The following is a 57,671-nucleotide window of genomic DNA, read 5'->3' on the forward strand; positions in this document are numbered from 1 at the left end:
AAACTTCGTGGTGGCCACGTATGACGATTTTATGGGGGTTGATAAGGACGACCCAAGAGTTGAAATAGATTGGAACAGCGAAAATGGGTGAAAAATACGAAAGACAATACACAGAGTTTGAGTGTCATCTCACGCAAGGCTGGTCGATTGAAAAAATCGCCAAGCATATGGGGATGAGACAAGAAAGACTGAAAAGTGGTGATTATCTGGTCCGCTATCGTAAAGAACACGGTATAGCACAATCGAGGCCAAAAAATGAATTTAAAATTGATACCAAGAAGATGTTTGAGTTAATTCACATACTTGAAGCACGGTACGACATTGATAGCTGGGAGAATGGCTACAAAATTCATTTTGATGATGACCATGTGCCAGATTATGATCCAGAGATGATTGAACTCAGAAGAGTAGTTAACGGTAAATAAACCAACAGCCAAGGGTGAAACGACTGCGAGCCCGTATAGAAATGAAAAATATTGCACCAGGAAAATTAGCAATGCTCCTCATAGCTTTGTTAACAGTTATTGGAGTGATTTGCGAAACCATAATTGAGGTGGTGGGCTAATGAAGCAGAACAAAGTAGATACTGATGAAACAGTAATTCAAAAAGATAAGAGTACCATTCGTGGTGAACATGAGCTAGATGCTCTAGTTCGTCAAGCAATTATTAATATCAAGACGAAACACGATAAAGAGTTGGACCGCATAAGTGAAGATTTGACATTCACAATGGTTGCGCTATGCATTGTAGCCGTATTGCTACTCATAACAGCTATCTTCCTGATATTTGTAATTAATCGGGTGGGGTTATGACGACAACTGTAATTGGGTTATTAATAATTTTGTGCATGGTGCTAGGCATAATTCTAGTACTGATAGTTAGTAAATTAGGAGGTATGTGGTGATGGATAAATTCATTACATTGGTATTCTTCCTAATGCTAGTAGCACTAGTAGTAATGGAGTATTTACTATCATGAGAACATACTACTATTTCAGAGACGCAAACGGCTGGTTCAAAGAAAATTACACGATTCAAGGTAAATTATTTTGGACCAGGACATCAGACATCCGAGAGGCGTATAGGACTGATAGTGATTGGCTATACGACAAGGTTATCAGCAAGGAGTTATCGAGCAGTTTCTACTGGAAAGAAAGACGTGATCATTATCAAAAGTTGATATAAGAAAAAGTCGTTAAACGTTTTGGTTTAGCGGCTTTTTAGTGTGTAAAATGTTTATGATCTATTTATAACGTGCGCATTGATTTTTTAACGTTGATGACATTGTTGCTGAGAGATACCTACTGGTGTGATGAAGTCATAAGTGCAAAAATCATAAATTTTATGTGAAAAATTTTCAAAACAAAAAAATGATATACTTATTGAATATGTATAACTAAAAGAGGAGTTTGGGCATGGCAACTTTGAAACCTGAGGATGTTATTAATAAGATGTTTTATCGTCTTTCACCCAATGAAAGACAAAAAGCGGAAACTGCTAATTTATTAAAAGACTTAATCACAGACATTAAGATTGAAAATACTGAAGAAACTAATAAAGGATATATTAGAGATTTTTTGAGGGGGATTGGATTTCAACGAGAAGGATACAAGGTAAATGCAGAGGGACGCATTGACCTATCAATTTCCAAATCAAATGTAAATTATGTATTGTTAGAGACTAAAAAATTAGGTTCTCCGGACATGGTATCAGAGAATAATTTGAATCATAAAGCTTTGCACGAATTAATTCTCTATTTTATGAGAGAACGGATTACAGGTGGCAATACCAAGATGACCTATCTGATTATTACGGATGGTATTGAGTGGTTTGTGTTTGATGCGGTTTTATTTAATAATCTTTTTGCTAAGAATAAACAATTTGTCAAAGATTATATTGACTCACAAGTTGAGCAAGCAACATTAGATGTAACGACAGCAGATTTCTATCAAAATATTGCTGCACCTTTCGTGGCTAAACATGAAAAAGAATTAGAATACGTTTACCTGAATGTCAAAGATATATTTCAAAAAAACAAAGAAATAAATAAAACAAAAGCAAGGGGATTCGTAAGACTGCTTGCTCCTGAAACATTAATGAAACGGTCATTTGTTGCCGATTCAAATATTTTAGATAAAACATTTTATGATGAATTGTTGTATATTATGGGACTTCAAGAACGTTCAGATGAAAAAGGAATTGAGAGAGTCCCAAAATCGAAACGTCAATCCGCTTCATTAATCGAACTTGTTTATGAGGCATTTGACTCATCAGATTATCGTTTTGATAATGATGAACAAAAATTTGATTATGCGATTAACATTGTGTCTACATGGGTTAATAGAATTTTGTTCTTGAAACTACTTGAAGGTCAATTGATTAAATTTAATAATGACAATAATGAATTTAAGTTTATGTCTGATGAAAACTTAAGTAATTTTAATAGAGTTAATGAATTGTTTTTCGGTGTTCTTGCAAAACCTGTCAATAAGCGTGGAAGTTTGACCGAACGGTACAAGCATGTTCCTTATCTTAACTCATCTCTTTTTGAAAAATCAGTTACTGAATCAAAATTAGGCATTAAACCTTCAGATTTATCTGATGATGAAGAATTGAAGATTAGGGATAGGTCAATCTTAAGTAAGCGTGTGTCAAAAGGTACCAAGGCTTTACCAACACTTAAATATATACTTACATTTTTAGATTCGTATGCATTTAATACAGACGGAAAATCGACTAATAATGATCGATTAATCAATGCATCTGTATTAGGGTTAATTTTTGAAAAGATAAATGGATATAAAGATGGATCATTTTATACGCCTGGATTTGTAACGTCTTTCATGACTCAAAAGGCAATAGATAATGCCATTATCAACAAGTTTAAATCTGAAGGATTCAAAGTGGATTCTATCGATGACATTGCTGAAATCACTCCAGAAAATAAAGAAGATGTATTACGTGTGTTGCGAGATTTTAAGCTGGTTGATCCGGCTGTTGGATCAGGACATTTCTTAGTTTCAGCTTTAAATTATTTAGTAAAACTACGATCTAAATTACGGCTACTACCTGCGGAAATACGAATGGATGTGAACATTGAAGTTGAGAACGATGAACTTGTTGCAATTATGCGTGATGAGGGAACTTATTTTTCTTACACACGTGGTTCTAAAATGAGACAATCAATTCAAGAGACACTGTTCAAGACTAAATTGGATATTATTGAGCATAACTTGTTTGGGGTGGATATTAATCAAAATTCGGTTAATATAACTCGGCTACGTTTATGGATTGAATTATTGAAAAATTCATATTACGAGAATGACGGGAATCTTCGAACTATGCCAAATCTTGAAATGAATATTAAAGCAGGAAATTCAGTAGTTTTTAAATATGGTCTAGATAGAAATCTTGGAGATGTGACAGCCCATACTGACTTAACAGTTTCCGAATTTAAGGAATTAGTCCAAGAATATCGAAATACAGATGATAAAGAAGCAAAGAAAAAGATAGAATTTGCAATCAAAGAATTTAAAAATCAAATTATCAATCGAATTCTGGATAGTGGTGAGTACACAAAAATTCGTAATCTATATCAACAAAAAAATGAATTACAAGATGCTATTCCGTTATTTGAAACAAAAGATCAACGTGAAAAACGTAAACAGAAAATCAAAAAATTAGACAAGCAGATTGCTGTAAAAGAGGTTCTTTTAAAAGAAGTCAATGATGCACCACTATTTGCAAACTCATTTGAATGGCGATTTGAATTTCCAGAAGTTCTAAATAGCAAAGGTATATATACAGGATTTGATTTAGTCGTGGCAAATCCGCCATATATTGGAATACAAGGACATAAAGAAATTTTTGATGCTGTTGCAAAAACTGATTTTGGTGCTCAATGGGCACACGGTAGAATTGATTTTTTCTATTACTTTATTCACTTGGCAATTGATTTGTTAAATAATAATGGGTCACTTGCATTTATTACTACGAATTACTGGTTAACTGCAACAGATGCTGCAGGACTACGAAATGATTTGATTGATCGAATGCATTTAACTGATTTATTGAACTTTAAAGAATTTAAAATTTTCAGCTCAGCGCTTGGACAACATAACGTTATTACTTTCGCAACTAAAGCACCATATAATAATGATATTAATACATTGGTAACAAATGAAACTGGATCAGCACACAGCGAGAAGTTTGAACAAATTGTTAGCGGAAACAGTTCAATTACTGATTATGGAAATGTTTCACAAAATGATATTCAGGATAGTAGTACTGGTTACTTCATATTAGAATCAGCTTCACGCAACGTATTGATAAACAATTTATTAAATAAAATAAATAATCACAAAACACTTACTAACTACGCTGAAATTAGTTTGGGAATTACAACTGGGAACAATAAAGTTTTTATTTGGTCGAAAAAACAAATTGATGAACAAAAATTTAGTGAAAAAGAACAAGATTTATTTAAACCTTTAGTGAAAGGTAGCTCATTAACGGACGTAATTGAACCTTCGGAGCCCGACAGCTATGTTCTATATACTAATAAAAGAGTAGTGGAGTCAGATATACCAGAAGTTGTCAATTGGATTAGGAATAATCCATTGTATCCTAAAATTTTAAAATCTAAGGCAGGAGGAAGTATTCGAGATATAGACTTGGTGCGTTCAAGAGAGCAGTGGAGGTTTGAAAATGAATTAACAATTTATTTCCAAAAACGTTCTAAAATCCCAAGATTTACACTTAACAATCATAGATATTACATAAAGGATGATTCCTACTGTATAACTTTGAACAATGAATATAGAAAAAATCCAGAATATTCTTTGGAAATTTTAACAATTTTAAACTCAACTTTGACTCATTTTTGGCTAGTAAAACTGGGTCGAAAAAAAGGGAAAACTTTGGAATTATATCCTGAGGTTATTCGTACTATTCCAATACCTGACATAATTTCGATAGATGAATCTGATATAACTCAAATAAACAATGCGATTAAAAATGGAACTTTACTTAGTTTAGCAGATACATTTGTTATGAAATGGTTTAATCTTGATAGCGAAGATATTTCAACGATGAAGAAATATATCTCAGACAATCAATAATTTTAAAGATAAGCTTTGAAATAAATGTTGGTAGCAGATTATTCAAGAAAAATTTCGAATCCTAATATAAATAAGTAGCCGCTACATACTGTGTAGCGGTTTTATTTCACCTATATATTCCATTAAGGAATATATTGATTAAGTGCTATAATCATGGAATAACAAGGTGCTTGGAGGTGTGCATATGGCGGATAAATTAGATCATTTATTAAGTGATTATTTTACAGGTAAATTAGACGTGGCTATTCAGTTACGCCAAATGGAATTAAATTACAGACATGACACACCAGATGAGAATATCGGTGGTGGCCGGAAACAAAATGATTACAACAATGTTGTTGAATCACGAATGATCCATGAACAAAACGATCCTGAATTGAAACGGCTGCGTTATCAGAAGTCAGTTATCAATATGATGTTTAATTGCCTAATTAAAAGCCACCAAGATGTACTGATTGACAAGTACGGTAATAAAAAAGGCTGGGTGACGATTGGCATGGATAATCACATAGATGAACGCACTGCCAGAGAGTGGCGAGATGATTTTAAAGACGGCATTAAAGGCTATCTTTACACGACGTTTGATATCACCACCCGTTTTAGAACCGTTTACGCCCCAGTTTAGACCCGATTGAATACCAAAAATAGCAAAAAATACAGGCATAATTAGTATTGTGGAACACTTTAAAAAAGCAGTGTACGTAAGATCCTCTTTACCAAAGTTAACCCCTATTTTTGTTCCACATAGACTAGACGTACATGAATGTTGTCTAGTCTTAATTGCCGCAATGAGCATCGGAAGCTCGCCTGTCTCATAAGCAGGAGGTTGTTGGTTCAACTCCAACTGTGGCAATTTAGCGGAAACGCTGTTTTTTTATTTAAATGCTAATTAGAGGTATTGAAATGGATATTAAACAAATACCAATTACGGACGTGGTGCCGTATAACAAGAACCCACGAAACAATGACGGTGCAGTTGAAAGCACAGCAAATTCTATTAAGGAGTTTGGCTGGCAGCAACCAATCGTGGTGGATAAAAACAATATCGTTATTGTCGGACATACCCGATTAAAGGCTGCTGAAAAATTAAAGCTAGACACAGTGCCTGTATTAGTCGCTGATAACTTATCAGAAGAGCAAGTAAAAGCTTATCGACTGGTTGATAATAAGACCGGTGAGTTAGCTGACTGGGATATGGCTCTGTTGAACGAGGAATTAGAAGGTATCGCAGAATTAGATATGGATGATTTCGGGTTTGAACTAGCAGAAGATGCAGAAGAAGTGGTAGATGATGACTTTGATGTAGAAGTACCAGATGAACCTACATCAAAGCTCGGACAAATCTATCAATTGGGTAACCACCGACTAATGGTTGGTGACAGTACCGACACAAAGCAAGTAGAAGCGCTTATGGGCGGACAACAAGCAGATCTATTAGTTACAGATCCACCATACAATGTTGCCCTTGGTATGGGTGGTTCGGTTGATGAAGCTAGAAAACGTCACAGAAGAACTGATGGCTTAGTTATTATGAACGACAAAATGGAGGATTCTAAATTTAGAGAGTTCCTCGTTTCTGTCTATACAGCCGCAAAAAACAATATGAAGGCTGGTGCTTCATTCTATATTTGGCATGCTGATTCAGAGCGGTTCAATTTTGAAGGAGCAGCAAAGGATGTCGGCTGGCAAGTACGTGAAACTTTGATTTGGAATAAAAACTCAATAACACTTGGTCGCCAAGACTACCAGTGGAAACATGAGCCATGTCTTTATGGTTGGAATGAGGGTGGATCACACGCATGGTATTCAGACCGTAAACAAAGCACAGTACTTAATTTTGATAGGCCCACATCCAGCAAGTTACACCCAACGATGAAGCCAGTGCCATTATTTGATTACCAAATTAAAAATAGTTCAAAGCAGGGAGACCTTGTATTAGACCTATTTGGTGGATCGGGTACAACAATGATTGCCTGCGAACAAAACGGCCGCCATGCATATTTAATGGAATTAGACCCTAAATACACAGACGTAATCATTACTCGTTGGGAAGAGTTCACTGGTAAGAAAGCAGAGCTGGTACAAGAATAATAGATGTTTGTCACACAAGGCAGGAACAAAAACGTTTCTGTCTTTTTTATTTGGTTAGTAAGGAGGTGTACATGTGTCAACCGGACAGTACCAGAAGTGGCTAGAACCAGAGAATTTAACGTTACTTCGTGGCTGGAAAATGAAGGGGCTTACTGATGAACAAATAGCCCGTAATATAGGAATTGCAGCGCGAACATTAGAACGTTGGAAGGTGTCATATAGTCAGATACGTCATGCTTTAAAAATAGGAAAAGAACAAGCCAATTATGCAATCGAAAATAAACTGTTTGAGAAAGCACAAAAGGGCAATATTACTGCTATGATTTTCTGGTTAAAGAATAACTACCGAGAGAAATACACGGACAGTACTTTGACATCAGAAGAACGTCTAGCAAATGTGCAACGAACACGTAAATTAAAAGCTGAAGCTGATATAGCAGAGGCAAGAGCAGCCCGATTTGATAAGGATCAGTCGAGTGAAGAAGTAATACTAGCAAAGATTATGGACGCATTGGAGGTGGGTAATTTGAATGATGAAGAAGTTGAGTCTTAAAAGAGCTTATACACCTAAGCAGCGTAAAGTTCTAAAAATTGCTATGTCTGATGATTTCAGAACGCTGATATTAGACGGTGCCGTTCGTACTGGTAAGACGGTAGTCAATAATGATGTGTTTATGCATGATGTATTACGGGTAAGCCGTATTGCTAAGCGGAATAAAGATTTTAGCCCACAATACATCTTGGCTGGTTATTCTAGTAAGACGTTGGCTAACAATGTTATCAATGAATTAACAAAGAAATACGGTTGGGAGCCAAAGTATGACAAGCACGGTAGTTTTAAACTATTCGGTGTAAAGATTGTCGTTGCCTTTACGAATTCTGAACGTGGTGTTGGTGCCGTTCGTGGTATGACTGCTTATGGTGCTTATATAAACGAAGCATCCCTTGCTAATCGTGCTGTTTTTGATGAAATCTTGTCTCGTGCGTCAATGCCTCATTCACACATTTTGCTAGATACCAACCCCGATTCACCAACTCACTGGCTGAAAAAGGAATATATCGACAACAAGGATCCTGAAGCAGGCATTAAACGAGTACATTTTGTTATTGATGACAACACATTCTTGGCCCCTGATTACGTGAAGCATCTAAAAGCTGAAACACCAACGGGTATGTATTATGACCGTAAGATATTAGGCTTATGGGTCAATGGTGAAGGTGCTGTTTATCGAGACTTTGATGAGAAAAAGCATTTTATTACCAAAGATGAAGTGCCACCATTAACTAATTATTTTGCTGGCGTTGACTGGGGATATGAACATTCAGGTGTTATCCAAGTATGGGGTGAAACTGATGATCATAAATATTACTTAGTCGAAGAACATGCAGCGCAACATGAAGAGATTGATTACTGGGTCGATATTGCCTTAGATGTTAAGAAACGCTATGGTGACATCCCCTTTTGGTGTGATTCGGCTCGGCCTGAACATGTCGCTAGATTCATTAACGAGGATTTAGATGCACGCAATGCTGACAAAAAAATCATGAAGGGCGTGGAAGATGTCGCTAAGATGATTAAAGCCAATCGTTTATTTGTGGTTCGAACAGCTGCTAAAGAGTTTGAGAGTGAAATCTTTGACTATGTTTGGGATGAGAAAAAGGGCGTGCCTGTTAAAGAAAACGACCACGCAATGGATACCACACGTTACGCAATACATAACCATATCAGAGATGATAATGAAGTTGAAATTTTGGAGGGTATTTTCTAATGACGATAAATTTTAATAGTGATCGGTTGTCGTCTGACGAAAACCATGTCTTTTATTCTGAAAGCATTGGGGATGACTTGCCAGTTGAAACTGATGTGAATGAGCTGATTAGTATTCATGCTAATCGACTGAACAACCGATACAACCGATTAATGAATTATTATTTAGGCAAGCACAGTATCATCCGTAAACTAGCCAAGGCAAAGGGCAAGCCAGATAACCGATTAGTCATTAACTTTGCAAAAGAATTGGTCGACAATGAAGTTGGGTTCTTTGCTGGAACGCCAGTGAAGTTTGATTATGACGACAATGGTCAAGAGAACAAGGAACTTGATCAGCGAATTGCTGATTTTGTTGCGATTAATGATTTAACCGACACGATTGCAGAGTTGGCCAAGCAAGTTGATATTTTTGGTCGGTCATATACGTTGCTTTATCAGGATGAAGATAGCAACACCAGAGTGGCACCAATCGACCCACGCAATGCTTTTGCGGTTTATGGTACACAAATTGGTGCACCCATTGAATATGCCGTGTATTACACGCAACGACAACACAATGGCACAATCAGTGGTACGCTGTACACAAAACATTCAGTAGTAACGTTCCATGGTAGTGCATCAGCTGGTATTCAGTACGATGAAGTAACTGATAACCTATTCACTAACGTGCCGTTGGTTGAATTCTTTGCCTCGATTGAGCGACAAGGACTATTCGAGCAAGTAATTAGTTTGATTGATGCTGTAGACATGGCAATGAGTAATAAGGGTAACGACATTGATTACTTCAGCAACACGATTATGAAAGTAGTCAATGCTAAAATCAAAAAAGAAACGGTTGATGAGATGATTGATAAACGATTAATCAATGTGCCGTCTGTTGATGCAGATAGACCAGTTGATATTGATTTTCTCAACAAACCCGATGCTGATTTAATTCAGGAACATTTTTTAGACCGTGCTATTGATGCCATTTATACCAAGTCAAACGTTGCTAATTTCAATGATGATGTGTTTGGTAATGCATCCGGTACGGCATTAGAGTTTAAGCTGCAGTCGATGAGCAATGCAGCAAATATGAAAGAGCGGAAGTTCAAGTTAGCAATTAGGCAGCTATTTAAGTTAGCCTTTGCGATTGGTGCAACTTTGCCGCTTGATATGACTGGTGAGTTAGCTAAAAACGTCAAAGCAACGTTCAAACGGACAGTTCCCCATAACGTCCAAGATGAAGCAACAACTGCTAAGACATTGCTTGATGTGGTTGACCGTAAGACAGCTATTTCTGCTATTTCAACAGTTGATGATCCTGATGCCGTTATTAAGGCACGGGATGAGGAGCAACGCAACAATGCTAACAATGCCTTAGCAAGTCTAGAGAATGTCAGCGAGAATGATTTCAAAGGTGGTGACAAGTAATGCGAGACATTGACGAAAAGCACCACATGCTAGAAACCATGAAGCAAGATTATGACATCAACGTTGGCCTTGAACGGGCAGCAGACAAGTATATCAAACGAATTAGCGCTGAATTAAGCGCTTTTTTTGTTGCTCATGAAAAAGATGATCATATCGACACGTCTATCTTACGTAAATCGCCCACAATTCACGATTTAACGCAGTTAAAAACGTTGGCTAAGGAATTATCCAAGATTAACGAAATCAACGTTAAAAAGCGAAAAATGATGTATTTAAGCATGGGTACGACTGACATGGAATTGTATTTGCAATCATTAATGGGTTTGATGATGTTACCAATGGCTAATCAGGCGTTTCAACTCATGGAAAAGACGTTGTTAAATGAGTTTCGTGACGAATATCAACGCCAATTAGACGATTTGGGTATTGATAAACCATTGACTATGGCAAAAATGCGGGAATTGTCTCATCAAGCGTTTGACAATAAAAAGCCCGTGAATGCGTTCTGGCAGTCGTTTGATAAGATACTGGCTAACTTATCGGTTGAGTTAATTAAAGCCGTCCAGCAAGGTGTCAGTGCGAAAGATTGGGCAAAGATTGTCGGAGGTAGGTAGTGATGAGTGAAGATAAATACGATAACTACACCGATGATGATTTTCTGGTTGATCTAAATGCTTATGCTGATCAACGAGATGCTGAACAAGCAGAAGATAATGCTGAATTAAAGCAACATCTAGGTGAAATGGTCGGTGGTTTCCTTGGTGTTTGGTGGTATTTGCGAGCGTTTGGTGCTGCTTCATCTCGCAATATCCGGACTTATGCTGCAGTTGTTGATAAAAAGGCTAAACTAACAGCTTGGGAAACGGCTGATGACCAGATTAACCAGGAGCATCCCCATTTTCAGAGCAAAGTCACGATCATGAATGAATTTGGCGCTTGTAGTAAGTGCTTGCCATATCTCGGCAGTGACTACACATTGGCAGAAGCTAAGAGTTTAGTACCGTTTCATTACAACTGCCGCTGTACTATTGTGAGAGATACGAGTGACTTTGATTCCGTGATTGCTGGTACAGCTGCTGGATTATTAACACGCAAGGAAGATAACCAACCAGATAGTAATCCAATCACAGATAGGGAACTACAAGATGCATCAGAATGGTTTACATCAACAGGCGGACTTATTATAACTGATGATGAATCTGTCAGAATGTTGGATTATTTTGGTATTGAGGCATCTGCTCATGATGGGTACACTATTTCACTTCGCCCAAATCCTAATCGAGCAGCAGTTTATGAGGAGCTTTATCACGCAAAGCAATATCGAGATGGTATAATTACAGATGCAGGAGAGTCTAGATTAAAAGCTGAAATAATGACTCAACATTATTTGTTAGATAATGCAAAAATGTTGAAACTATCCGACTATGAAATAATGGTCACAAGAAAAGCACTCAATGATTGGGAGGCAGATTTAAATGAGTTTTACAATAAAAACGGTATTTCCAATCGCTGGCAATACGGTCATTGAACTTAACGATATGCCAACCATTTCGTTGGGGCAATTTGTTACTATTGATGATACAAAGGCAAAGGTTGTTGGCATACCGATGTTACCATCTGGAAAATATGCAATTGAGGTTGATAAACCTATTAATGTCGGGCAAAAATTATATTTATAAAAATCTACTAAAACGCTTAGTTATCACAACTAGGCGTTTTTATTATGCCCAAAACGTGCTTATGGCTTAAAACTGTGCAAGGAAATATAGGCGACGGCCTTAAAACGGAGGTAAAAACATGGCTGAAGAGAATAACGGTGTACAAGGACAAGCACAAGGGCAACAAGGTGCTGCTGCAGATGGTAATGACGTGACTTTTACAGAGGAGCAACAGGCGCATGTTAATGCAATGATTGCTGATCGTCTGTCTCGTGCTGACAAGTCCAATGAATCAAAGCTGCAAAAAGCGCTTGCTGATGCTCGTGCTAAGTGGGATGAAGAGCAAAAAGAAGCAGCTGACATTGCATCAATGTCTGATAAGCAACGTCAAGAACATGAGCAAGAAAAGGCTAATGAGGCATTGACTCAAGCACAAGCTGAGGCGGATAAGTTACGTGCTGAATTAAATCATACCAATATGGTGAATGAGGCAAGTAAGATGTTGGCTGATAAGGGCTTTACGGCTGATGAAGAGACATTAAACTTTGTTGTTCGTGACACGGCAGAGGATACGACACAAGCAGTGACGGCATTTGCAAAACTTGTTGATGACAAAGTGGAAGCTAAGCGACAAGAAGCTTTGCACGGCCAAACACCCAACAATGCGAGTGCCAGTCAAGGACAGGGTAAGTCCTTTGGTGCACAAATGGCTGAAAAGTCTAACAGTCGTTCTCTCAGCGGTGTTGCTGATGATTTCTTTGGCACAAAAGCCAAGTAAAAGGAGGATATACGCATGAAGTATACGAAAACTACTGCTGATCAAATTAATTGGTTAGCATCGACACATTTGCAATCATTTACTGAATCAGCTGATGCTGAATACGTAAGTGGTGCGGTGTTTAAGAAAGACAACGTGGCGATCGGATTGGTTCTAAACGATGTTAAGGGCTCAACTGATGATCCAATGCCTGCTGCAGTAATGGTTGAAGGTTGGGTACTAGAAGATCGTTTGCCTGCTGCATTGTCTGCTGACGACAAAACAGCCTTGAAAGCTGTCGGAATTAAATTCCGTGGGGATGTTCCTGCAGCTGCAACAGCACCATCGGAAGGATAAGGTAATTTAAATTATGGCAAGTATTTTTGATTTATTTCCACACCAAGATATCTTGGACTACACCAAGGTGGTGACAACTCCTAATTTGCTAGGAGCGGAATTATTTCCAGCACGTAAGGTGCAATCAAACGATATCAAGATTTTAACATCAGGAACTAAGACACCAGTCATTGCTCATGTTCATGCATTTGATACTGAAGCAGAACTTGGTGATCGTACAGCGCAAGTATCAGAAACTGAACCATTCTTCCTAAAGAAGAAGTTTGCGCTTAAAGAAGATGATTTGGTTAAGTTACGCAACCCACGTACGCCTGCAGAACAAGCTTATATTCAAGGGACTGTTTATGACGACATGGGTAACTTGATTAAGTCACTGGATGCCGCTACTGAATTAATGCGTATGCAAGCTTTGATGTCAGGTAAGATTACCGTTAAAGATGCTCAAGGTGGCTCATATAAGGTCGATTATGGTATTGGAGCTGATCATAAGGCCTCTACTAACTTCGCTGATGAATCAGTAGACCCTATTGAAACGATCTTGGCATGGGCCGATAAGGTTGATGTTGCGCCAACTCGTGCAATTATGTCTACAAAGGCGTTAATGGCATTGCGTAAGAACCCACACGTTGTTGCTGATATCTTTGGTTCAAACAACGGTCGTACAGTGTTGCAATCTGACTTGGATGCATTTATGCAAGCTAATGGGTTGCCAGTATTACGTGCTTATCGTGGTAAGTATGCTGATACTGATGCAAAGGGTAAGCGTACAGTTTCAAACTATGTTGCTGATAATCAATTCGCAATGTTTGCTGATGGAACTGTTGGTGAGACAGTTTATGGTGTTACTCCTGAAGAGTCTCGTGCCATTGCTGATGGTGCTGTTCAAGCTTCACAAGTAGGTAACATCTTTACTGAAATGTTTGACGAAACCAATGACCCAATTCGCACGATCATTAAGGCATCAACTATGGTTGTGCCGACGCTTGCTCAAGCCGACAATATTTTCCAAGCCACTGTTTTGTAAGGAGGTGGGCTAAATGGATACAGTAACTGATCAAAATACAGTTGCAGAAATTAAGGCGTATCTAGATGCACACAATATCGCTTACTCTTCTAGCGCAACTAAAGCTGATTTGTTGGCATTAGTGTCCGCACAAGAAGATGGCGCAGAACCAACTGATACAACTAGCGAAAAGCCAACTGATGATACCGATTCTGGGGATGAATCAACTGAACCAGATCAACCAGCAGAACCAATTAAGGTATCGTCGTTTGACCTCGATAAAACGTTATTATCTGGTGAAGTTGGCGGCACTGAAGTCGTGACTTTGTCAAATATCCAACCGACGAATGCTACCGATAAGACGGTCGGGGCAGTTTTGGATGACGGTTCAATTGTTAGCGTCCAGGACAATGGTGATAGCACATACACCGCTAATTTCTTATCTGCTGGATCAACGACCATTCATTGGAAATCTCGTGACGATGGTGCCACTCTTGCAGTCCCAGTAACTGTCACTAAATCAGTGCCAACTGCGCCTGAGTTGCAACCATGGGAGATTATGTTAATCAATCATGAGAGTGCACCTTATCCAGTACCTCCAACTGATACCTATACGGTTCAAGCTGGTGAAACGTTAGCAGATATTGCAACAGCACATATGATGAGTTTGGCACGATTGAAAAAGTTAAATGGCTTGACTATTAATGTATTGCCAGCTGGTCGTGTGATTCGTCTATCTTAGAAAGCGTGGTCATATGGTCGATGTTCAAAATGTGATTAAGCGTATTAAACGCAATACAAAGCTTGATGATGAAGAATTGCTCGCTGAAATTGCACAAGATGCTATTGGTAACGCAACAGCTGATGGTTTTACTGGATCAAAGCTAGAAATAGCTGCCGGTTGGTTAGGTTCCCATTATGCCTCACTGATTAGTGGGGCAAATAGCAATGTCAAAAAGCAAACATTGGCTGATATGTCCGTTGAATATCAAAGTAACGGTGGTTCATCAACTTATTTAGTTGAATATGAACGTATGCGGGACTTGTTAAATGGTGGATCTAATCAAGTGGAATTCATTTAGGATGTGAGCTTATGGATATTAGTTTTAGTACAGAGGTTGAATCGAATGTTGATGAGCTAGATGAGGCAATTGCTCGTTTAGAACAACTTGACGGCAAGACAGCTGAGGCAGGACTATTTGGTGGCTTTGCTGCTAAAAAAGCAACGTGGCAAGAATATGGGACGAGCAGGGGCATACCTGCACGTCCTTTTTTGCGCAACACCCAATACGAGAATGAAAATCAGTGGAGCCAGAAAACTGGTCAGGATATTATTCAAGTGTTTGAAGGTGGTTTATCAAGTAGCGCTGTATTGTCAAAACTTGGCATACTCATGGTTCAAGATATTCGTAAAACGATTGATGCTGGTGATTTTGCACCACTTAGCCCAGCCACAATTGCTAAAAAGGGCAGCAGTAAGCCGTTGGTTGATACTGGTGACATGTATGGTGCAATCACGCATAGGGAGAGTTAAATATGGCTTTTTATTTAGACATGAGCGCACTGATCGACATGTTTGGTACCAAATTAACGGTACTGACCAATAGTGATGATGGTGAATGGATAGACGGTATTTGGCATCAAACAGAAAGTAAAGAAATTGATTTGTACGAGCCATTCTTAACGTTCAATATCAACTCAACACTATTGTCTGGTCAATTAATGTCTGCAGAAACAGGAGAGTTTAGTACTGATAAGGCTTATTGGTTTTCAGAAAATGATTATGCCATCGGGACCAGGGTAAAACACAATGATGAGTTATATCGGGTTACTGGCAAGCAAGATTATAGTGATTATTCAAATATCCTGGAGTATGAGTTAAAGAAAGAGAGCCCAAACAATGAGCAAACTTGATGAAATCAATAGTTTTGATTATGCAAAGCTAAACAAAGTCTTTTCGTCAATTGCTACAGACAAGCTTGAACTGGTGTTGACTGAAGCTAATGGTGGTGGGCATCAACCTGAAGGTACCTTTATTTCATTCGACATCATCAGTCCATACATTCCCATTGATGAGTATTTTGATGTGACACAGAAAGAAGCGTTTGAAGCTGTTGTTAGTTTTACGTTGTTCGATATCAGTAAAACCAACGCTTTGTTTGCTGCACAAGCATGGCGTAAAACATTGACACAGTTTGATGTAGATATTCAGTTGCGACAACAAGGCATTATCATTGCGGAAATAATGCCTACTAATATCCGTTCTATTCCAGAACAAGTTTTTGACAAACATATGGTTGGCTTTGACGTTCGATTACGCTTACAAGAAACATATACAGATGACACCATTGATCCAATCAATGATGTGGAAGTAAAAAAGAGAGGTTAATTCATGGCAAATGAAAATTTGGACGTTCAAGTCATTTTGGACGTTATCAATCCTGCATCTCCAATCAATTTGGGGAATTTAGCGGTATACGTTGTGGCAGATACAGCCAATTCAGAAGAGGTACTGCCTGATACGCAATTACATTCAGCTGACGATATTGCAAACCTTGGTTTGGCAGTTAATGCAGCAACTGAAGCAGTGATCAATGCATACTTTGCACAAGAAAATCATGGTGATACAGTTTATCTTTACGGTATTGAATCATCTGTTGATCAATCAACGACTAAGGATAAGGTGCAAGGGACCTTAACTGACGGTTGGGAGTTTGCAACAATGATTTCGACAACATCATTAGATACAGTAGTGTTAACTAATGCTATTGAATCATATGGGCGTAAGTTAGCTGTATTGGGGATGGATATCAATCTATCAACAGCAAAGGTAAGTGATATTGCATCAATTACTGATGCACCGTTCTATGGAAACGAACGCACCATCGTGTTCATTGCCAATCGTGAAGCGGGCACTACTGAAAAGTACAAGAGTGTTGGGGCTTTGATTGGTGCACTAGGTAATTCGCAACCAGGTTCTATTACTTGGAAGTTTAAGAAGTTAAAGGGCATTACCGCTACCCAAGTTAACGGCACTGTCGTTGCTAAGGCTACAGAGATTGGTGCCGTGATGTACGTTTATAAGGCAGGCACTGCACAAATATCTGAAGGACTATCAACTGGTCTCGAGTACATTGATAATTTGCATTCAGATGACTGGGTACGTGCTGAAATTGAATCATCAATTCAAAACCTATTGCAAACAACTGATAAGTTACCATATGGGGCCCAAGGTATTGCACAATTGGAGGCTGCTGTCACAACTGTCTTGCGTACAGCAACTGAAAACGGTGTTGTTTTGGTTGACCCTGAAACAAACTCTGGCAAGTTCACTGTCACTGCTGGTTCACGAGAGGAGCAAGCAGCATCAGATATTGCTAGTCGTTCATATAAGGGCTTGTCATTTGATTACACTCGAGCTGGTGCAATTCATGATGTCACAGTCCATGGAACAATCGAAAATGTTTAGTGAGGTAATTAGAAATGGCAGATATTCCAGTTTATAATGCGAAAGATGTTGTTTTAACAATTAACAACATTGTTATACAAGGATTTCAAGATGGTGATATGATTTCCTACACAATTAAGGAAGATCGTGTACAAACAGAAGTTGATGCACAAGGTTACCCATCAATTGCAATCAACAACAACCGTTTGGGACAAATTACAATCAATTTGTCAGGTAATTCAGCATCACATAAGTATCTTAATAGCTTGGCTAATGCAAATAAGATTGTGCCAATTGTTATTAAGACAAAGAACGAAAAGATTACAGGTAATCAAGCAATCATTGCTAAGCCTGCTGACGGTCAATTTGGTAAGCAAACGCCTAAGCGTACTTACACGATTGAAGTCTTGGATATGGACGTTCAGGTTGTTGCTTAGATCATAAATTTTTAGGCGTTTAAGGTTCGATTCCTTAAGCGCTTTTAGTTTGCATTCGCAAACATAAACTTACATTTACACAGGGCTGGTGCCCATATTTTGGAGGATTTAAATCATGGCAGAAGAATTACAAGCAACTCAAGCAGCACAACCAACTCTCGCAGAACAAGTGCAACAGCAATCGGTACAAATTCCAGAGGTTGCTAAGCCAGTTTCAAAGTTTGGCCAACAAAAAGAAGTTGAAATTAAGCGTGCAGATGGTGGCGTTGATAAGTATCTATTGCAATATCCAGGTATTCGCAAGGCAATGGAAATTATTGATAATTCAACGATGCCTAATGGGCAATTAGCTCGTTCAATTTTTGCGGACCAATTGCTAGAGCATGTCGTTGTTCAACCAGCTAATTTATCACTGGATGACTTTGACGAACGAGAAGGGATTAATCAGTTGATTGATGCAGCTGATGAGTTTCTTGGCGAGCTCTGGAAGTAAAAAATATTTAAGTGATCAATTATTAGAATCTGAATTAGATAAGGAATGGCCCTATGTTTGGCCTGTTTATCAAGGTGTTGCGACTGCTGAAGAAGTCGACAAAGCAACACTTCAAAAGTTACAGTTTCTAAATGGATTAGCAGATAGGAAACAGGAATCATTAGCCAATGCGATTGCTATTGCAGTAGCTAATGTCATGTTTCCTAAAAACTAAGCACATATCGAAAGGGTGGTGGAATTAATGGGATATACCACGACAATTAAAGCGCAAGCTGAGGTTAGCGGACTTGGCGAGTTAAAAAAAGCCAGTTCTGCAATTAAGGAACTTAATGAAGCCGCCCGTGCACTTAGCTCAGTTCGTGCAACTAATATGTCATCAGGATTTACGAAAGTAATTTCTGAAGCAAATAAGGCAATTGAAGCATATAAGCGAGTATCAAGTGCAGCAAAAATAGTAGCAGAGGCACAAAAGACGGCCTCTGCCACTGATACATACAGTAAACAAGTCGCTGGAATCAACAAAGTAACAGATGCATACAAACGTCAAGGAACCGCATCTAAGGAAAGTGATGCAGCATCTACAAAAGCAATTTTAAATGCTGAAAAAATATCTCAAGCACAATCTAAGAGTGTAGAGATGGCAGCGAAAGCAGCATCCGCACAATCTCGACAGGCTGAAGGGCTTGCTAAAGTTGCATCTGCTCAATCAAAAGCTGAAGAATATGCAATCAGAGCGGCAAATGCGCAAGACAAAGAAACGGCTGCAATATCAAAGTCTGTTGCACAAGCTGATAAATTGGCATCAGCACGACAAAAAGACTTAGCACTTGCTGAAAAATACACTGCACAGACTAATCAGATCAATAAGCAAGCTGCTATGTATGGTGCTGGTGGCACTGGAACTAAAGGTGGTAAAAAAACAGGTCGCATACGTGAAGCACTTGGTACTGGCTTGTCAATGTTTGCACCATCTATGCTTTTGGCTAGTGGCATTATGGGTGCTGCAAGCGGAGTAAAACAGTTGGTTTCTGGCAGTTTTGACATGTTAAAAGACCGACAAAACGGTCAGGCAATGTGGGCAACTTCTATTCAGGATGCGCATAGTAATGTTTCTGGTAAACAGCTAAACCAGCAATCAGTTGGTGCTAATAATTCAATTATGAAAACTAGCTTGAAAGCTGGAAATAGTTTTACAGAAGGTAATGCAATTGCCAAGCAAATTTACTCATCAGATGCTGGTGTGTATTCTGGTAATTTAAAGAAAACTAATTCCATGCTAAAAGGTATGTTTAATATTCAAGATGCCAACGCTTTAACAGACGGTGAGATGCAACGCTTCCGAACTGCTGTTGGCAACATTGGTGATACCGGTAAGATGTCAGCCTTTCAAGCAAAGTCATTGAATTTGTTAGACGGTAAAATCACTCGATCAATTCGTAAGGAATATAAAAGAGAGACCGGTCATGAACTTGGTAAGAACTCTGCTGGTAATTGGGACTGGGGTAAAGTTACTGCAGAGACAGCTTTCAGAGGTATCGATCGTTACGGTAATTCTGGTGGTGTTGGTAAAGCATCTGAGCGCTACAATGCAACATTGCCTGGAATGTTACGTTCAGGAAAGTTTGCTGCATTATTTGCTGGTTCTGAGATTATGGATCAATTTGGTAAAAAAGTTGGTAAGAGTGGTGGTTTCAGTAATTTAATTGGTAATCTGTCTAAAGAATTTACAGACTTTGACAAAATTAAAGGATTTGCTGATAAAGCTTCTTCAGTTCTTAGTTCAGCAGCTAATGTACTAGGTACTGGAATTTCTGAAATTACAAGCGTTGCCCAATCAGCATGGAAGGGTACTAGTTTATTTAGAAAAGGTTTTGGAAAGGGATTTGTTGATGAATTTGGCAAGATAAAAGATACATTATCAAGCATTGGCTCATTCATTGGCGACTCAATCGGTGCTGTTCAAAAAATGCTTCCAAAAGGTAGTGGCAAAATGATGGAAGATATCGGCAGTGGTGCTGGTAAAGTATCTGCCTTGTTACTAGCTTTGAAAGGTGCATCTAAATTGCCAGTAGTTGGTAAATTATTTGATGGCTTAGTTGGCAAAGCTGGCAAATTATTAGGCAAAGTGCCTCTAATTGGTGGCTTATTATCTAAGATATTTGGAAATGGTACAAAAAGTACCGCAGCTGTAACAATGATGACTGCAGCAGATACGATGATGGCAGCTGCTAATAAAATGAATGGCACTGGTAATGGTTCAGGAGCTGGTGGCGATTATGTTACTGGATCCGCAGTATCAGGTAAAGGTAAATTTACATTAGGACAGAAACTGGCAAATTCAAAATTTGGTTCAATCATTGATAAGACATTTCTGAAAGGTGCATCACTTGCTGGTAAGGGCGGAATTAAAGGCGGTCTTGGAAAACTACTCATGGGTGGTGCTTCAGGATTAGGAAAGCTATCACTTGGCGGTGCTGGTTTATTAACTAAGTTTGGTAAGACAGGACTTGGTAAGTTTTTAGGCGGTTCGGGTAAATTACTTGGTGCTATTGGTAAACGTGGAGCTGGTGGTTTGAATGCCTTATTTGCTGGTTTTGATGTTTTCAGTGCTTTAAAGAACAACAAGGCAGGCACGACTGGTAGATATAAGGGTGTTGGCTCTGGTATCGGTGGCGGTGTTGGTGGAACTTTGGGTGCTGCACTAGGTTCATTGTTGGGGCCAGTTGGAACAATTGCTGGTGGTGCTTTAGGATCATGGGCTGGTGGTAAAGCTGGTTCATGGATAGGTGGCAAATGGAAAGGCATAAAACAAGGTGTTGGCGATAAATGGGGTGACATTAAAGAAGGTGCCAGTCGCTTATGGGGGAAAACTAAGCTAGGTGCCTCTGATTTATTTGGAAAGGCAAGCATTAAGTTTTGGGATATTAAGGACAAGCTAAGCGGTGCCTTCAAAGGATTAAATCCATTCAAAGGCTTCAAGATGCCGGATATCACTAAAGGTCTTAAAATGCCTAAAATTAGTAATCCATTTAAAGGCTTTAAGATGCCAAAAATTAGCCTGAAAAATCCATTTAAAGGGTTCAAAATACCCAAATTAAGTAATCCGTTCAAAGGTTTTAAAGTACCTAATTTAACAAAAGGATTAAAGCTACCAAAGATAAGCAATCCATTTAAAAACTGGAAAATGCCAAAAATTAAGATGCCTAAGTTCAAGATTAAGAACCCATTCAAGGACCTTAAACTTCCTAAATTTATGAAAAGCAACCCATTCAAAGGATGGAAGATGCCTAAAATTAAGTTTCCAAAGGCGCCAAATTGGCTAAAGAAAATCACTGGCTGGTCTAAAGGTGCTAATAAAGCAAAAAAGGAAACTGATGGTGCTAACAAGTCGACCAAGGCATCTTCTAAGCATTTAAAAAATGCTGGTAAGGATGGTAAGAATGCTGGTAAATCAATTGGTGGTTCATTTAAAAAGGCGTTTGATAAGGCTGGTAAATCAACAAGTAAGTTTAGTAAGTCAGTTGGTAAAGCATTTAAGGGTATTGGCAAATCTGGTAAAAGCTCAATGAGCAAAATTGCTTCAAGCATTAAATCAGGTATGAACAAAGCCAAGCGTACTGTCAAATCAGGTGCAAAGGGCATTACAAGTGCTTTGAAGTTTAAGAATGTTGGTAAATCAGCAAAATCTGCATTTAGTAAATTGAGTTCGTCTGTTCGTAGCGGTATGAATAAGGCTAAACGAGCAGCTAAAAGTGGTTCTAAAGGAATTACTAATTCGATAAAGTCTGGTTTGCGTGGAGTAAGCCGTGCTGGTAAGAGTTCGTTTAATAAACTAAGTTCAAGCGTACGAAGTGGCATGAATAAGGCTAAGCGTGCTGCACGTTCTGGAGCCAAAGGCATTGCAAGTTCTGTTAAATCAGGACTAAACAAGGTTGGTAGCGCTGGTAGAAGTAGCTTTAATAAGTTTGCCAGTTCAGTTCGTAGTGGCATGAACAAAGCCAAGCGTTCGGCTAGATCAGGAGCTAACGGCATCGTTAGCGCTATTAAATCAGGTATGAATAAGGCATCATCCGCTGGTCGTGGTGCTATGAGTAAATTTAGTAGCTCAATTAAAAGCGGTATGAGCAAGGCTAGAAGTGCTGCACGTTCGGGCGCTAACCAAATATCATCTGCAATTAAGAGTGGTTTATCAAAGGCAGCCAGTGCTGGAACCAGTGCCATGAATAAGCTATCAAGCACGATTACAAGTGGGATGAATAAAGCAGTTAGTTCAGCTAAGTCTGGTGCTAATAAAATCACAGAGGCACTGAAGTCTGGATTTGCTAAAGCAGTTTCAGCTGCTCAATCAGCAACGTCAAAGATTGCTTCATCAATGAATAAGATTGGTTCAAGTGCTAGTTCTGCCTCTGCAAAGGTTCGGGCATTAGCTGCAGATATTAATGGTTTAAAATCTAAGACTGTTACGATCACCGTGAATACCAAAGGTAAGGTACCACACGCTAAGGGTACAAGTGGTGCTCGTGCAGCATTCGCTTCAATCATGCCTGGTTATGCTAAAGGCACTAAGGGTGGCGGACATCCTGGTGGACTTGCTCTGGTTAATGATTCAAAGACATCTAACTGGCGTGAGGCCTTCATGTTGCCTGATGGATTAGTTGGTATTTTCCCTAAGAAACGCAACTTAACAGTGCCATTGCCAACAGGTACACAAGTACTAAATGGTGACGACACGAAGAAGATGTTCCCACATTATGCAAAGGGTACTGGTGGTGCTAAACCAAGCATTAAGCAAGGTGCAACTATTAATGTGACAGTCAATATTAACGGTAGTGCATCGGCAAATGATGCCAACACGATTGCTAATACGATCGGCGAGAAGTTGTTAACAGTTATGCAGCCACAAATGATTTAGGAGGTAGACGATTGGCAAAATTAACTGATTCAAAAGGTAAGACAGTCGTGCTTTCTGTTGAAACGGAAAATGAGCAATTTGAAAATACAGTTTCTACTCATCCAGTTGAAAATGGTTCACCGATTACTGATCATTCACAAATGGAAAGTAAAACATTTGAGTTTTCAGGAAAGATAATTGGAAAAAGCCAAGCTGAAGTTGATGATAAGTACATGCAATTGTTGAATTGGTCCCAAGGATCAACGCTTTTACAATTTCGTGGTGCTATTCGTCATAATGGTATGCTTATTAGCCACCTTGAAAAAACTTATGATGATGGTGGTTTTCAAAATGCTGTGAAGTTCAATATCTCATTAACGGCTGTTTATACGGTCAATGTTTACTGGGCCAAGGCTAAAAATTCAGGTAAAAAGCAAGCTAAAGCTCCAAGTAGTGGTGTCTATGTGACAGTGCGCCCTGGTAACACTTATTGGGGTTGGTGGATGAAATATGGCACCCCAATACAAACGCTTAGAAACTGGAACCACTGGCCTGATAGACGTATTCCAATCGGAGCTAGAGCGAGGGTGAAATAATGGATGAACGAGGTTTGATTGATGTAGATGTAGAGAGTTTGCCAGAGGAGTTTGAAATTGAATTAGCTGGTGACAATGTCTACTTACGTTTTGACTTTAATGAAGAAGGTCAGTTTTATACGGTTGATCTATTCAACAATGCGTATGAACCAATTGTTACTGGCGAACACTTAGTATATGGTCAACGTTTGTGGCGAGACTTCACTAAGCCAGAGATACCACAAGTTGATATCGTACCATTTGATATTTCGCACAAAGAAAATACCGTCACGTCTGATAATTTTGGACGGACGGTATTTTTGTATCTGATGACTTTTGAAGATGATGAGGTGATGTAATGGCTGTCACAATGCAATATTTGTTTGAGGTGTACGTGGAAATTTACACCAATGGTGGCACGTTGAAGTATGTGCATAATAACAATCCAAGCCAGTCAATGGATATTGAGTTTAGCTTGCCATTTAACAATACAAGTGATCGGAGCGTTGGCGAAGTAACAATTTGGAATATGAGCCAGATTAGTTTCAATCGTATTGCTCAGGGAAATCGAATTGTTATTAAAGCTGGCTACCACGGAGATGTTGGGGTCATATTTGATGGCGAAATATTCCGTCCAACGGTGCCAAGTCGTGAAGGTGGTGACTTAAACTATACCTTGCGAGTTGTTGAGGGTAAAGAATACCGCAAACTGAAGCATGTTTCGTTAACGTTTGGGGAAGGCACCACTGCTAAAACAATCATCAATAAAATCGTGCAAACAACAGGTATCAATCTGAATTTTGTTTCGCTAGGTCGCAATTATGTATTTAAGGAAGGCTATACAGTCGATGGCTCGCCATTTGATGCGTTGAGTGACGTGGCTGAACAAGCACGAGCTGCATTGTTTTATCGACGTGGTCAATTAACCATGCGTTGGTTATACGATGACAAGGTAACTGGTAATTTCTATTTGGCTAATAATACGGGCCTCATTTCATCACCAACAATGGAACGACGTGATGATGATTGGGTCGAAGATGATGACGATGATGGCCTAGGTCGTTTCACATATTCAGCTGATTCAATTCTTAATTACCGAATTACTACTGGCGAGCATGTGCATTTAAAGAGTGAATCTGTTGATGTGTGGGCTGCAGTATTAAGCGGTGAACATACATTTGACGGTGAAAATCCGACAACATCATTAGAGTTAGGGGTGAAGTAAATGGCAGATACCGGACAAAGACCAAAAATGCGGGATAATGACGTCTCATTCTTTTTGAATGTACTACCAAACACCATTAAAGCAACGCTAAATGTTGCACAATTAGGTAAGGTCACACGCTTATACGATGACAATAAAAAAGCAGAAGTCCAGCCACTGGCGTTAAGTTCGGATGAAACACCACGAGCACGTTTAATTGGTGTTCATGTGGGCAAAACTAAACGGAGTATTATTGCCGTTGGTGATGTGGTGGTTGTCATGTTTATGGACCGTTCAATTGCTAATTTTGATGGATCTAACAAGTTGTTTAAATTGTCTGCTAACAGATTACACGATTTGAATGATTCCTTCATCGTGGAGGTGTATTGAATGAGAGATATTCGTTTAGACGATACTGGTGGCTTAAATTTCAAGAGTGTTGTCACGCAATCAGAGGAAGTCATGCAATCAATACGCATCATTCTTGAAACAAAATTAGGCGAATTTATTGGTGATCCTGAATTAGGGTTAGATCGAACTGACTTAATGGAGAAAAATTTTGATGCTCGATATGCTAGTCAATCGATTCATGATGCGCTTGGTCAGGATAATCGAGTTGAAGTTATTAGTGTTGACGTGATACCCGATTTTTATAGGCGGACCGCAACAGCACAATTGGCTTTAGCAGTTGATGGTGAGGCAAAAGAAACGGAGGTGCAATTAAATGTTGGATGATAACGGATTTACTCGGCCCACATATGATGAATTGGTTAGTGATCTAACTGCAAAATGGTTAGAACTATTTGGTAGTGATTCAGATACAAGTTCACATTCAGTTGCTGGCGTATTTATTAGGTTGATTGCCTACTTCATGAATATACTTTATCAATTGGCTGAAAAGGTGTACAACGCACAGTTTTTAAGTACTGCAACAGGCGTGTCACTTGATAAAATAGCTGCAAATTATGGGCTTTATCGCAACCCGGCAGCGCAAGCTATAACCGAATTAACATTCACTGGAACTCCAGGTTATCTTTTGCCGGCTAATACATTATTCAAAACAGCAGAAGGCATTGAGTTTCAAACAGCTGACGATTTGATATTTTCAGTTGACGGAAGAGGTAATGGCACTGCTTATGCCGTTGATGTTGGTTCGGTCTATAACGTCCCAGCTAATACGATTATTTACCAAGTTGAGCCAACCTCAGATATTATTTCTGTTACCAACGTTGAACCTGTCGAATCTGGTGCAGATTCTGAGACAGATTTAGAGTTGGCCAATCGAATTAGAATTGCGAATGACACACGGCCATCAAGTCCAGCAAACGGTATTATTTCAGCCGTCATGGCAGTGACTGGTGTCAAAACGGTTCAAGTAGTGCAAAACAACACTTTATCAGAAGATGAGTTCGGTAATCCACCAAAGACAATTCACGTTTATGTTGACGGTGGAGATGAAGAGAAGATTGCTGATGCTTTATTTAATTCTGTATCGGCAGGTATTCAAACAGTTGGATCTAAACAACAAGTAATGACTGATAACGCTGGATTTAGCGATAACGTCATTGCTTTTGATTATGCACAGCAAACCGCAATCTATGTGTCGATAAATGCGCAAACTAATTTAGATTTTGAAACAGACGGTATTCAGCAAATTAAAAATGCAGTTAATGATTATCTGACAAAAGTACCAATGGGTGGCATTGTTAGATTTTCATATTTGTATAAATACGTTTATGACAAAGTCCCCGGAATTGATGTTATTGAAGTAAAAATTGGCTCAAGTAAGGATAGTTTAACAATGGCCGATGTTCAATTACAGCAATTTGCAATTCCAGTGACGACAGCAGATAGTTTGGTGGTGACAGAGAATGCATGATTTTAAAGAATTGTTTCTATCTAAATTGCCTAGCCCCATTAATCGATTTGCGGAAGATACGATTACCTTTGCTGAATGGCTAAATGCGACATTTCAAAAACTAATTGGTTTGTATCAAACGATTGAAGCATTTCGAGACATCAATAAGGCGAATGGTAAAGCGCTGGATAGAATTGGTGATCAATTCAATCAGCAACGTGGATCAGCGGATGATGACTTTTACCGCATCATGATTAGGTCTAAGCAAGCCACCAATATGGGTAATTCAACGGTCAATGGATTAATCAATATGATTGCACGTTCGTTAGACATTCAGCCAGATAAAATTCGAATTGAATCATTGCGACAATATGAGAATGGCACGCTAAATGATGGTGAGCCGTTAGCAATTAGAATTAGTAACATTCCACTAGAATGGGCTCGATCTGATTTTGAACAAAATTATATTTTGGAACGAATTAAAAATGGTGTTGCTGCTGGTGTTCGTGTTGATGAAGTGAGTTTTGTTGATAATTCTAATGCTGTGTTGTCTGTTCGTGGCTTAACATCTGCTACTGTCACATACGAAGTCAAAGGAGAGGGGTAATAGATGGCAAATAAATTTACGAATTTTAAATTCACCACTGAAGGTAAAGATACCTTAACTGAAGTACTTGCTGCAAAAGGCAGTATTGCTATTACGCAGGTTTATACTTTTGCGACAAAACTAACTGATGCGTTGGTGTTCACGCAACTTTCATCACTAGGGCCTAAACAAATTAAACCAGTTGGAACTGTATCAGCACAAAGTAATACGGTTGAAACTCGGTTGCAGATTGATAATGCTGATTTAACATCTGATTACAATCTACAAGGAATTGCGCTTGTAGGGACATTTAACAAGACTAATTTCGTATTAGGTTATATCAACACTAATGAAGCAACCAATTTGCCAGCATTCAGTGGAAATCAGGTTCAAACAATTGCCTTAGATGTTTCTTTTGCAATTTCTGATACATCTGTAATCACAATCAACACACAAACTGCTGGAATGTTGACGGTTGCGGACTACAATGCCTTGGTTGCTTTTATTAAAGACCAAGTGGCACCATTATCAGTAGATAAAAAGGTTGTTCACTTAACTAACAATGAAATCATTGATGGTATTAAGACATTTAAGCAAAAAATTACTGGTTCGATATCTGGCAATGCCAATACGGTTGACTACATTAATATTCACCAAATTACTGCAAATATTGATTTAAATACTCTGACTACAAATGGTAACTATTTATCGACATTAGAGACGAAGACTACCAGCAATAAGCCAGGCGGAACGTCAGAACAGTACACGCTTATTTCCACCGGTAATATTCAAGTATTTAATGATATAAAGACGGATAAAACATATATACGTAACTACATTAAATCTGATACATTTACATCTTGGAAAGTTGTTATTGAAGACATTGATCAAACATTAAATGCACAATTTAATTTCACTAAAGTGCCAACTGTTAATAGTAAGCCAGTGGCAATTCAGGCTGATTTGCAAACTGAAACCACTAATCGTACTAATGCAGATAAGACTATTAACAATTCTCTAGCAACAGAAGTTTCCGACCGTAAAAGTGGGGACGCTACAAATGCAAATGCTGTTCAAGCTGAAGCTACCGCACGTTCGCAAGCGGATAGTTCAGCTGTTGCTGCCCTTAATACTGAAAAAGCAACACGTTCAGCTGCAGATGCGACATTAACTAAGAGTGTTAGTGATACGCAAGCAGACTTACAAACGGAAGTTGCTAATAGAGCTAGTGCTGATAAAAATATTGATAATTCTGCAGTTCATAAAACTGGAAACGAGTCTATTGCTGGAAATAAAACGTTTAGTAACAATGTAAATGTTAATCATATCATGCAGGCTGATTGGTTTTACAAACACGTTCCAGCGGGGACTGCATCTAGTCAAATTATGGAAGTTATGGACGATAACCTTAGCGATGGTAAGCCGCACTCTATTGGAAAATATTATTCAGGAGCACCTGATGGTAATGGTATTAGTATCACAGGAAACGGCCTAACTGCTATTGGTGGTGGTGAATCTAGTAGTGCTATATTGGATGCTATTGCTAACGGAACAACTGACTCAAGTATCTTGCCTCCTAACGCTTTAAATTCTGAAAATCTTATTCTTGCTTCTGACCAAGAAATTTATTTCTTACAAAGTCAACAAAATGCACCAAATTACACTAATATTTGGCGATTAAATACTGGTGGATATTGGGATCGTTATGATGAAACTTCCAAAAAATGGATCAATGTTATTCCTAATGTATCCAATTTATTGGCACAAGATGACTCTGTGGTCCATAACTCAGGTAATGAGAATATATCAGGTACGAAATCGTTTGGTTCAGCAATTAACGGTGATATTTCAGGCAATGCAGGTTCTGCAACAAAACTGCAGACAGCTCGAAGTGTTGGTGGAGTAAACTTTGATGGGACTGCAAATATCAATTTACCAGGGGTAAACACTCAAGGTAATCAAGATACGACTGGAAACGCAAGCACGGCTGATAAACTGCATACTGCTAGGACAATTGGTGGTGTTAGTTTCGATGGTGGCAGTAATATTAATCTTCCAGGCGTTAATACGCAAGGAAATCAAAATACAACTGGTAACGCAGCATCAGCAACTAAATTGCAAACGGCTCGTAAAGTGAATGGAACTGCATTTGATGGAACAAAAGATATCAGTGTAAATGCAGCAAATGATAGTAACCTTGTTCACCAATCTGGCAATGAATCAATTTCTGGTTATAAGACGTTCAACAATACTTTGACTGTTAATGGTATTTCAAAAGCTAATTATTTTTATAAAGAGGTAACTTCTACAGATGAGACTGCAATACTTGAATTTGAAGATTCAAGCGGCGACTCAACGATTGTCAGAAGAATGGGTTCATATTATGCACAAGATAGTTATGGTGCAGGTATCGCATTAAGTTCGGGTGGATTAACAGTTATAGGTGGTGGTGAATCTCCATTTAATGTTATTAATAAAATTAAAGATGGAACCATAGATTCAACTGCTATTCCATCCGTGAACCCTGGTTCTGAAGACATGATTGTGGCATCTGACCAATCTATTTATTTCTTACCTAACTTTCAAAATAATAATAGTTATAATGCAATGTGGCGAATGACCCAAGGTGGATACTTACAAAGTTACAATGGTACCAGTTGGGTGAATGTGTTACCAAATAATAGTGGCCTAGTTGCGCAAGATGCAGCTGTTGTTCATGATTCAGGTAATGAAACTATTTCTGGTACCAAATCATTTAGTTCAACAATTATCGGTAGCGTTTCAGGCAATGCAGGTTCCGCAACAAAATTGCAGACAGCTCGAAGCATCGGTGGTGTCAGTTTTGACGGCTCAGCTAACATTAACTTGCCAGGAGTAAATACTACTGGAAATCAAAGTACCTCAGGAAATGCTGGATCTGCTACTAAACTAGCCACTGCACGAACGATTAATGGTACTAAATTTGATGGAACCGCAAATATCTCAATTAATGCGGCAAATGATTCTAGCTTGGTTCATCAATCTGGTAATGAATCAATCGCAGGAAACAAGACCTTCACTGGGACAACAAACTTTAATGGAAATGTTAGCAGCCGTGGCGCATCTAAAACCGCAACTGTAAAATACCAAAGTGTCACAATGACATTCTATGAAACACCAATTGGTGTGCAAGTAACGGTCAATGGTAATTTAACCAATTTCAAGGCAAGTCAACAAGGTTCAGCTTCTGTAACGTTTGGTACAATACCAAGTAATATTACCAATCCACCAATAAGAACTTATATTGTCTCATCAACTGCCTCAGGTATTCCTGGTAAGAGCAATAACGTACCGGTTGCTATTAATTTTTCTTTTGATCCAGATGGAACAATTGGGTTTATTGCCGCACATGGTAAAGAAAATGACGCGTCTGAGTTCAGCGGTTTATGGTCAAGTGTTCGTGGTAGTACCTATTGGATTAAATAATAGGAGGGTTTACTTTGATTAAACACATAATTAAGAATAAGTTCTGGATAATAACCGGTGCTGAACTGATAACGATTGCGTTTATGTTCAGTATCGGTTTTTCAGTTATTGACATTCATGTCCCAGCTTCGTTTCAGTTAGTTGCTCATCCTAGTTTCAGATTGCTAGTTATTGCTGATGGTGTCGCCATGATTGTTCAATCAGTTTGGGATATTACTTGGTACTACATTCGTGAAGTGACACGTTTAGCTGCAGCAGGCGTTGTTGGCATGATGATGAGTGCATTTTTGTTGAGTGATCTGAACACACTTCACATTACATTGGTTCCGCTTGGTCTGATGTTTCTATTAGTCAGAATACTGATTGATTTGTTGACTGACAATACATTGTTTAAAGTACGGAGGTAGGTTAATGAGTCAAGCTACTTGGACAGCTTTATTGGGCTTTCTTTCCGCCTCAGTGGCTGGAGTGTTGGCCATTTGGAAAATGAATGTCGCTAAAACTGTCTCAGCTGATAAAGATTTTATTACGATGTATAACGAGTTGATGAAATCAAACAATAAGCTAATTGAACAAAATGCTGAACTGACAGCAGAATTACAAAAAGCACATGCATCTATTGAAAAATTGACGCAACGCATTAAAGAATTGGAGGATAAGTTAGAAAATGAACATTAATCATATTAGTGAATGGGTATTAGCTCTTTGGAGCACGGGAGTATTAATGGCAGTTGCACACGCAGCGAGCCGTTTTTTTGTTGCCCATACCAAGAATAAGAATTTGTTACTATTGAATGAGTGGGCAATGCAAGCTGTTCAATATGCAGAAACACATCTACAAGGATCAGTGGAAAAGAAACAATCTGCTTTGAATTTCTTAACTGAACGCTTAAACGCCAACAAGCTCGGCTTGAAATTTGATGACAAGCAACTCGACACTGTGATTGAACTCGCTGTAACGGCTCTACATAATGGAGGTAAGACCAATGACTAAATTTGAATTTAATGATGTGGCAAATTATCAACCGGATACATTGGCTTACTTCCAAGGATTGAAAGCTAAGGGCTCTGGTGCTGCGATTGTTAAAATTACACAAGGTACTGGGTACATTAACCCTAAAGCAACTAACCAAGTTAATCACGCTGATCAAGCAGGACTAAAAACTGCCGGTTATCATTACGCAATGTTTGGTGGCAATGTTGCAAATGCTCATGCTGAAGCTAAGTATTTCCTTACACATGCAAAGGCACGACTAGCTAATGGCTCAATCTTAGCATTAGATTATGAAGATGCTGCCACAACCGGTACCAATAAGAACGCCAATGCCAATGCAATTATTGCTTTTATGCAAGACGTTAAGAATGCTGGCTTTATTCCATGGTTCTACACTGGTAAGTACTTTATTAATGCTCATGTCAATCATGTTGCAGTTAATAAAGCATTTCCAAATGCTACTTGGATTGCTGGTTATCCTGGTACATCTTACCCTGATTTTAATTACTTTCCATCAGTAGATGGCGTGATTGCCTGGCAATACACCAACAACTGGAAGTCGTTAGGACTGGATGGTTCAACGTTATTGCTCGATTGGCCAGAAGGTTCAACTACTGCTAAACCTGTTGCAAAAACTGCTACTAAACCAGCACCTACTAGTAAGACATTAGGCATTGGCGCTCACGTTCAACCACGTTGGGCAGCTAATGACCAATCACGAGTTTGGCAGTTTGACACCATTAAGCAAGTAAACGGGATGTGGCAAGGTGCAGAATATCTTGAGGCTGGTGGAGCTAGTACGTTTAGCTGGACTGACAACGGTATTCCTTTGGCGCTAGTTGACTTGACTGATAAAAACGGTAAGAAATTATCAAACCAAAACAATGCAGGCAAGGGTAGCTACTTCAAGTACAACACCTACTTCAAAATCACAAAGCAAGGAAACGGTATGTCATTTATCGTACCTGACTCAAAGGGAGCTGGATATGGTTTCTGGGTGCTAACAAAATATCTCTACTAATATAAAATCAAGCCCACTGAGCTATGCTAAATTGCATAACTTAGTGGGCTTTTTTTCATGTTTCGGATAAGATAGTATAATATTGTGTAGGACTAAAACAAATAAGGTTAAACTTAACTAGGAAACTATAACAAAATAAATAGTTAGCCCATTAGTTATCCTTTAAAATATAAATATTGATACAACGGGGTTTAAAAGAGATATGCCAGAGCTACCAGAAGTTGAAACTGTTCGCCGTGGATTGACCAATTTAGTTGCAGGTCGCACAGTTGAAAGTACAGAAGTTAGATGGGAAAAAATTGTTGGCGGTTTGACCGCAGAGGAGTTTGACCAAGCGTTATGCAACCAAACAATTCTAAAAATTGATCGTCGTGGGAAATATTTATTATTTAGATTTACTGGTGACATCACGATGGTGTCACATCTTAGAATGGAAGGATCATACTACACCGTACCTGCTGGGACAGAACCCGGTAAGCATGACTTAGTAACTTTCCATTTAGATCATGGTGTTGATTTATTTTACAGAGACACACGTAAGTTTGGTCGAATGAACGTTGTACCAAATGATCAGGTCATGACAGTTGCAGGGTTAGCAACAATCGGTCCTGAACCAACAGAGTCAGATTTGACGATAAATTATATGATTTCTGAATTTGGCAAGTCAAAAATGCACGTGAAGCCTTTTCTATTAAACCAAAATCATATTGCTGGACTGGGGAATATATACGTAGATGAGACTCTTTGGCAGTCAAAAATCCATCCCCTCACAGCAGCTAATCAATTAACAGTAGAAGAGTTAACAATTTTACGTAAGAACATCATTGCTGAACTAGCCAGAGCAACTGAACATCATGGAACGACTGTACACAGTTTTACAAATGTGTTTGGTAATGCTGGTGAATTCCAAAATGAATTACAGGTATATGGTCGTGTCGGCGAACCTTGCCTACGTTGTGGAACACCATTAATTAAAACTAAGGTTGCGCAACGAGGTACGACCTATTGCCCAGTTTGTCAGGTTGAAAGGACAAAATAATGTTTAAATTAGGTCTTACAGGTGGTATTGCTACCGGAAAAACAACGATTTCAAATTATTTAAAGTCAATCAATATTCCGGTATTAGATGCTGATGAGTATGCCAGAAAGGTTGTGGAACCAGGAACCCCCGGATTAGCTGAAATCACCAATACTTTTGGCGAGCAAATTTTACAGCCGGACGGTTCTTTAAATCGAAAACTTTTAGGACAAATTGTATTTAACGATTCGTCAGCACGTCAAACATTAAACGATATCACACATCCGCGTATTCAACAGATGATGGCGGATGAACTACATCGCCTAGCTGAACAACAAACACCTTTAGTTATTTTGGATATTCCGCTCTTGTTAGAAAATAATAATGTTGCGGGCGCAGACGCTGTGATGGTGGTGACAATACCAGAATCTTTACAATTAACACGCTTAATGCAACGAAATAATCTAACTGAAAAAGAGGCGCAAAGTAGAATTGCAGCTCAGATGCCACTCGTTGAAAAGGAAAAATTAGCTGATTTTGTTATTGATAATTCAGGGACCATTTCAAGTACGCAAAAACAAGTGGAGAAGGTCATTCAAAAAATTAGACAGTCATTTTAGTAAAGGAGGCAGTGAACCATGGCAGAGTTTTCTATACAGCAGCGCTATCGATTAATATATGATGAATCAATTGATATGACAGCTGTACGGTCATTAACTAAGGTCTACTTACCAATCATTGGCCGTGACGCATACACCCTTTATTTAGCATGGGCAACAGTTGGCGAAACAACAGAAGCCAAGAATAGACACGTTGATCTTTTAGATCAGCTAGCAATGAGTCAACAATCCTTTATGGTTGCTCGCAGTAAGTTAGAGGGGATGGGATTAGTTCGGTCTTATAAACAGACAACTAATTTTGGGACACAATGGGTTTATCAGCTTTTTCCACCAATGGCGGTGCGGACATTCTTGTCTGATGCTTTGCTTTCTAGTCTATTAGCGCATTATCTAGGTGATGAGTTGTTCAATGACTTAGTAACAGACGAATTACCAGATTCACGCCAAATTTCTGGTGACAATGTGTCTAAGACATTCTTTGACTTAGTAGGGCAGGAAAATTTCATTCATCGCAATCGTGCGCCGTTAACAATGGCTGATCACGATAAAAAATTGCCACATGATATTCGTGAGGCTGCGCAACCTCTGAATTTAGGACTGATGGCAGATATGTTGCAATCATATGGTATCAAGCAGCGAACGTTACGTGATAATGAAGTTGATTTAATGATTCAAAAAACGTTGTATGGACTGTCTGATTTGGAATTAGTGAGAGTTATCCAAGCAACAACATCACCAAATAAACAAATTGACTTAGTTGCTATAAAAAAGGCATTAGAAGGTAATTTTAAGCAATCACAAATTAGAGCAAAGCATGTTGAGACAAAACCGCAGCCAGTCACAGCGGAACAACCACAAAATGATGGTGACGATCCAGCTACGCGTTTGATTCATACTGCGCAAACTATGTCACCACTACAATTCCTAAAAAATTTGCGCCAAAAAGACAACGGATTTGTAGCTGACAATGAGGTTAAGGCTATTTCAGACATTGCAAAAATGAATATTGTAACATCTGAGGTACTCAACATTGTATTATATGAATTAACAGTTATTGAAAAGAAAACAACGTTAAATAAAACGATTTTGCAAACGCTTGTGAATGATTGGTCACAAAATCATGTCACTGATGCTCTTAGCGCGTTACAATATCTACAACGTCGATCGAAGAAGCAACAATCTCGACAGACAAAGCAATCACCTAAAAAGTGGTCGCGTCAAAATAATGCAAGTAAGCAAGAAACACGACCTGATTGGGAAAATCAACACGGTACTTCAATATCCAAAGCGGATGCTGCTTCAGCACGCGAAGCGCTAGCAGCAATGAGGGCTCGTCGTAAGCAAAATACTTCAGAGGAGAACTAAACGATGAGTGAAAAAGACTTTGAAAAGGAAACGTCAGACGCATCTCCAATGAATGTGGGGGATGCTTTACGTGACTTTATGGATCGAAAGCAATTAAATAGTCGCTATGAGGCTTTACAGCATGAGGTTTTTAAGGACTCAGAAATTCGCCAATTTTTTAATGAATACAAGGAAAAACTGTCACGTCAAATAATCTCGCGTGATTTTGCAGTCCTGTATGAATACTACTCACAACGAAATAATGCCAAAAAGGGTAAACCCGTGGTACACAAGGGATATACTCCTGCATTAACGGTTGCGGAAGGTCGAATTGTCATTATTTATGAGCCAGATGAAGAAACACTCCTAGCCCAACGCATGAGTATGCAGGCGCATCTAGTTAAATCAATCGGTATGCCAAAGTTAATTAAAAAGGCACGTCTAGATGATTTTTCTGATAATGATGAGGAACGGCTTGCAGCACTCACTGGTGTGCTAAATTTTATCAACAACTACACACAAACGCCGGATGATTATCATCGAGGCCTTTATATACATGGCTCATATGGTGTTGGTAAGACACATCTCATGGGTGCAATGGCAAATGAGTTAGCACTAGAGGGTATTCCGGTTACGTTGGTACATTTGCCAAGTTTTGTTGTCGAAATTCGTGGGGCAATTGGTACGAGCCAACAACCACAAGAGATGATCAATGCGATTAAACAAGTACCTATTCTTGTACTAGATGATATTGGAGCCGAATCGTTAACGGCTTGGGTTCGAGATGATATCTTAGGTGTTATTTTAGAATATCGGATGCAAAATGAGTTAACGACCTTCTTTACTTCTAATTTTTCTATGCAACAACTAGAAAACGAGCATTTTACTGTCACAAAAGATGGTGCAGAACCGGTTAAAGCAGAACGGTTAATGCAACGAGTTAAGTTTCTATCAAAAGAAGTGCAAATGGCAGGAGAAAATCGGCGGGAGTTTGATTAATGCAACAAAAGAACACAGGTCATATTATTCTGAAATTTCTCGTTGTGTTCATTTTAATGGTTGCCAGCGTTTTCCTCTTAAGGAACAATGCAAGTTGGTATCAAGAGCCCATCGGGGAAGTCACGAGTGTTAAGCAATTGTCGTCTCAAACACTACAAGACCAATACGGTAATAAAATTAAACAGCATGATGAACGTGTGCGAGTCAAAATATTAAATACTGAGAAAAAGGACCAAAGTATTTCATTTAAAAATACTTATGACGATGCCATGGCTATTACACAACCATTACATCGTCATGATCAAGTATTCCTATCCAAGTCAGAAAACTCTTGGGGCCTAAAAAACTTTAAGCGGGATACTTTTTGGATACCTATTTTAATTCTAGTGATTGGTGTGCTACTCATTACAACAGGAAAAGCTGGTATGATGATGACTATCTCACTTTTTGTAAATGTTGCGTTGTTCATTATCACAATATACCTAAACCTCATAACAAAGGATGCAAATATTTTTTGGCTATTTATCCTGTTTAGTCTCATTGCATCGGCAGTTACCCTGATGTTTGTTATGGGAGCCAAGAATCGCCTAACCTGGACTGTGCTATTGACTGTAATGACATCAACTACAATCGCGATGTTAATCGGTGTGTTAGTATTTAATGTTACAAATGGAAAGGGGCTTCATTTTGAACTGATGTCCTTTATTACTCAGTTGCCACAGCCAATGTTCTTATCAATGACACTTGTTGGTGTTCTTGGTGCCGTCATGGATGAAGCAACAGACATGATTGCAACCTTATTCAGTGTCGAGCGTGAACATCCCAATATGGGACTAAAGGAATTACTAGTTACAGGACGTCATGTCGGTCAAGAGATTTTTGGTGCCTTAAGTAATACATTGTTCTTAATCTTTATCGCCGAGCAAATTCCGATGGCCGTTTTGTATCTTAGAAATGGTAATAACTGGGGATTCACTTATACGATGAACCTTTCATTGGGGATGATTCAAACATTAATTAGTGCCATTGGTATTGTCCTAACAGTACCAGCCGGTATTTTTTGGGTCTGGATTCTTCATAAACGACAACAAAAGAAGGCAGGTATCCAATCATGAGTGTTTTGATGATGTTATCAGTTATTTTATTTGTCTTAATGTTAGCTATCGGTGGCATTAAGGGAATTGGTGCCTTTATTAGCTTGTGGATTAGTTTTGCAATTATGGTCGTGATGATCGTATTGATCAGTTTCCAGTTTAATGCTTTCTGGGTTCTGCTTATTGGCGGTGCCAGCTTATTGACAGTAACTGTTTTAAGTGCCAGTGCTGATGAACGAACGACTGTAATTGCCCTAATTGCCAGTCTTATCGTGATGTTCATCTTATTAGCTGTCATTTTACCCACTGAGCAAATCACAATTGCACAAGGCTTTTCAGAAGAAAACTCCGAGGATTTAGAAGGCTTGTCGCTAGCAATTAATATTGACTTTGGTACATTAGGGATAGTTGCTGCACTATTAGCTACCTTAGGTGCAATTGCCGAGGCATCGGTTGCCATTGCAACAGGTATTGGTGAATTACTAAATAGTAAGCCATCGCTTAAGAATAAAGAATTAATTAATGTCGGGCAGATACTTGGGAAGCAAATAATCGGTACTGCTGTTAATACCGTACTCTTTGGATTTTTAGCAGACTTTCTGAGTTTAGCGGTATTGTTTAGTAAATTGAAGTACAGTTTTGTTGAAGTTATCAACTCAAAATTATTTACGTCATCAATGTTGTCACTTTTGTATGCGTTACTAGGTGTCATCATTACGCTACCAATCACAATCGGTATCTTTTTGCTGTATCAAAAACACCAAAAAGTCGATTATAATAGGGAAGAGCTATGATTTATTAGAAAATCATGGTATGATTGGAGTAAATATGTCAGGATAATAAATGACATGATAGCCTGTAAGAAAGTAACCAGAGGTATAACGTATGAGTAGTGTGCTTGTGATTGAAGATGAAGAAAACTTGGCTCGTTTTGTTGAGCTAGAGCTACAACATGAGGGATATGATACCCATGTTGAAGATAATGGACGTAGTGGGTTAGACATCGCCTTAGCAAATGATTTTGATTTGATTTTGCTTGACTTAATGTTGCCAGAATTAAGTGGTTTAGAAGTTGCTCGTCGTTTACGTGAAGAAAAAAATACACCAATTATCATGATGACAGCGCGTGATTCTGTTATTGATCGCGTATCAGGATTAGATTATGGTGCAGACGATTATGTTGTTAAGCCATTTGCAATAGAAGAACTATTAGCACGTGTTCGTGCACTACTTCGTCGCATTGACATTGAAACCGAAGAACACAGCACACATCAAAGTGTTGTTCGTTATCGTGATTTAACAGTTGAAAAAGAAAACCGAATTGCTCGTCTAGGCAATGAAATCATTAACTTGACGAAACGTGAATATGAACTATTGTTGATCCTAATGGAAAACATTAATGTTGTTCAATCACGTGAAGAGTTACTTAAGAAGGTTTGGGGATATGATTCAGAAATCGAGACTAACGTTGTCGATGTTTATATCCGTTATCTTCGTAACAAAATTGATCAACCTGATTCAAGAGCATCATATATCCAAACAGTTCGTGGTACTGGATACGTTATGCGCCAGTAATTTGGAGGGACTTTAATGGATAGGCAATCATCCGTTATTAAAAAAACACCACAACGTAGAGGCCTTTCTTTAAAGTGGAAGTGGGCTCTCGGATCTGTTGCTGGTGTTTTTTTAATATTTATTATATTTACATGGTTTGTGATGCAGGCGTTCGCTACACAAATGATGGACACTGAAAAACAGCAAGTCTCGAGTTCGCTAAATGCTGTAACTAATCGACTAGAACACATTAATGAATCTCAGATGTTGCCTGCTGAAATTGATAAATTGTTACGTCCAGACAGTACTAATTTTGATCAGGTAGTCAACGATCCTGTCCTTCAGCAAATTGCTCGAAAAGATTATACAGTCCGTGTGTACAATGAAAATGGTACCCAAATATACCCAGAAAAAGGTGCCAAAATAGCGTTTCATGAAACAAAGAAACGAGTTATTAAAACAGAGCGTGTTCAAGGTGTAAAGATGTTAGTAGGTCGTGAGGAATTGCGTGATGATAATCATCAGATTATCGGGCACGTTACTGTTGAAAATCATTTAACTGGCTACCATAAAACCTTTAACCGAGTCTATGCAATAATCGCCATTCTAATTGTATTAGGGCTATTTCTCATAGCATTATGGGGGTACTGGTTATCTGGTTTCTTCTTACGGCCAATTGACAATATCAAAAAGACCGTCGACACAATCAACCGTGACCCACAAGCTCAGGTACGTGTGGTAAATGAAGAACGTACACCTGACGAACTAACCGATCTATCAAATTTGTTAAATACGATGCTAGATCGCATGCAACGATTTATCTTACAGCAGCATCAATTCGTGGAAGATGTTTCTCATGAATTGCGAACACCTGTTGCCATTGTAAAAGGTCATATGGAGTTACTAAACCGTTGGGGAAAAGATGATCCAAAGGTATTAGATGAGTCAATCACTGCATCGTTGAAAGAGATTAGCAGAATGGAAGTTCTCGTATCTGAGATGTTAGACTTAACTCGTGCTGACCAAGTAGAATTAACTTTCCGCGATGGTGACACTGATGCACAAGAATTGATAAATGGTATTTATACTAACTTTAAGATGATTCATCCAGATTTCACATTTCTAATTGATGATGACTTAAAAGGCCCCACAATTGTTAACATGAATCGCGATCATCTTGAGCAAATATTGATTATTTTGTCGGATAATGCTGTGAAATATAGTCAGGAACGCAAAGAAATTCATTTTGCTGCATCTCGTTCAGGAAATGTTGTTGAGCTAGCTGTGCAGGACTTTGGTGAAGGAATCAACCCTGAAGATGCAAGCCATGTCTTTGACAGATTCTATCGTGTTGATAAAGCACGATCTCGTAAACAAGGTGGTAATGGTTTGGGGTTGAGTATTGCTCAAAAACTGGTTGAAGGCTATGGTGGTCATATTCAACTTGAATCAGCAATTGGACAAGGTTCAATTTTCAGAATTACGTTACCAATAAAGCAAAAAGATCAAAATTAAAGAAAAAAGTAGGGCAGGATAGTGACAGAAGCAAGATTTCTTATCTCTATTTAACCTACTTTTTTATTGCGAAGGATAACTAATATGATTATAAAACACGTCATTTTACACGTTTTAGATAAAAATAGCGGTAATTTGATTGCTTCTCAAAATGAATTGGATTTAAATCAACCCAATTTACATGAATACATTGAAAAGTTAATTGAAAAATTTGGAAATAGTGACTACAAAGTCGGTCAATTGACCGACAATGATGCAATTGGTTCGATTGTATCAGATAACGACACACGTTCGTTTTCTGAAAAAGCAACATTCTTAGCTGAACAGTTGTTTGATATTATTTCTCCAAGCGAATCGATCCCTGCTGGTGATTTACTAGTTGTTGAATTTTCAGAAGGAGAAGATGACTTTTTCGGTATCTTGAAATTAAATTTCACGCCAAGATACACGCATGCTGTTGAATATCAGGATGATAAGTTAATCAATAATCTGGTATTAAATCAAGCGGTGTTACCGGCTGCTACTCAGACAGTCGATGAGGGTGTCATCATTAATTTAATGTCTGGTACTTATAGATTAATCGAGAAACGTTATTTGATTGACGGCCATCGTGTTAATTATTTTTCAGAAAAGTTTTTGCAACTTTCACCAGAAAATTCAACCAAAGATAATATCCAGGTGATTAAACAGGCTGTTAAATCAGTGGCTGGTAAGTTTGATCTACCTGAACATGAAGTCTTAGCGGATACACAAAACTCCATTTTTGATACTGTTCAAGATGATGGTGAAATTAATACTGCTGCGATTGCTGAATCGGTCTTTAACGGGAATACTTCAGCACAGCAGGCATATCAAGAGATTATCGATAATAAACATTTGAACACAGATATTAGTGTGCCAAACACTGAGAAAATTGAAAAGAAATACCGCTTACAACGTTTTAAACTTGATTCAGGTATTGAAATATCTATTCCAATGGATATTTATCAAGACAAAAACAAAGTTGAATTTATTAACAAACCAGATGGTACGATGTCGCTAGTTATTAAAGACATTGAATCAGTTATTAATAAATTTAACTCATAATTTTATCCTAAATTTTAGGACTAATTAAAGAATTACAACATATATTATGTTTCGTGATATAATTATTACTTGAAAAAATGAAATAGGTAGGATGACATACTCCATGAAAATTAAAGGTTTAACACCAATATTATTAATCGTGCTAGTCGTTTTGTTCGTTACGGGACACGCAGATTTCCTGAAGGGTCCTTTGGCTGACTTTATGAGCTGGTCAGAATCAACAATTGGGGGAGTAAATGCAGTTGGCTGGTCAATTATTATTTTGACTTTGGTAGTACGATTGATTTTGTTACCAATGATGGTACATCAACAACGTAATGCCACGATTCAGCAAGAAAAGATGCGTTTACTGCAACCACAACTAAAAAAGGTGCAAGATGCACAAAAAAATGCGCAAACGCAAGAAGAACAAATGTTAGCTTCACAAGCAATGATGACAATCTATCGTGAAAATAATGTCTCTTTGCTAGGTGGTATGAACTTTGCAACATTGATTATTCAATGGCCAGTATTTATGGGTCTATATGCAGCCATTAGAACTTCTAATGACATTGCTAATGCGTCATTCTTTGGTATTAGCCTTTCATCACATGCGCCTGTCCTAGCAATTGCTACGGCTATTGCATATGGTGTCCAAGCATATCTATCGATGATTGGTATTCCTGCAGAGCAAAAGAAACAGATGCAAATGATGATGTATGTTATGCCAATTATGATGTTGTTCATGACTTGGGTAACTAACGCTGGTATTGCGTTATACTTCTTTGCTGGTGCATTAGTTATGATTTTGCAAACATTGATTATCATTGTTTGGCGTCCAAAGCTAAAAGCACAAGTTGCTGAAACATTTGAAGTTAAAGATGTCGCTGATGATGCTTTAGCTGGCAAGATTAAGTCAAAGCCCACAGGAAAGTTTGCTGAAGCTATGCAAGCTGCTCAAGAGCAGCAACAACAGCAACAGCAGGGTGCTGATCGTAAGGATATTACTAAATCAACGCAAGAGCGTCAGAGTAACTCAAAAGGCGGTCGTAACGCTGGTAAACAACAACGAAAATAACATAATAAAAAGACTTGATGGCATACATTCATCAAGTCTTTTTATTATGGTTGAATATTTGCATGTTGCGCAGTTGTCATTTCATTGGCGATTTCTACCATTTGATCAATCGATTCATGGGCACCAGTTGCAATCCAACGAATAGCTAATGCAAGCATACCAGATGCAGTAAAGTCAGAAACGTAATCAATTGAACGATTGAAAGAAACCTTACTTTGCAGTAATTCGGCATATAATCCGTGTAGAATATCACGTAATGGTGGGTAGAACTGTTCACGTAAACCAGCATTAAGCAAGACAGCGATAGCGATACCATTCGCTTTGACAAAGCCAAAAAATGCTCGTGAAATTTCATTAGTATCTAGGGGTAATGAAGCAGCCTCTGTTTCAAAATCTTGCGTTAATTGGACAACAATAGCTTTAATGACTGCTTCTTTTGTACCAAAGTGGCGATAGAAAGCCATCCGTGACACGCCTGCCTTACGGGTGATCTCGGTAACCGCAAGTTGGTCATAGGATTGACTTTGCAACAATGTCAGCGTTGCGTCAATGATTTGTTCGTCAGTTTTTTGACGAATGCTTTCTGTTAACATATTTTTCATATCTTAATTCTACGCCTTTGCATGTAAATTAGGTGACAGATTAGATAAATTGAAGATTCATTTTAAAGGTTTAAGAAAACCTTTGCAAACACTACCAAAACGTTAAATTTATAATTTCCGTTGATTTTTGTAATTTTGAAGTTCTGTTGAGAGAACATAGGGGACATTGACCAAATCATCTGCAGAACGTGCCCCAACAAGCGCATACAATTCAGTCAATTGCTGTTGCCAATGTGTAATTTCATTGACTAGACCAGCTGTACCATCTTGAAGAGTTGTGTGAAGAAAGTGTCCCGCAATTCCAACGGCTTTAGCACCTAATATCTGTGCTTTAAGTATATCTAATGGGTTTTGAATACCACCAGTTGCAAAAATAGTTGGTTTTTGTTTGAGAGACTGTGCTTCCAATAAACTTTCGGCCGTTGTTTGACCCCAATCATATAGGAAGTCATAGTTAAAATCTTTATCTCGGTACCGACGATTTTCAATAACAGCAAAATTTGTACCTGAGCGTCCGCCTAAGTTAACGTATTTTGCACCACAATTATACAATTTTTTAATAGTTGCCGCGTCCATACCAAAACCGACTTCTTTAATAATAACGGGCACTGAAACTGTTTGAATAATGTCAATGATGTTATCAAGCCATAAGAAGTTTTGATCACCCTCGGGCATAACAACTTCCTGCGCCACGTTAACATGGACTTCAAGGGCATTAGCACCAATCATCTCAACAACTTGTTGCGCTGACCGTGCTGTATGGCCTGCACCAATATTGGCCATAATAAATCCATCGGGATTTACTTTACGGGCGATGGTGAAGGTTTCGATAGCATGAGGATCTTTTAAAGCCACGCTCTGAGAACCAACGGCCATTGCGATACCTGTTTCCTTAGCTGCCTCTGCCAGTTGTTCATTAATTCGACCGGTACGAGTACTACCACCAGTCATTGCTTCAATGTAAAAAGGGGTAGCAAAATTAAATTTTGCATCCCTAATCGTTGTTGAAACATCACTAATTTTTATCTCTGGTAAGCTTTGGTGAATCAGGCGAACTTGTTCTAATGATGACACCGGTTGCTGCCTGCGATATTCTGCTTCAGCCAATGCCAGATGTTCATCTTTACGATGTGCGTGCGCTGATTCCATAATACTTTATTCTCCTAATGATGCAATTTTTAATGGCAAAGGAATAATTCCTTCATCACGCCAATTTTGACGAAGCTGGTCAGCTTTTTCAGCATCGTCTGTGACAGAAATAACATTATCACCACCACCAGCTCCTGAAACCTTTGCTGGAATACCAACAAGTGTGGCTGTAAAAATAGCGTTTGATAAATTCTCCGTCAAATAGTTAATACCCACACGTTGCGTATAATCCATTAAGAAAGTTAGATTATAAAAAATGTTGGCATCGATTAACGAATAATCTTTATTACTGATACCCAGGCTAATTTCCGCAATAATGTCTTTCGTATTTAACGCTAACATTTCTTTAGCTTTCGCCTGTTCTTCTGCGGATACTGCATTAAGTAATTTCTGAGTATCGGCAACTTCTCCAGTCCAACCAACCAAAAGTTGCCATTCTGATGGCCAAGTTAATTGTTTAATCTCTAAGTATGGCCAAGAAGTATTTATTATTGTCTGATAATCAGTATCTTGTTGCAGCAACTGCTTAACAAAATTATCATCAAACTTACGATAGACGATCATCCCACCATAAGTTGCGACAGCTATATCTCCCATTGAACCCTTATCAAAGTGGGGGAGACTTAACATAATTATCGCACCAAGTTTAAATTGTTGTTCCTTAGTCATACTAATATCAAACAACTTATGAAACGCCTTAATAATCGACATGACGACAGCAGCTGAAGAACCTAATCCTAGTTTTTTGCCCTCAAAAGTAAGGTCACTTGTGAGAGTTACTTTAATACCAGATAAGTTCTTGACGTCATTCATATGGCATTTATACAGTACTTGAATTGTCCGTACAACCAATTCCCAGTCATCTGGACAAGATACTTGTTCCAATTGCTCTATTGAAACAGTAAATTTTCCTAACTGATCACTATTTAATTGAATTTCCTGAATATCAAGGCCTTCAACCGTGGCTGTAACGTACTTATCAACGGCAAAAACAATTGCACTTTGATTTGGTAGAGTAATTGCGTATTCACCAGCAAGGTATAATTTACCTGGCGCTTGAGCAGTTGCTATCATATTTTATCTCCTGAAGTAACTTTGATTCCCGGTCCGGGACTAGCAATAATAATCTGTGAACTTGTCACGACGTCGGTGAGAGCTTTCTTTATAATTGAGGTATCTTCAGGTCGAGAAATTAATTTCACATTAGGTCCTGCATCCATAGTTGCATAGACAGGTATGCCTTGGTTTCTTAATTCTTGAGCAATCATAATAACTTGCCAACTTTTATCAGTTAAGTAGTTGAAAGGGGGAACAGACGTCGCATTCATAGCATGCATCTGCAAAGCATTTGCTTCGGCAAGTTCACCCAATTTTACTAAATCATGTTGCTGAATTGCTGAAATCATGTCAGCTACCTGACTATTTGCCAGTTTTACCCATTCCTTGTAAAAAGGAGCAGTATTTTTGGCATGTTGCATCCCTAAACGTGACCCAACTTTTTTAGGTTGATCGTTAATTATCACCGTCATTAATTGAATCGGCCAGTCGACTTTCTCAAATATTGGTGTTGCGAACGAGGTTCGATCATCACCAGGCACCCATTTTGCGAAACCACCAAATATTGATCTTGTTGCCGAACCAGAACCATGACGCGCTAATCTTGATAACTCTGTCACACTTAAATCTAATCCCGCAGCTTTACTAGCCGCACCCGCTAAAGCGGCAAAGGCAGAGGCAGATGATGCTAATCCGGCTGCGGTAGGGACATTATTAGTAGAAATAATATACGCTTTATCATTAAAGCCAGCCATATCTCGGACGATATTTAAAAATCGACTAACTTTTCGAGCTGCAGTACCAGAAATCGTTTCACCGTCAAGAACTAATTGATCACTTGCTAACGTTTTATCAAACCAGACAGTTGTATCTGTATAAAACTCATTTAGAGTTAATGAAATTGAAGTCGTTGTAGGTGTAATAATTGCTTCATCTACTTTGCCCCAATACTTTAATAATGCAATATTTGTATGCGCCCGAGCAGTGTAATGCATGATAAATGCTCCTCAAACTATTTGTTATTGGTATAATTTTGTGTCCAAACTTCTTGTGCACCAGCATCTTCTAACGCCTTAATTACGCGAGTGGTTTGCTCACCATTCGTTGTAAGTGCAATCATAGTGCCACCAACACCGCCACCAGTTAATTTGGCTCCGAGAGCACCTGCATGACGTGCCGCATTAATAAGTTCATCTAATTTTGGATGAGAAATACCTAGGGCAGATAAATGGCTTTGCGCTTCATTCATATAATTACCTATTTTAACTAAATTATTTTCAGCAATTGCTGTTCGCGTACTTTTAGCGATTTCACCAATTTGATCAATATGGTGTTGTCCAGTTTCAGGGTCATTTGTCAAATTTTCACGAACAACTGAAATAGCTAATCCAGTTTGTCCTTGAATACCAGTATCAGCTAAAATTAGCGTACCATCTAGTGACATATCAATCTTTTCAGGTTGTTGCCCTTTAATAAACCAAACCGCTTCATCATGTGCTACCGTAGCAGTATCTAAGCCAGAAGGTGATCCATGTGTAATAGACTCTTCAATACTTGCCCAACGTTGCAAATCTTGCTTGGGTAATGGCTCATCAAAAAAATTAAAAAATGCTCGAACAATGGCAATTGCCGTTGCCGCTGATGAGCCCATTCCACGTTCTTGAGGAATATTTGAAGTAATTGTCATTGTAAAGGGCATTTCATCTGCTCTAAAATGCTTCAATAACCGATTAATAAGTTGGCGAATACCTTCGTAGACTTCGGCCATTGCTACTAATGGTCCCTGATAGGCCTTTGACAATACAACTTGTCCGGCTTCACGTGATTCGATTTTCACAGTCATTGCCAAATCCGTTAAAGGAAGTGCAATAGCTGGCTGGCCGTAAACGACCGCATGTTCGCCAAGTAAAATAACTTTGGCATGGCTTACGCCAATTCCTGGTTTTTTCACTTTGAAATTACCAATCCATTCTATTCTTTATTTTAGCTTTCTTAATCATACCAAATTAAGTGATTAATTACACCCTAGATATTACGATTCCAAACTTAAAAATTATTATAATCGTTAGTTTTAAAATATTCTTAACAGTTAATCTTTGATATGTTTTATATGTTTAGAAAATCACATAGTGACAGTCTATCTAAATTTCATTAGATTAATATGCTATAATCTACATAAGATTACTAAGAGAAAGTCGTGGTACGTCTCGATGCTAAATAAGGACATCTATGCGGTTGTCGATCTAGAAACAACCCGTACAACGAGCGAATCAGGTCGCATTATTCAAATTGCGATAGCGTTCGTACAAAACAACAAAATAATTAATCAATTTTCAACACTAATAAATCCTCATGAGTCTATTCCTCGTAATGTTGTCCAACTAACAGGTATTGATTCAGAAATGGTAATGGGAGCGCCTGCATTTGAAGATGTTGCTGAATCAATTCATACGATGTTATCTGGTACTATTTTTGTTGCCCATAATGTCAATTTTGATTTACCATTTTTGAACGCAGAATTTCAGCGGGTTGGTATGCCCGCTTTAGACGTTATAGCCATCGATACTGTCACGCTGAGCCAAATTGTTTGGCCAACTGCACCGGGATTTCGATTGGTTGACCTGACGTCCTACTTATCATTAACACATGGACGGCCACATCAAGCAGATAGTGACGCTTTAGCTACAGGTGCGCTACTGGTCGAAATTTTTACGCGCCTCGAAAAATTACCAATAGTCACGCTACAGTCACTGGCCGATTTACCGTTAGTATTACCTCAGAACACAAAAATTGTGTTCGAAAAGGCACTTTTCAAAGCAAAGACGTTGCGGGAGCCACTACCAAAACAATTACAAGTCATTGATGGTTTAGCAATTCGACGTTTTAGCAATCCAGAGCCACTGGTAAGTAAGTCCAATATGGCTTATCCGGCAAAACGAGCAGCTAAGCAACAATTATATGATAAAAAGTTAGTCTATCGAGAACAACAAGCAAAATTAATGAATGCTATTAATAAGCATTATACTAGCGATTCATTATCAGAAAATCCTGGTGAATCAGCCTTTATAGCTGAAGCACCAACCGGTATGGGGAAGACGATAGGCTTCTTACTACCATTTGCTTATCTTGCTAATCAAACCCAAAAGAAAGTAATTGTTACAGAGCCAACTATCACACTCCAAACGCAAGTGACGGAAACCGTCAATTCAACACTGCATGATATTCTACCGTTTGAAGTCCGTGCTGTTAGCCTCAAAGGACGTCGACAATATTTGAATTTACAGAGTTTTAAACGTTCACTACAAATTGATGAAGGAACAACCTCATTACAATTTATCAAAGCCCAAATTTTGGTTTGGTTAACAGAAACAGTTAGAGGAGATTTCGATGAATTGCATTTAATGAATGCGCAAGATAAATTTATTGCAAAGTTATCTCAGAATGCCAACAATCCGACAGGTTCACCGTTCTATGGTTATGAATTTTTTGAGCGACAGTACGTGCTTGCAGAAAATGCACAGTTTTTAATTGTTAATCACAATTATTTAGCAGAGTATGCCAACGAATTAGGTACTTCGCAAAACAAGCCTTATCTCGTTATTGATGAAGCACAAAATTTGCCAGGCGCTGTTTTAAATCAAAGTCGTCATCAATTACCAATCCAGACTTGGCTTGCCCGCGTGCAAACTGCTATTAATTTAATCCTGCAAGATGCCAAACCTGCTATTGGCGACATTTTGCGACACATAATTGGTGGTGAACAGCTAAAAAACCGTCTACTACGTTCTTTAGAAACACTGTCAGCTGAAATACCACAAATACAAGTCTCTCTATACCGTCGCTTTTTACTAAACAAAAAAGCACCTGCAACACAAAGCAGTTATGAAATAGCCTTGTCGAACAATGATTTTGCACAATTTTGGGTCGATCAGGCTAATCATGTTAAAAGTATCCACAAAGCTGTTTTTAATCTTGAAGACTCATTGCAATCATTGTTGACCCAATTCAGTGACGCAAAAGGGGTGTTCTCATTAGGAGAGCGGCAACAACTAGCTGATTTTCGACGGTTGTTAGATAACATTAGTCAGTATGAAAAACAACTAACCACCTTCCAGCAGGATTTAGTCGATTTTCCAGATGCAAGCATTTTTTGGATAACAGAAACGCAAAGTCACGATAGCAGTAACCTAAAATTGAGCGGGGGATTGTTACACACGTTGAATTATTTCGAAGAACAAGTTTATCCACATTTTATGTCACCCACAATTATTGGGGCAACGTTATTCACATCAACAAAATCTGGATATTTATATGATCGTTTAAATTTGGATAAAGAAACGGCCACAGTACGTCATTATCCTGATATTTTTGATTTTAAAAATCAAGCTGATTTAATTATGGTGAAAAACGCACCCTTGCCAACCAGTAAAGATTTTTCAAATTATCTAGCAAGGCAATTAGTAGATATCACAACCTCTGTCAAACAAAACACACTTGTTTTGTTTAATTCGTTAGACACTATCCAGCAAGTCTATACTCAAATACAATCAAATCAAAAATTTCAACGTAGTTCACTAACGTTATTAGCTCAAGGAATTACGGGTACCCGTGGTAAAATAAAAAAGCGAATGCAGTCTGAAGACGGACTTGTCGTACTGGGTGCTGCAAGTTTTTGGGAGGGTATCGATTTACCTGGTGATCAGCTGCGACTGCTCGTTACTGCTCGGCTACCATTTGATCGTCCCAATACAGTATTACAAAAAGCAGAAGAGGCAGTCATAAGTTCAGAAGGTAAACATCCGTTCTACCAAAGCACTTTACCTAAAGCAGTTTTGAGATTACGCCAAGGCATCGGTAGGTTAATTCGAACACCTACGGACTACGGTGCGGTCATTATATATGATGCACGTATTTTGACTAAATCATATGGAAAGACATTACGAAAAATGTTGCCATCAAACTTGCCACAAAAAGAATTAAAAGATTCTGAAGTAGTACAAGAACTAAAAGATTTCTTTGATACACATCATAAATATCTTTAATAAGACGGCGAATTTTGGTAAAGTAGTAAGTGGTTTATTTTTACAGTGGGCAGAAACTATTCACAGCAAAGGAGCTTAGTAATATGGAGATGCGCTCAACGGTACACGGACGCCGTGGTAAGCGGCTTCGACGCTGGTTACTTGGTATTCTGATATTTTTAGTCATTATTTTGATTGGGGTATCAGTATTAGGTGAAGCACAGAAACCTGTTGATACAGCAAAAGACCGTGTCACAAAAATTGCAAAGCAATCAGGCAAGTTGACTACAGTATCAAAATTTTATCGTATCTCTAGACAGAAAGTTTACTACAGTGCTGTTGGAGAAAATAAAAAGAATCAGAAAATCGGTGTTATTGTTCAAGGAAAATCGGATAAACTAACAACTATTAACATGACGGATGGTTTATCTGAAAAACAAGTTAGAAACTTACTAAACAAGCAATTGCATCCGAAAAAGATAACAAGCATTGGCTTAGCACTTTATAAAAAAGTGCCAGTTTGGCAATTAACTTTTGTTGATAAGGACGATAATTTAAACTTCATTACTTATCAGTTCTCAGATGGTAAACAAGTTCAGTCAATTCGTCATTTATAAAAATAAATAATAAGGGAGCTCAAAACGATGGAGACAATTCGCATTGAAGACGCGAAAAATTATGTTGGCCAAGAGGTACGTCTAGGTGCCTGGTTAAGAAACAAACGTGGATCAGGTAAAATGCAATTTTTGCAATTACGTGACGGAACGGCTTTTTTTCAAGGAGTTGTTGTTAAATCTGTAGTTGGGGAGGAGATTTTTGCTAAGGCAAAAGCACTTTCACAGGAAACGAGCATGTACTTGATCGGAACAATCGTTGCCGATGAACGCTCACCATTTGGATACGAGTTACAGGTTAAGGATCTTACAGTCGTTGGCGCTTCAGAAAATTATCCAATCACACCTAAGGAACATGGAACAGATTTCTTGATGGATCATCGTCATCTTTATCTGCGTCATATCCAACCATTTGCAGTACTGCGCATTCGAAATACATTGATTGCCGCAACTTATGAGTTCTTTAATAAAGAAGGATTCATTAAAATCGACTCACCACTTTTGACTGGCTCAGCTCCTGAGGGAACAACCGAATTGTTCCATACTGAGTATTTTGATGAAGATGCTTATCTATCTCAAACAGGTCAGTTGTATGCAGAGGCTGGTGCGATGGCTTTCGGTCGTGTATTTACCTTCGGTCCAACGTTTAGAGCTGAAAAATCTAAAACACGTCGCCATTTAACTGAATTCTGGATGATTGAACCAGAAATGGCTTGGATGGACCAAGAAGATTCACTTAAGATACAAGAGCGTTATATTTCATACCTAATCCAATCAGTGTTGGATCGGAATGAGTATGAATTGGACTTACTTGGTCGTGATAAAGACTTACTAAAGTCATATACACAATTACCATATCCACGTGTATCTTACGATGATGCCGTTGAACTATTGCAAGAAAATGGCTTCGATGTAAAATGGGGTGTTGATTTTGGTTCTCCTGAGGAAACTTTCTTAGCTAATCATTTTGCTAAGCCTGTCTTTATCACGAACTTCCCTAAGGAAATCAAGGCATTCTACATGAAGCGACACCCTGATCGTGATGACGTTGTTATTTCAGCTGATTTACTAGCACCAGAGGGCTACGGTGAAATCATTGGTGGGTCAGAGCGTGATACTGACTTTGATTACCTGGAGAAGCGAGTTAAAGAACAAGGACTCGATGTTGAAGAATATTCTTGGTATCTAGACTTACGAAAGTATGGTTCTGTACCACATTCAGGATTCGGTCTAGGCCTCGAACGTGCAGTCACTTGGATTACTGGTGAAGAGCATATTCGTGAAGCAATTCCGTTCCCACGTACTATGAACCGCCTATGGCCATAAGCTAAATATAAATACTATTAAACCGCTATGGATGTTGTTAAATCAATGTTTGTGGCGGTTTTTGTTTGTTCTGATATTTTAATACACTATGAAACTCAGTATTCATTGTGACTTTTGACTATGTTATGCTTATAATTGATATTTATGAAAAGGTGGCCGACAAAAATGACAGTTGATCAAGATAACGTATTAGCATTTTTAAATAATGGTCATACGACATTAGATAATTTTCTACTCTTACATTACCGAGAAATCGGTATGAACAATGAAGAATTGCTTGTATATATCCAAACTAAGGTGGGTATCGATCAAGGTAATCGCGAACCTAGTACTGAATTGATTAGCCAAGCGATTGGTTGGCCAGCTAAAAAGGTTTTTTCATATTTAGATTCGATGCGTAAAAAGGGGTTAGTGAACTTCAAGAGTCGTCATGCCAGTGATGGAAAAGTGACTACTGAATTAGACTTTAATCCGTTATATATTGCCTTATTAAATATAAAATCAGGTGGTAATAGTGCTAATGAACGTGTTACTAATCAAGGTATGCCTAATTTGGAGAAGGAACAAACAGAACGGGCAGATATTTATAATTTGATTGAACAAGAATTTGGACGGCCTTTAAGTCAAATTGAAATGGAAACTATCAAACAATGGTTTGACATTGACCATTTTGATCCAAAATTTATTAAAGCTGCTGTTCAAGAAGCCGTTTTGAATGCAGCACTCAACTTAAGATATATTGAAACCATTCTTGTTTCGTGGCAAAAAAAGAATTATCACTCTCTCAATGATATTAAAAATGAAAGGCAACAACACCGACAGTACAAACAATTACAAGATGATGAAGTTGTTGATATCCCGACAAATGTTGACATTTTAAATGTTGATTGGAATAAATTTAAATAAAAAATTGTTCATAAACACAAATATTGAACTGGTCCCGTAAGTTAGCGTAATTTCCTAAACTTACGGGACTTTTTATTTGGTTACAAAATAAAAACTGGTCGGAAATATTTCAGTTTAATACTGAAACTTTTCCGACCAGTTAAGTCGTTCAAACTTTACGTCAGTCTATTAACGTAAGTGCATATTTTTAAATTAGTCTTATTGCGCGTTATCTCCGCCACCATTATCTGTGGATGGTTGGCTTGATTCACTTGGCTCACCTGGTTCTTCAGAAGTACTGCTGCTTTCTGGCTCTTCAGAAGAAGAAGTTTGCTCATCAGAAGACTCCGTTGTTTCTGATTCCTCTGATGATTCTGAACTACTACTTGGTTCTTCGGAACTAGGTGTTGATTTCTCTGAGCTACTGCTTGGTTGCGCACTAGATGACCTTCTTGATGGTGTAGACCTTGATGAAGACTTTTTAACCGCTTGGTCAATTGTCTTTTCCGAAGAAGTATCTGCACCAACAACTGAATACTCTTTAACACCATTAACGGTTGAACTCTTTACAGTATCTGGCATGTCCCAATCAGAACCATCTGCACCAGCACCAGACATAATGTAATCCATTAACGCCTTGTATACACGAAGAGGAGTAAACTGTTGCTCACCAGATGCTAATGAATGTCCTTCTTCATTAGGTTCATCATAACCTGTCCAAACAGAAATTGCAGCGGTCTTGGTAAATCCAGTAAACCAAGCGTCTGAAGCAGATTTGTCTGGCATATTCAATGAATCATCATAGGCTGTAACACCAGTTTTACCAGCTTGCGCATAATCAGATGTGTTAATGATTTTAGCATATGAATCCGTAATTACTGACTTCATCATGTTCGTCAACATAAATGCAGTTGATGATTTCATCGCTGTGCTGCTTGAATTTTTAAACTCTTTTACAGCACCACTCTGATCAGTAATCTTTGAGATATATTGTGGCTTATAATACTCACCACCATTACCAAAAGCAGAAAAGGCGGCAGCTTCTTGCTCACTTGATACATCAATACCGATAGCACTTGAAGCAACTAGTTTATCACTATTCATCGGAATTCCTAGTTTCTTTAGAAATGCAGAAGAATTGTCATAGCCAACTTCTTGCAATGTCTTGATAGCTGGTATGTTTCGTGATTGGGCAAGTGCCTTACGCATGGTTATCTTACCAAGATAAGAACGATCAGCATCATAGACTTGGGTATTGGTACCAGGATACGTATATGCTGAGTCATCAACAGAGTGGTTAGTTGACCAACTCAAGTTTTCAACTGCTGGTCCGTAATCAACCAATGGTTTAGCGGTTGATCCTGATGAACGATTTGTATTCGTTGCACGGTTTGAACCCTGGAGACCATTTTGCTTACGACCACCAATTTGAGCCATCACTTGGCCATTGTTTGGATTGGTAACAGTCAAACCTACTTGCATCAAATCGTCTTTCCATGCTACATAATCATCTGTATTAGCAACATCGTATGCCCGTTGTTGCACATCAGAATCTAGATTAGTTTGTACGACTAAGCCATCTTTATTTAAGTCGTAACCTAAGCTACTCAACTTGTTTCGTACAGATGTAATATACGCATCATCAACCTTGGCGTCTTCACTTTCTGAATCAACTGTATCATGATTAGAAGTCAAACCGGTTTTAATCGATGTCTGACTATATTTTGTGGCATCTGACTGAGAAATGACATAATTATTTGCCATAGCTTTTAATACATCGTTACGACGAGAAGTGGCACCCTTAGGATTAGAGTAGGGGTCATAACCGGATGGTGACTGAGGTAGTCCCGCAAGTAATGCCATCTGTGGTACTGTCAATTCAGAAATATCCTTATTAAAGTAATATTCCGCAGCAGTTTTCATACCGTATACACCGTTACCCATATATACCTTATTCATATAGAGGGTTAGTATCTGATTTTTCGAATATTGTTTTTCTAATTTAGTAGCCAACCAAGCTTCTTGTGCTTTACGCTTCAACGTTTGATCACTAGAATTAGTTGAAAATACTGTCAATTTAATTAATTGTTGCGTTAACGTTGATCCACCTTGAAGACCTAAGGAAGAACCTGTCACGTTAGCAAAAGCAGCTCCCAAAATTCGACGAGGGTCTACACCGTGATGCTTGTAAAAACGACGATCCTCAATTGAAACAACTGCCATGCGCATCTTCTTTGGAATCTCATTTTGCTTTGCTGTTTCTCGTTTTGATCCCGTTGAATAGAAGACATCACCATCTTTATCTAAGAATTTCGTTTGTGATGTACCAACTAGCGCAGAATTAGTAACTTTAGGAGCCGAAGAAGCATAATATGCAAACAGTCCGGCACCCACAAAGCCACCAACTACAATTAAAATAACTATCGTCCAAAATGTATACTTTAAAATACGCTTCCATTTGGAACCAGACTTTTTAGGATTTGGCTGAGATGGCCGTTTATTATTTTTCGTGCTGTTACGTCCCCGTTCAACACGTGACATCTCTTCTGTCATACTAAGTTATCTCCTTTTCGTTCACATCGCGCAAGAAGTTTATCCACTGCCACTAAATAGGGGGTAGTCGGACTGATTCTTTGCTCAATCAACTCACCCGATTTAACAATCGCTTCATATGGAATAGACTTTCTACCAGTAACCTGATTATCCCAGTATTGGAAAATGAGGTCTGCCCACACAACGTAAGTTTCTTTTAAAACTGAAAATCTAATTATCATAAATGCTAATCCATGTTGTGCAGCAATAGCTTTCAAATGTTTGACTTGATGGTCATGGATATTATTTAACGGAAACGAGCGTTTATGACTTGTTTCCTTGGCATCAAAATCAATATAATATCCCTTGTAGATGCCATTATAATCTGTTGTCGAAGCTTGACTAAAGTAAGCTTCTGTAATTTTAGCTGCAGAACGGGCCGGATAACTCACATTAACAATTTGAATAGGCGTTGGTTTCTTATGGATAACCGCTTGTCCAGTTGCTAAGTAATAGTTATTCGCAGCATTTATATCAGCCTCTAATGACATGCCTCGCTTACTTTGCGAAACTCCTTGGTTTACACTTGGTTGTTTGAAAGATTTACCGTTAAAGGCATGTCCATTGGGATAATTAAAAGCCATGACACACTCCTATAATTAAACTTTATCTTTGTCATTATAACAAAAGTCGCGCAATAGTAACAGTTTCCGTAAACTGACTAAAAATATAAAATAGGGAAAGAGGTATACAATTTAATGGATCGTATTTGGATAACTGGTTTTCGAAATTATGAATTGGGTATTTTTAACAATAAGGATCCAAAATTAACCATTATAAATTTTGCAATAAACAAACTTTTGACAAATGCCATTTATGACGATTGTAATTGGCTTATTACTGGTGGTCAGCTTGGTATTGAGCAGTGGGCAATTGAAGAAGCGCTAAATTTAAAACAAACAACATTTCCAGACTTTCAAATTGCTTTAATGACACCATTTGTCGATTTTGGAAAAAACTGGAAAACAGATAAGCAAGAAAAATTAACTAAATTAAA

General features: G+C 38.4%; 58 protein-coding genes, 1 tRNA gene and 1 pseudogene (2 of these 60 cut by a window edge). 53 read left to right on the forward strand and 7 right to left on the reverse strand.

All coding sequences use genetic code 11. The features are described 5' to 3' along the window. From FFM62_RS00435 to yidC, 48 genes and pseudogenes are all read left to right on the forward strand, one after another. Positions 1 to 91 carry the end of a dTDP-glucose pyrophosphorylase gene (locus tag FFM62_RS00435; RefSeq protein WP_115470383.1) on the forward strand. It extends 356 nt beyond the left edge of the window, so only the last 91 of its 447 coding nucleotides appear in the window; its start codon lies off the left edge, out of view; the stop codon is at positions 89 to 91. Further along, positions 84 to 425: a hypothetical protein gene (locus FFM62_RS00440; RefSeq protein WP_115470384.1), complete on the forward strand. Its 342-nt coding sequence runs from the start codon at positions 84 to 86 to the stop codon at positions 423 to 425. Before FFM62_RS00435 ends, FFM62_RS00440 begins: the two co-directional genes overlap by 8 nt. A gap of 139 nt (positions 426 to 564) precedes the next feature. Then, the gene (locus FFM62_RS00445; RefSeq protein ID WP_115470385.1) at positions 565 to 813 is read left to right on the forward strand and encodes a hypothetical protein; all 249 of its coding nucleotides are present in this window, start codon (positions 565 to 567) and stop codon (positions 811 to 813) included. Positions 814 to 1,415: 602 nt separating this feature from the next. Continuing rightward, a complete protein-coding gene (locus tag FFM62_RS00455; RefSeq protein ID WP_115470387.1) occupies positions 1,416 to 5,120 on the forward strand; it encodes a type IIG restriction enzyme/methyltransferase in 3,705 nt (1,234 codons plus the stop codon). 184 nt (positions 5,121 to 5,304) lie between these two features. Next, on the forward strand, positions 5,305 to 5,745 hold the full coding sequence (locus FFM62_RS00460; RefSeq protein ID WP_115470388.1) for a DUF722 domain-containing protein: 441 nt from the start codon (positions 5,305 to 5,307) through the stop codon (positions 5,743 to 5,745). 156 nt (positions 5,746 to 5,901) lie between these two features. Next, positions 5,902 to 5,973: transfer RNA gene (locus FFM62_RS00465), tRNA-Met, on the forward strand. A 50-nt stretch (positions 5,974 to 6,023) separates the two neighbouring features. Beyond that, on the forward strand, positions 6,024 to 7,211 hold the full coding sequence (locus FFM62_RS00470) for a DNA modification methylase (protein WP_115470389.1): 1,188 nt from the start codon (positions 6,024 to 6,026) through the stop codon (positions 7,209 to 7,211). Between the two features lie 73 nt (positions 7,212 to 7,284). Continuing rightward, positions 7,285 to 7,764, forward strand: a complete 480-nt coding sequence (locus FFM62_RS00475) for a small terminase subunit (RefSeq protein ID WP_115470390.1) — start codon at positions 7,285 to 7,287, stop codon at positions 7,762 to 7,764. Next, a complete protein-coding gene (locus tag FFM62_RS00480; RefSeq protein ID WP_240005885.1) occupies positions 7,742 to 8,980 on the forward strand; it encodes a PBSX family phage terminase large subunit in 1,239 nt (412 codons plus the stop codon). The genes FFM62_RS00475 and FFM62_RS00480 overlap by 23 nt, the downstream gene beginning before the upstream one ends. Then, positions 8,980 to 10,395: a phage portal protein gene (locus FFM62_RS00485; RefSeq protein WP_115470391.1), complete on the forward strand. Its 1,416-nt coding sequence runs from the start codon at positions 8,980 to 8,982 to the stop codon at positions 10,393 to 10,395. Before FFM62_RS00480 ends, FFM62_RS00485 begins: the two co-directional genes overlap by 1 nt. Beyond that, complete coding sequence (locus FFM62_RS00490) at positions 10,395 to 11,009, forward strand: hypothetical protein (RefSeq protein WP_115470392.1); 615 nt, start codon at positions 10,395 to 10,397, stop codon at positions 11,007 to 11,009. The genes FFM62_RS00485 and FFM62_RS00490 overlap by 1 nt, the downstream gene beginning before the upstream one ends. A gap of 2 nt (positions 11,010 to 11,011) precedes the next feature. After that, a complete protein-coding gene (locus FFM62_RS00495) occupies positions 11,012 to 11,923 on the forward strand; it encodes a hypothetical protein (RefSeq protein WP_115470393.1) in 912 nt (303 codons plus the stop codon). After that, the gene (locus FFM62_RS00500) at positions 11,871 to 12,074 is read left to right on the forward strand and encodes a hypothetical protein (protein ID WP_115470394.1); all 204 of its coding nucleotides are present in this window, start codon (positions 11,871 to 11,873) and stop codon (positions 12,072 to 12,074) included. The genes FFM62_RS00495 and FFM62_RS00500 overlap by 53 nt, the downstream gene beginning before the upstream one ends. A 118-nt stretch (positions 12,075 to 12,192) precedes the next feature. After that, entirely contained in the window at positions 12,193 to 12,831 is a 639-nt protein-coding gene (locus FFM62_RS00505; protein ID WP_115470395.1) for a DUF4355 domain-containing protein, read from the forward strand. A gap of 15 nt (positions 12,832 to 12,846) precedes the next feature. Next, on the forward strand, positions 12,847 to 13,167 hold the full coding sequence (locus FFM62_RS00510) for a hypothetical protein (RefSeq protein WP_115470396.1): 321 nt from the start codon (positions 12,847 to 12,849) through the stop codon (positions 13,165 to 13,167). Positions 13,168 to 13,180: 13 nt separating this feature from the next. Next, positions 13,181 to 14,191: a major capsid protein gene (locus tag FFM62_RS00515; RefSeq protein WP_115470397.1), complete on the forward strand. Its 1,011-nt coding sequence runs from the start codon at positions 13,181 to 13,183 to the stop codon at positions 14,189 to 14,191. Positions 14,192 to 14,216: 25 nt separating this feature from the next. Beyond that, positions 14,217 to 14,315: pseudogene (locus FFM62_RS10240) on the forward strand (HeH/LEM domain-containing protein); the annotation flags it as partial. A gap of 610 nt (positions 14,316 to 14,925) precedes the next feature. Beyond that, entirely contained in the window at positions 14,926 to 15,252 is a 327-nt protein-coding gene (locus FFM62_RS00525) for a hypothetical protein (protein ID WP_115470398.1), read from the forward strand. An 11-nt stretch (positions 15,253 to 15,263) separates the two neighbouring features. After that, positions 15,264 to 15,704 carry a phage virion morphogenesis protein gene (locus FFM62_RS00530; protein WP_115470399.1) on the forward strand — a complete coding sequence of 147 codons (441 nt, stop codon included), beginning with the start codon at positions 15,264 to 15,266 and terminating at the stop codon, positions 15,702 to 15,704. Between the two features lie 2 nt (positions 15,705 to 15,706). Then, positions 15,707 to 16,084 carry a hypothetical protein gene (locus FFM62_RS00535; RefSeq protein WP_115470400.1) on the forward strand — a complete coding sequence of 126 codons (378 nt, stop codon included), beginning with the start codon at positions 15,707 to 15,709 and terminating at the stop codon, positions 16,082 to 16,084. Continuing rightward, positions 16,071 to 16,559, forward strand: coding sequence for a phage neck terminator protein (locus tag FFM62_RS00540; protein WP_115470401.1), 489 nt, complete (start codon positions 16,071 to 16,073; stop codon positions 16,557 to 16,559). The genes FFM62_RS00535 and FFM62_RS00540 overlap by 14 nt, the downstream gene beginning before the upstream one ends. A 3-nt stretch (positions 16,560 to 16,562) precedes the next feature. Then, positions 16,563 to 17,639: a DUF3383 family protein gene (locus tag FFM62_RS00545; protein WP_115470402.1), complete on the forward strand. Its 1,077-nt coding sequence runs from the start codon at positions 16,563 to 16,565 to the stop codon at positions 17,637 to 17,639. A gap of 14 nt (positions 17,640 to 17,653) precedes the next feature. Then, complete coding sequence (locus tag FFM62_RS00550) at positions 17,654 to 18,055, forward strand: phage structural protein (RefSeq protein WP_115470403.1); 402 nt, start codon at positions 17,654 to 17,656, stop codon at positions 18,053 to 18,055. 115 nt (positions 18,056 to 18,170) lie between these two features. Further along, on the forward strand, positions 18,171 to 18,548 hold the full coding sequence (locus tag FFM62_RS00555) for a hypothetical protein (RefSeq protein WP_115470404.1): 378 nt from the start codon (positions 18,171 to 18,173) through the stop codon (positions 18,546 to 18,548). Further along, the gene (locus tag FFM62_RS00560; RefSeq protein WP_115470405.1) at positions 18,520 to 18,762 is read left to right on the forward strand and encodes a hypothetical protein; all 243 of its coding nucleotides are present in this window, start codon (positions 18,520 to 18,522) and stop codon (positions 18,760 to 18,762) included. The genes FFM62_RS00555 and FFM62_RS00560 overlap by 29 nt, the downstream gene beginning before the upstream one ends. A gap of 27 nt (positions 18,763 to 18,789) precedes the next feature. Further along, positions 18,790 to 23,460 (forward strand): hypothetical protein, encoded by a 4,671-nt coding sequence (locus FFM62_RS00565; protein ID WP_115470406.1) that lies wholly within the window; start codon positions 18,790 to 18,792, stop codon positions 23,458 to 23,460. A gap of 11 nt (positions 23,461 to 23,471) precedes the next feature. After that, positions 23,472 to 24,035 carry a LysM peptidoglycan-binding domain-containing protein gene (locus FFM62_RS00570; protein ID WP_115470407.1) on the forward strand — a complete coding sequence of 188 codons (564 nt, stop codon included), beginning with the start codon at positions 23,472 to 23,474 and terminating at the stop codon, positions 24,033 to 24,035. Continuing rightward, complete coding sequence (locus FFM62_RS00575; protein ID WP_115470408.1) at positions 24,035 to 24,373, forward strand: phage baseplate plug family protein; 339 nt, start codon at positions 24,035 to 24,037, stop codon at positions 24,371 to 24,373. The genes FFM62_RS00570 and FFM62_RS00575 overlap by 1 nt, the downstream gene beginning before the upstream one ends. Next, a complete protein-coding gene (locus FFM62_RS00580; RefSeq protein ID WP_115470409.1) occupies positions 24,373 to 25,239 on the forward strand; it encodes a phage protein in 867 nt (288 codons plus the stop codon). The genes FFM62_RS00575 and FFM62_RS00580 overlap by 1 nt, the downstream gene beginning before the upstream one ends. After that, a complete protein-coding gene (locus FFM62_RS00585) occupies positions 25,240 to 25,608 on the forward strand; it encodes a hypothetical protein (RefSeq protein WP_083603388.1) in 369 nt (122 codons plus the stop codon). Then, positions 25,609 to 25,953: a GPW/gp25 family protein gene (locus FFM62_RS00590; RefSeq protein ID WP_075268874.1), complete on the forward strand. Its 345-nt coding sequence runs from the start codon at positions 25,609 to 25,611 to the stop codon at positions 25,951 to 25,953. Further along, the gene (locus FFM62_RS00595) at positions 25,943 to 27,097 is read left to right on the forward strand and encodes a baseplate J/gp47 family protein (protein WP_115470410.1); all 1,155 of its coding nucleotides are present in this window, start codon (positions 25,943 to 25,945) and stop codon (positions 27,095 to 27,097) included. The genes FFM62_RS00590 and FFM62_RS00595 overlap by 11 nt, the downstream gene beginning before the upstream one ends. Then, on the forward strand, positions 27,090 to 27,683 hold the full coding sequence (locus FFM62_RS00600; RefSeq protein ID WP_115470411.1) for a hypothetical protein: 594 nt from the start codon (positions 27,090 to 27,092) through the stop codon (positions 27,681 to 27,683). The genes FFM62_RS00595 and FFM62_RS00600 overlap by 8 nt, the downstream gene beginning before the upstream one ends. A 3-nt stretch (positions 27,684 to 27,686) precedes the next feature. Further along, the gene (locus FFM62_RS10205) at positions 27,687 to 31,127 is read left to right on the forward strand and encodes a beta strand repeat-containing protein (protein ID WP_207798768.1); all 3,441 of its coding nucleotides are present in this window, start codon (positions 27,687 to 27,689) and stop codon (positions 31,125 to 31,127) included. Between the two features lie 14 nt (positions 31,128 to 31,141). Further along, positions 31,142 to 31,534: a hypothetical protein gene (locus FFM62_RS00615; protein WP_115470412.1), complete on the forward strand. Its 393-nt coding sequence runs from the start codon at positions 31,142 to 31,144 to the stop codon at positions 31,532 to 31,534. Between the two features lie 4 nt (positions 31,535 to 31,538). After that, positions 31,539 to 31,805 (forward strand): hypothetical protein, encoded by a 267-nt coding sequence (locus FFM62_RS00620; protein ID WP_042493126.1) that lies wholly within the window; start codon positions 31,539 to 31,541, stop codon positions 31,803 to 31,805. A 46-nt stretch (positions 31,806 to 31,851) separates the two neighbouring features. Further along, positions 31,852 to 32,121 carry a phage holin, LLH family gene (locus FFM62_RS00625; RefSeq protein ID WP_240005886.1) on the forward strand — a complete coding sequence of 90 codons (270 nt, stop codon included), beginning with the start codon at positions 31,852 to 31,854 and terminating at the stop codon, positions 32,119 to 32,121. Beyond that, positions 32,114 to 33,142, forward strand: coding sequence for a GH25 family lysozyme (locus FFM62_RS00630; RefSeq protein WP_165845858.1), 1,029 nt, complete (start codon positions 32,114 to 32,116; stop codon positions 33,140 to 33,142). Before FFM62_RS00625 ends, FFM62_RS00630 begins: the two co-directional genes overlap by 8 nt. Before the next feature lie 202 nt (positions 33,143 to 33,344). Further along, positions 33,345 to 34,181 carry a DNA-formamidopyrimidine glycosylase gene (mutM, locus tag FFM62_RS00635; protein WP_075269675.1) on the forward strand — a complete coding sequence of 279 codons (837 nt, stop codon included), beginning with the start codon at positions 33,345 to 33,347 and terminating at the stop codon, positions 34,179 to 34,181. Next, on the forward strand, positions 34,181 to 34,780 hold the full coding sequence (gene coaE / locus FFM62_RS00640; RefSeq protein ID WP_115470415.1) for a dephospho-CoA kinase: 600 nt from the start codon (positions 34,181 to 34,183) through the stop codon (positions 34,778 to 34,780). The genes mutM and coaE overlap by 1 nt, the downstream gene beginning before the upstream one ends. 18 nt (positions 34,781 to 34,798) lie before the next feature. Continuing rightward, positions 34,799 to 36,145 (forward strand): replication initiation and membrane attachment family protein, encoded by a 1,347-nt coding sequence (locus tag FFM62_RS00645; RefSeq protein WP_115470416.1) that lies wholly within the window; start codon positions 34,799 to 34,801, stop codon positions 36,143 to 36,145. Positions 36,146 to 36,148: 3 nt separating this feature from the next. After that, positions 36,149 to 37,123, forward strand: coding sequence for a primosomal protein DnaI (dnaI, locus tag FFM62_RS00650; RefSeq protein WP_115470417.1), 975 nt, complete (start codon positions 36,149 to 36,151; stop codon positions 37,121 to 37,123). Next, positions 37,123 to 38,238, forward strand: coding sequence for a YibE/F family protein (locus tag FFM62_RS00655; RefSeq protein ID WP_115470418.1), 1,116 nt, complete (start codon positions 37,123 to 37,125; stop codon positions 38,236 to 38,238). The genes dnaI and FFM62_RS00655 overlap by 1 nt, the downstream gene beginning before the upstream one ends. Beyond that, positions 38,235 to 39,011, forward strand: coding sequence for a YibE/F family protein (locus tag FFM62_RS00660; protein ID WP_115470419.1), 777 nt, complete (start codon positions 38,235 to 38,237; stop codon positions 39,009 to 39,011). The genes FFM62_RS00655 and FFM62_RS00660 overlap by 4 nt, the downstream gene beginning before the upstream one ends. Positions 39,012 to 39,102: 91 nt before the next feature. Beyond that, the gene (locus tag FFM62_RS00665; protein ID WP_115470420.1) at positions 39,103 to 39,792 is read left to right on the forward strand and encodes a response regulator transcription factor; all 690 of its coding nucleotides are present in this window, start codon (positions 39,103 to 39,105) and stop codon (positions 39,790 to 39,792) included. Between the two features lie 15 nt (positions 39,793 to 39,807). Beyond that, entirely contained in the window at positions 39,808 to 41,286 is a 1,479-nt protein-coding gene (locus FFM62_RS00670) for a HAMP domain-containing sensor histidine kinase (protein WP_115470421.1), read from the forward strand. Between the two features lie 84 nt (positions 41,287 to 41,370). Next, the gene (locus FFM62_RS00675) at positions 41,371 to 42,372 is read left to right on the forward strand and encodes a nucleoid-associated protein (protein ID WP_115470422.1); all 1,002 of its coding nucleotides are present in this window, start codon (positions 41,371 to 41,373) and stop codon (positions 42,370 to 42,372) included. A 103-nt stretch (positions 42,373 to 42,475) separates the two neighbouring features. Then, positions 42,476 to 43,429, forward strand: coding sequence for a membrane protein insertase YidC (gene yidC, locus FFM62_RS00680; RefSeq protein WP_115470423.1), 954 nt, complete (start codon positions 42,476 to 42,478; stop codon positions 43,427 to 43,429). 44 nt (positions 43,430 to 43,473) lie between these two features. Here the strand turns inward: yidC and FFM62_RS00685 are convergent, their stop codons facing one another. From FFM62_RS00685 to mvk, 5 genes are all read right to left on the reverse strand, one after another. Then, entirely contained in the window at positions 43,474 to 44,031 is a 558-nt protein-coding gene (locus FFM62_RS00685; protein ID WP_237342611.1) for a TetR/AcrR family transcriptional regulator, read from the reverse strand. Between the two features lie 108 nt (positions 44,032 to 44,139). Next, positions 44,140 to 45,180: a type 2 isopentenyl-diphosphate Delta-isomerase gene (gene fni, locus FFM62_RS00690; protein ID WP_075269665.1), complete on the reverse strand. Its 1,041-nt coding sequence runs from the start codon at positions 45,178 to 45,180 to the stop codon at positions 44,140 to 44,142. Positions 45,181 to 45,186: 6 nt separating this feature from the next. After that, on the reverse strand, positions 45,187 to 46,254 hold the full coding sequence (locus FFM62_RS00695) for a phosphomevalonate kinase (RefSeq protein WP_115470424.1): 1,068 nt from the start codon (positions 46,252 to 46,254) through the stop codon (positions 45,187 to 45,189). Beyond that, entirely contained in the window at positions 46,251 to 47,231 is a 981-nt protein-coding gene (mvaD, locus tag FFM62_RS00700) for a diphosphomevalonate decarboxylase (RefSeq protein WP_115470425.1), read from the reverse strand. The genes FFM62_RS00695 and mvaD overlap by 4 nt, the downstream gene beginning before the upstream one ends. A 17-nt stretch (positions 47,232 to 47,248) precedes the next feature. Next, positions 47,249 to 48,187 carry a mevalonate kinase gene (gene mvk, locus FFM62_RS00705; protein WP_115470426.1) on the reverse strand — a complete coding sequence of 313 codons (939 nt, stop codon included), beginning with the start codon at positions 48,185 to 48,187 and terminating at the stop codon, positions 47,249 to 47,251. Positions 48,188 to 48,446: 259 nt separating this feature from the next. Here mvk and FFM62_RS00710 point away from each other — a divergent pair, with 259 nt between their 5' ends. The 4 genes from FFM62_RS00710 (at position 48,447) to FFM62_RS00725 (ending at position 54,103) form a co-directional block, all read left to right on the forward strand. Further along, entirely contained in the window at positions 48,447 to 51,278 is a 2,832-nt protein-coding gene (locus FFM62_RS00710) for a helicase C-terminal domain-containing protein (protein ID WP_115470427.1), read from the forward strand. 83 nt (positions 51,279 to 51,361) lie between these two features. Then, positions 51,362 to 51,874 carry a cell wall elongation regulator TseB-like domain-containing protein gene (locus FFM62_RS00715; protein WP_075269661.1) on the forward strand — a complete coding sequence of 171 codons (513 nt, stop codon included), beginning with the start codon at positions 51,362 to 51,364 and terminating at the stop codon, positions 51,872 to 51,874. Positions 51,875 to 51,901: 27 nt separating this feature from the next. Further along, positions 51,902 to 53,197, forward strand: coding sequence for an asparagine--tRNA ligase (gene asnS / locus FFM62_RS00720; protein ID WP_115470428.1), 1,296 nt, complete (start codon positions 51,902 to 51,904; stop codon positions 53,195 to 53,197). A gap of 165 nt (positions 53,198 to 53,362) precedes the next feature. Further along, entirely contained in the window at positions 53,363 to 54,103 is a 741-nt protein-coding gene (locus FFM62_RS00725) for a DnaD domain-containing protein (protein WP_115470429.1), read from the forward strand. A 198-nt stretch (positions 54,104 to 54,301) separates the two neighbouring features. Here the strand turns inward: FFM62_RS00725 and FFM62_RS00730 are convergent, their stop codons facing one another. Then, entirely contained in the window at positions 54,302 to 56,635 is a 2,334-nt protein-coding gene (locus tag FFM62_RS00730; protein ID WP_115470430.1) for a PBP1A family penicillin-binding protein, read from the reverse strand. Beyond that, positions 56,632 to 57,258 carry a Holliday junction resolvase RecU gene (gene recU / locus FFM62_RS00735; protein WP_115470431.1) on the reverse strand — a complete coding sequence of 209 codons (627 nt, stop codon included), beginning with the start codon at positions 57,256 to 57,258 and terminating at the stop codon, positions 56,632 to 56,634. The genes FFM62_RS00730 and recU overlap by 4 nt, the downstream gene beginning before the upstream one ends. A gap of 114 nt (positions 57,259 to 57,372) precedes the next feature. Between recU and FFM62_RS00740 the strand changes: the two genes are divergently transcribed. Next, positions 57,373 to 57,671: the 5' portion of an SLOG family protein gene (locus FFM62_RS00740; protein ID WP_075269656.1), read on the forward strand. Its footprint extends 271 nt past the window's final position; only the first 299 of its 570 coding nucleotides appear in the window; it begins with the start codon at positions 57,373 to 57,375; its stop codon lies beyond the right edge, outside the window.

The organism is Weissella thailandensis (assembly GCF_005405465.1).
GTDB classification, from domain to species: Bacteria; Bacillota; Bacilli; order Lactobacillales; family Lactobacillaceae; genus Weissella; species Weissella thailandensis.

What these genes read in the sequence shown, in the direction of transcription:
- FFM62_RS00530 (WP_115470399.1), top strand. Translation starts at nt 15,264, where the DNA reads ATGGATATTAGTTTTAGTACAGAGGTTGAATCGAATGTTGATGAGCTA.
- FFM62_RS00445 (WP_115470385.1), top strand. Translation starts at nt 565, where the DNA reads ATGAAGCAGAACAAAGTAGATACTGATGAAACAGTAATTCAAAAAGAT.
- FFM62_RS00460 (WP_115470388.1), top strand. Translation starts at nt 5,305, where the DNA reads ATGGCGGATAAATTAGATCATTTATTAAGTGATTATTTTACAGGTAAA.
- FFM62_RS00715 (WP_075269661.1), top strand. Translation starts at nt 51,362, where the DNA reads ATGGAGATGCGCTCAACGGTACACGGACGCCGTGGTAAGCGGCTTCGA.
- FFM62_RS00655 (WP_115470418.1), top strand. Translation starts at nt 37,123, where the DNA reads ATGCAACAAAAGAACACAGGTCATATTATTCTGAAATTTCTCGTTGTG.
- FFM62_RS00590 (WP_075268874.1), top strand. Translation starts at nt 25,609, where the DNA reads ATGAGAGATATTCGTTTAGACGATACTGGTGGCTTAAATTTCAAGAGT.
- recU (WP_115470431.1), bottom strand. Translation starts at nt 57,258, where the DNA reads ATGGCTTTTAATTATCCCAATGGACATGCCTTTAACGGTAAATCTTTC.
- FFM62_RS00560 (WP_115470405.1), top strand. Translation starts at nt 18,520, where the DNA reads ATGAGTTTCTTGGCGAGCTCTGGAAGTAAAAAATATTTAAGTGATCAA.
- FFM62_RS00500 (WP_115470394.1), top strand. Translation starts at nt 11,871, where the DNA reads ATGAGTTTTACAATAAAAACGGTATTTCCAATCGCTGGCAATACGGTC.
- FFM62_RS00485 (WP_115470391.1), top strand. Translation starts at nt 8,980, where the DNA reads ATGACGATAAATTTTAATAGTGATCGGTTGTCGTCTGACGAAAACCAT.
- FFM62_RS00675 (WP_115470422.1), top strand. Translation starts at nt 41,371, where the DNA reads ATGATTATAAAACACGTCATTTTACACGTTTTAGATAAAAATAGCGGT.
- FFM62_RS00515 (WP_115470397.1), top strand. Translation starts at nt 13,181, where the DNA reads ATGGCAAGTATTTTTGATTTATTTCCACACCAAGATATCTTGGACTAC.
- FFM62_RS00585 (WP_083603388.1), top strand. Translation starts at nt 25,240, where the DNA reads ATGGCAGATACCGGACAAAGACCAAAAATGCGGGATAATGACGTCTCA.
- FFM62_RS00630 (WP_165845858.1), top strand. Translation starts at nt 32,114, where the DNA reads ATGACTAAATTTGAATTTAATGATGTGGCAAATTATCAACCGGATACA.
- yidC (WP_115470423.1), top strand. Translation starts at nt 42,476, where the DNA reads ATGAAAATTAAAGGTTTAACACCAATATTATTAATCGTGCTAGTCGTT.
- FFM62_RS00545 (WP_115470402.1), top strand. Translation starts at nt 16,563, where the DNA reads ATGGCAAATGAAAATTTGGACGTTCAAGTCATTTTGGACGTTATCAAT.
- FFM62_RS00550 (WP_115470403.1), top strand. Translation starts at nt 17,654, where the DNA reads ATGGCAGATATTCCAGTTTATAATGCGAAAGATGTTGTTTTAACAATT.
- FFM62_RS00595 (WP_115470410.1), top strand. Translation starts at nt 25,943, where the DNA reads ATGTTGGATGATAACGGATTTACTCGGCCCACATATGATGAATTGGTT.
- FFM62_RS00665 (WP_115470420.1), top strand. Translation starts at nt 39,103, where the DNA reads ATGAGTAGTGTGCTTGTGATTGAAGATGAAGAAAACTTGGCTCGTTTT.
- FFM62_RS10205 (WP_207798768.1), top strand. Translation starts at nt 27,687, where the DNA reads ATGGCAAATAAATTTACGAATTTTAAATTCACCACTGAAGGTAAAGAT.
- FFM62_RS00540 (WP_115470401.1), top strand. Translation starts at nt 16,071, where the DNA reads ATGAGCAAACTTGATGAAATCAATAGTTTTGATTATGCAAAGCTAAAC.
- FFM62_RS00625 (WP_240005886.1), top strand. Translation starts at nt 31,852, where the DNA reads ATGGCAGTTGCACACGCAGCGAGCCGTTTTTTTGTTGCCCATACCAAG.
- FFM62_RS00535 (WP_115470400.1), top strand. Translation starts at nt 15,707, where the DNA reads ATGGCTTTTTATTTAGACATGAGCGCACTGATCGACATGTTTGGTACC.
- FFM62_RS00580 (WP_115470409.1), top strand. Translation starts at nt 24,373, where the DNA reads ATGGCTGTCACAATGCAATATTTGTTTGAGGTGTACGTGGAAATTTAC.
- mutM (WP_075269675.1), top strand. Translation starts at nt 33,345, where the DNA reads ATGCCAGAGCTACCAGAAGTTGAAACTGTTCGCCGTGGATTGACCAAT.
- FFM62_RS00620 (WP_042493126.1), top strand. Translation starts at nt 31,539, where the DNA reads ATGAGTCAAGCTACTTGGACAGCTTTATTGGGCTTTCTTTCCGCCTCA.
- FFM62_RS00440 (WP_115470384.1), top strand. Translation starts at nt 84, where the DNA reads ATGGGTGAAAAATACGAAAGACAATACACAGAGTTTGAGTGTCATCTC.
- FFM62_RS00470 (WP_115470389.1), top strand. Translation starts at nt 6,024, where the DNA reads ATGGATATTAAACAAATACCAATTACGGACGTGGTGCCGTATAACAAG.
- FFM62_RS00600 (WP_115470411.1), top strand. Translation starts at nt 27,090, where the DNA reads ATGCATGATTTTAAAGAATTGTTTCTATCTAAATTGCCTAGCCCCATT.
- fni (WP_075269665.1), bottom strand. Translation starts at nt 45,180, where the DNA reads ATGGAATCAGCGCACGCACATCGTAAAGATGAACATCTGGCATTGGCT.
- FFM62_RS00480 (WP_240005885.1), top strand. Translation starts at nt 7,742, where the DNA reads ATGATGAAGAAGTTGAGTCTTAAAAGAGCTTATACACCTAAGCAGCGT.
- FFM62_RS00495 (WP_115470393.1), top strand. Translation starts at nt 11,012, where the DNA reads ATGAGTGAAGATAAATACGATAACTACACCGATGATGATTTTCTGGTT.
- FFM62_RS00710 (WP_115470427.1), top strand. Translation starts at nt 48,447, where the DNA reads ATGCTAAATAAGGACATCTATGCGGTTGTCGATCTAGAAACAACCCGT.
- FFM62_RS00505 (WP_115470395.1), top strand. Translation starts at nt 12,193, where the DNA reads ATGGCTGAAGAGAATAACGGTGTACAAGGACAAGCACAAGGGCAACAA.
- FFM62_RS00645 (WP_115470416.1), top strand. Translation starts at nt 34,799, where the DNA reads ATGGCAGAGTTTTCTATACAGCAGCGCTATCGATTAATATATGATGAA.
- FFM62_RS00565 (WP_115470406.1), top strand. Translation starts at nt 18,790, where the DNA reads ATGGGATATACCACGACAATTAAAGCGCAAGCTGAGGTTAGCGGACTT.
- FFM62_RS00575 (WP_115470408.1), top strand. Translation starts at nt 24,035, where the DNA reads ATGGATGAACGAGGTTTGATTGATGTAGATGTAGAGAGTTTGCCAGAG.
- FFM62_RS00685 (WP_237342611.1), bottom strand. Translation starts at nt 44,031, where the DNA reads ATGAAAAATATGTTAACAGAAAGCATTCGTCAAAAAACTGACGAACAA.
- FFM62_RS00510 (WP_115470396.1), top strand. Translation starts at nt 12,847, where the DNA reads ATGAAGTATACGAAAACTACTGCTGATCAAATTAATTGGTTAGCATCG.
- FFM62_RS00730 (WP_115470430.1), bottom strand. Translation starts at nt 56,635, where the DNA reads ATGACAGAAGAGATGTCACGTGTTGAACGGGGACGTAACAGCACGAAA.
- dnaI (WP_115470417.1), top strand. Translation starts at nt 36,149, where the DNA reads ATGAGTGAAAAAGACTTTGAAAAGGAAACGTCAGACGCATCTCCAATG.
- FFM62_RS00490 (WP_115470392.1), top strand. Translation starts at nt 10,395, where the DNA reads ATGCGAGACATTGACGAAAAGCACCACATGCTAGAAACCATGAAGCAA.
- mvaD (WP_115470425.1), bottom strand. Translation starts at nt 47,231, where the DNA reads ATGCATTACACTGCTCGGGCGCATACAAATATTGCATTATTAAAGTAT.
- FFM62_RS00525 (WP_115470398.1), top strand. Translation starts at nt 14,926, where the DNA reads ATGGTCGATGTTCAAAATGTGATTAAGCGTATTAAACGCAATACAAAG.
- FFM62_RS00455 (WP_115470387.1), top strand. Translation starts at nt 1,416, where the DNA reads ATGGCAACTTTGAAACCTGAGGATGTTATTAATAAGATGTTTTATCGT.
- coaE (WP_115470415.1), top strand. Translation starts at nt 34,181, where the DNA reads ATGTTTAAATTAGGTCTTACAGGTGGTATTGCTACCGGAAAAACAACG.
- FFM62_RS00670 (WP_115470421.1), top strand. Translation starts at nt 39,808, where the DNA reads ATGGATAGGCAATCATCCGTTATTAAAAAAACACCACAACGTAGAGGC.
- FFM62_RS00725 (WP_115470429.1), top strand. Translation starts at nt 53,363, where the DNA reads ATGACAGTTGATCAAGATAACGTATTAGCATTTTTAAATAATGGTCAT.
- FFM62_RS00695 (WP_115470424.1), bottom strand. Translation starts at nt 46,254, where the DNA reads ATGATAGCAACTGCTCAAGCGCCAGGTAAATTATACCTTGCTGGTGAA.
- FFM62_RS00660 (WP_115470419.1), top strand. Translation starts at nt 38,235, where the DNA reads ATGAGTGTTTTGATGATGTTATCAGTTATTTTATTTGTCTTAATGTTA.
- FFM62_RS00555 (WP_115470404.1), top strand. Translation starts at nt 18,171, where the DNA reads ATGGCAGAAGAATTACAAGCAACTCAAGCAGCACAACCAACTCTCGCA.
- asnS (WP_115470428.1), top strand. Translation starts at nt 51,902, where the DNA reads ATGGAGACAATTCGCATTGAAGACGCGAAAAATTATGTTGGCCAAGAG.